57 protein-coding genes and 1 pseudogene (2 of these 58 running past the window's edge) are annotated in these 56,304 nt (G+C 65.6%); 26 read left to right on the forward strand and 32 right to left on the reverse strand.

Going from position 1 to position 56,304, the window contains the following annotated elements; all coding sequences use genetic code 11:
- Positions 1-197: the start of a hypothetical protein gene (locus AC5Y42_RS16695; RefSeq protein WP_499899702.1), read on the reverse strand. The gene continues 253 nt to the left of window position 1, outside the view; the window shows 197 of its 450 coding nt (coding positions 1-197); its start codon is at positions 195-197; its stop codon lies off the left edge, out of view.
- 206 nt (positions 198-403) lie between these two features.
- On the opposite strand from AC5Y42_RS16695, the gene AC5Y42_RS16700 reads away from it, so the two are divergent.
- The 4 genes from AC5Y42_RS16700 to AC5Y42_RS16715 are packed head-to-tail and all read left to right on the forward strand — an operon-like array spanning position 404 to position 4,180.
- Positions 404-1,681 carry a cytochrome P450 gene (locus AC5Y42_RS16700; RefSeq protein WP_499899703.1) on the forward strand — a complete coding sequence of 426 codons (1,278 nt, stop codon included), beginning with the start codon at positions 404-406 and terminating at the stop codon, positions 1,679-1,681.
- An 18-nt stretch (positions 1,682-1,699) separates the two neighbouring features.
- Positions 1,700-2,713, forward strand: a complete 1,014-nt coding sequence (locus tag AC5Y42_RS16705) for an alcohol dehydrogenase catalytic domain-containing protein (RefSeq protein WP_499899704.1) — start codon at positions 1,700-1,702, stop codon at positions 2,711-2,713.
- Between the two features lie 25 nt (positions 2,714-2,738).
- On the forward strand, positions 2,739-3,299 hold the full coding sequence (locus tag AC5Y42_RS16710; protein ID WP_499899705.1) for a YceI family protein: 561 nt from the start codon (positions 2,739-2,741) through the stop codon (positions 3,297-3,299).
- 8 nt (positions 3,300-3,307) lie between these two features.
- Positions 3,308-4,180, forward strand: a complete 873-nt coding sequence (locus tag AC5Y42_RS16715) for an LLM class F420-dependent oxidoreductase (protein WP_499899706.1) — start codon at positions 3,308-3,310, stop codon at positions 4,178-4,180.
- A gap of 4 nt (positions 4,181-4,184) precedes the next feature.
- On the opposite strand, the gene AC5Y42_RS16720 is transcribed toward AC5Y42_RS16715, so the two are convergent.
- Positions 4,185-5,390, reverse strand: coding sequence for a DUF7159 family protein (locus tag AC5Y42_RS16720; RefSeq protein ID WP_499899707.1), 1,206 nt, complete (start codon positions 5,388-5,390; stop codon positions 4,185-4,187).
- Between the two features lie 376 nt (positions 5,391-5,766).
- On the opposite strand from AC5Y42_RS16720, the gene AC5Y42_RS16725 reads away from it, so the two are divergent.
- Positions 5,767-6,753, forward strand: a complete 987-nt coding sequence (locus tag AC5Y42_RS16725; protein WP_499899708.1) for an esterase family protein — start codon at positions 5,767-5,769, stop codon at positions 6,751-6,753.
- A gap of 24 nt (positions 6,754-6,777) precedes the next feature.
- On the opposite strand, the gene AC5Y42_RS16730 is transcribed toward AC5Y42_RS16725, so the two are convergent.
- On the reverse strand, positions 6,778-7,347 hold the full coding sequence (locus tag AC5Y42_RS16730) for a lipoprotein LppJ family protein (protein ID WP_499899709.1): 570 nt from the start codon (positions 7,345-7,347) through the stop codon (positions 6,778-6,780).
- 15 nt (positions 7,348-7,362) lie between these two features.
- The gene (locus AC5Y42_RS16735) at positions 7,363-7,833 is read right to left on the reverse strand and encodes a hypothetical protein (RefSeq protein ID WP_499899710.1); all 471 of its coding nucleotides are present in this window, start codon (positions 7,831-7,833) and stop codon (positions 7,363-7,365) included.
- A 204-nt stretch (positions 7,834-8,037) separates the two neighbouring features.
- On the opposite strand from AC5Y42_RS16735, the gene AC5Y42_RS16740 reads away from it, so the two are divergent.
- From AC5Y42_RS16740 to AC5Y42_RS16755, 4 genes and pseudogenes are all read left to right on the forward strand, one after another.
- Positions 8,038-8,466 (forward strand): DUF6188 family protein, encoded by a 429-nt coding sequence (locus tag AC5Y42_RS16740; protein ID WP_499899711.1) that lies wholly within the window; start codon positions 8,038-8,040, stop codon positions 8,464-8,466.
- A gap of 33 nt (positions 8,467-8,499) precedes the next feature.
- Positions 8,500-9,010, forward strand: a pseudogene (locus AC5Y42_RS16745) (SRPBCC family protein).
- Positions 9,007-9,840: an SDR family oxidoreductase gene (locus AC5Y42_RS16750; RefSeq protein ID WP_499899712.1), complete on the forward strand. Its 834-nt coding sequence runs from the start codon at positions 9,007-9,009 to the stop codon at positions 9,838-9,840. The pseudogene AC5Y42_RS16745 and the gene AC5Y42_RS16750 overlap by 4 nt, the downstream one beginning before the upstream one ends.
- The gene (locus tag AC5Y42_RS16755; protein ID WP_499899713.1) at positions 9,837-11,153 is read left to right on the forward strand and encodes a cytochrome P450; all 1,317 of its coding nucleotides are present in this window, start codon (positions 9,837-9,839) and stop codon (positions 11,151-11,153) included. Before AC5Y42_RS16750 ends, AC5Y42_RS16755 begins: the two co-directional genes overlap by 4 nt.
- 6 nt (positions 11,154-11,159) lie before the next feature.
- On the opposite strand, the gene AC5Y42_RS16760 is transcribed toward AC5Y42_RS16755, so the two are convergent.
- The gene (locus AC5Y42_RS16760; RefSeq protein WP_499899714.1) at positions 11,160-12,032 is read right to left on the reverse strand and encodes an acyl-CoA thioesterase; all 873 of its coding nucleotides are present in this window, start codon (positions 12,030-12,032) and stop codon (positions 11,160-11,162) included.
- A gap of 11 nt (positions 12,033-12,043) precedes the next feature.
- The gene (locus AC5Y42_RS16765) at positions 12,044-13,807 is read right to left on the reverse strand and encodes a CocE/NonD family hydrolase (protein WP_499899782.1); all 1,764 of its coding nucleotides are present in this window, start codon (positions 13,805-13,807) and stop codon (positions 12,044-12,046) included.
- A 303-nt stretch (positions 13,808-14,110) separates the two neighbouring features.
- On the opposite strand from AC5Y42_RS16765, the gene AC5Y42_RS16770 reads away from it, so the two are divergent.
- Together AC5Y42_RS16770 and AC5Y42_RS16775 are read left to right on the forward strand one after the other, a co-directional pair.
- Positions 14,111-15,892: an N-acyl-D-amino-acid deacylase family protein gene (locus AC5Y42_RS16770; RefSeq protein WP_499899715.1), complete on the forward strand. Its 1,782-nt coding sequence runs from the start codon at positions 14,111-14,113 to the stop codon at positions 15,890-15,892.
- Entirely contained in the window at positions 15,882-16,325 is a 444-nt protein-coding gene (locus AC5Y42_RS16775; RefSeq protein ID WP_499899716.1) for a limonene-1,2-epoxide hydrolase family protein, read from the forward strand. Before AC5Y42_RS16770 ends, AC5Y42_RS16775 begins: the two co-directional genes overlap by 11 nt.
- A 51-nt stretch (positions 16,326-16,376) precedes the next feature.
- Here the strand turns inward: AC5Y42_RS16775 and AC5Y42_RS16780 are convergent, their stop codons facing one another.
- The 7 genes from AC5Y42_RS16780 to bfr are packed head-to-tail and all read right to left on the reverse strand — an operon-like array spanning position 16,377 to position 23,255.
- Positions 16,377-16,814 (reverse strand): SRPBCC family protein, encoded by a 438-nt coding sequence (locus AC5Y42_RS16780; RefSeq protein ID WP_499899717.1) that lies wholly within the window; start codon positions 16,812-16,814, stop codon positions 16,377-16,379.
- Entirely contained in the window at positions 16,814-17,647 is an 834-nt protein-coding gene (locus AC5Y42_RS16785; protein ID WP_499899718.1) for a lysophospholipid acyltransferase family protein, read from the reverse strand. The genes AC5Y42_RS16780 and AC5Y42_RS16785 overlap by 1 nt, the downstream gene beginning before the upstream one ends.
- A gap of 29 nt (positions 17,648-17,676) precedes the next feature.
- Positions 17,677-18,813 carry an amidohydrolase family protein gene (locus AC5Y42_RS16790; protein ID WP_499899719.1) on the reverse strand — a complete coding sequence of 379 codons (1,137 nt, stop codon included), beginning with the start codon at positions 18,811-18,813 and terminating at the stop codon, positions 17,677-17,679.
- Between the two features lie 2 nt (positions 18,814-18,815).
- Complete coding sequence (locus tag AC5Y42_RS16795) at positions 18,816-20,168, reverse strand: type I glutamate--ammonia ligase (RefSeq protein ID WP_499899720.1); 1,353 nt, start codon at positions 20,166-20,168, stop codon at positions 18,816-18,818.
- Between the two features lie 10 nt (positions 20,169-20,178).
- Positions 20,179-20,673, reverse strand: a complete 495-nt coding sequence (locus AC5Y42_RS16800; protein ID WP_499899721.1) for a carboxymuconolactone decarboxylase family protein — start codon at positions 20,671-20,673, stop codon at positions 20,179-20,181.
- Complete coding sequence (locus AC5Y42_RS16805) at positions 20,670-22,730, reverse strand: MDR family MFS transporter (protein ID WP_499899722.1); 2,061 nt, start codon at positions 22,728-22,730, stop codon at positions 20,670-20,672. The genes AC5Y42_RS16800 and AC5Y42_RS16805 overlap by 4 nt, the downstream gene beginning before the upstream one ends.
- Before the next feature lie 42 nt (positions 22,731-22,772).
- Entirely contained in the window at positions 22,773-23,255 is a 483-nt protein-coding gene (gene bfr, locus AC5Y42_RS16810) for a bacterioferritin (protein ID WP_499899723.1), read from the reverse strand.
- Between the two features lie 302 nt (positions 23,256-23,557).
- On the opposite strand from bfr, the gene AC5Y42_RS16815 reads away from it, so the two are divergent.
- Positions 23,558-23,743 carry a (2Fe-2S)-binding protein gene (locus tag AC5Y42_RS16815; RefSeq protein ID WP_499899724.1) on the forward strand — a complete coding sequence of 62 codons (186 nt, stop codon included), beginning with the start codon at positions 23,558-23,560 and terminating at the stop codon, positions 23,741-23,743.
- Between the two features lies 1 nt (position 23,744).
- Here AC5Y42_RS16815 and AC5Y42_RS16820 read toward each other — a convergent pair whose 3' ends face one another.
- Genes AC5Y42_RS16820 through AC5Y42_RS16835 form a run of 4 tightly spaced genes read right to left on the reverse strand, consistent with a single transcriptional unit; the run spans position 23,745 to position 26,846 of the window.
- Positions 23,745-24,503 carry an enoyl-CoA hydratase/isomerase family protein gene (locus AC5Y42_RS16820; protein ID WP_499899725.1) on the reverse strand — a complete coding sequence of 253 codons (759 nt, stop codon included), beginning with the start codon at positions 24,501-24,503 and terminating at the stop codon, positions 23,745-23,747.
- Between the two features lie 40 nt (positions 24,504-24,543).
- Positions 24,544-25,239 (reverse strand): EthD domain-containing protein, encoded by a 696-nt coding sequence (locus AC5Y42_RS16825; RefSeq protein WP_499899726.1) that lies wholly within the window; start codon positions 25,237-25,239, stop codon positions 24,544-24,546.
- Between the two features lie 2 nt (positions 25,240-25,241).
- On the reverse strand, positions 25,242-25,868 hold the full coding sequence (locus AC5Y42_RS16830; RefSeq protein WP_499899727.1) for a PaaI family thioesterase: 627 nt from the start codon (positions 25,866-25,868) through the stop codon (positions 25,242-25,244).
- 24 nt (positions 25,869-25,892) lie between these two features.
- On the reverse strand, positions 25,893-26,846 hold the full coding sequence (locus tag AC5Y42_RS16835) for a hydrogen peroxide-inducible genes activator (protein WP_499899728.1): 954 nt from the start codon (positions 26,844-26,846) through the stop codon (positions 25,893-25,895).
- A 112-nt stretch (positions 26,847-26,958) separates the two neighbouring features.
- On the opposite strand from AC5Y42_RS16835, the gene AC5Y42_RS16840 reads away from it, so the two are divergent.
- The 3 genes from AC5Y42_RS16840 to AC5Y42_RS16850 are packed head-to-tail and all read left to right on the forward strand — an operon-like array spanning position 26,959 to position 29,354.
- Positions 26,959-27,546 (forward strand): peroxiredoxin, encoded by a 588-nt coding sequence (locus AC5Y42_RS16840; RefSeq protein WP_499899729.1) that lies wholly within the window; start codon positions 26,959-26,961, stop codon positions 27,544-27,546.
- Between the two features lie 13 nt (positions 27,547-27,559).
- Complete coding sequence (locus tag AC5Y42_RS16845) at positions 27,560-28,096, forward strand: alkyl hydroperoxide reductase (protein ID WP_499899730.1); 537 nt, start codon at positions 27,560-27,562, stop codon at positions 28,094-28,096.
- 10 nt (positions 28,097-28,106) lie between these two features.
- Entirely contained in the window at positions 28,107-29,354 is a 1,248-nt protein-coding gene (locus AC5Y42_RS16850) for an alpha-amylase family glycosyl hydrolase (protein WP_499899731.1), read from the forward strand.
- Here the strand turns inward: AC5Y42_RS16850 and AC5Y42_RS16855 are convergent.
- The gene (locus AC5Y42_RS16855; RefSeq protein ID WP_499899732.1) at positions 29,347-29,778 is read right to left on the reverse strand and encodes a DUF1810 domain-containing protein; all 432 of its coding nucleotides are present in this window, start codon (positions 29,776-29,778) and stop codon (positions 29,347-29,349) included. The genes AC5Y42_RS16850 and AC5Y42_RS16855 overlap by 8 nt on opposite strands.
- On the opposite strand from AC5Y42_RS16855, the gene AC5Y42_RS16860 reads away from it, so the two are divergent.
- Complete coding sequence (locus AC5Y42_RS16860; protein WP_499899733.1) at positions 29,766-31,043, forward strand: alpha-hydroxy acid oxidase; 1,278 nt, start codon at positions 29,766-29,768, stop codon at positions 31,041-31,043. The genes AC5Y42_RS16855 and AC5Y42_RS16860 overlap by 13 nt on opposite strands.
- Before the next feature lie 18 nt (positions 31,044-31,061).
- Complete coding sequence (locus AC5Y42_RS16865; protein WP_499899734.1) at positions 31,062-32,573, forward strand: HNH endonuclease signature motif containing protein; 1,512 nt, start codon at positions 31,062-31,064, stop codon at positions 32,571-32,573.
- 402 nt (positions 32,574-32,975) lie between these two features.
- Here the strand turns inward: AC5Y42_RS16865 and AC5Y42_RS16870 are convergent, their stop codons facing one another.
- From AC5Y42_RS16870 to AC5Y42_RS16895, 6 genes are read right to left on the reverse strand one after another with little or no spacing between them, the layout of a single operon-like run.
- Entirely contained in the window at positions 32,976-33,725 is a 750-nt protein-coding gene (locus AC5Y42_RS16870; RefSeq protein ID WP_499899735.1) for a hypothetical protein, read from the reverse strand.
- Complete coding sequence (locus AC5Y42_RS16875; RefSeq protein WP_499899736.1) at positions 33,725-34,288, reverse strand: hypothetical protein; 564 nt, start codon at positions 34,286-34,288, stop codon at positions 33,725-33,727. Before AC5Y42_RS16875 ends, AC5Y42_RS16870 begins: the two co-directional genes overlap by 1 nt.
- Before the next feature lie 10 nt (positions 34,289-34,298).
- Positions 34,299-34,940 (reverse strand): hypothetical protein, encoded by a 642-nt coding sequence (locus AC5Y42_RS16880; protein ID WP_499899737.1) that lies wholly within the window; start codon positions 34,938-34,940, stop codon positions 34,299-34,301.
- A 39-nt stretch (positions 34,941-34,979) separates the two neighbouring features.
- The gene (locus tag AC5Y42_RS16885) at positions 34,980-35,099 is read right to left on the reverse strand and encodes a putative alpha/beta hydrolase (RefSeq protein ID WP_499899738.1); all 120 of its coding nucleotides are present in this window, start codon (positions 35,097-35,099) and stop codon (positions 34,980-34,982) included.
- Positions 35,047-35,415 carry a putative alpha/beta hydrolase gene (locus tag AC5Y42_RS16890; protein WP_499899739.1) on the reverse strand — a complete coding sequence of 123 codons (369 nt, stop codon included), beginning with the start codon at positions 35,413-35,415 and terminating at the stop codon, positions 35,047-35,049. The genes AC5Y42_RS16885 and AC5Y42_RS16890 overlap by 53 nt, the downstream gene beginning before the upstream one ends.
- Complete coding sequence (locus tag AC5Y42_RS16895; RefSeq protein ID WP_499899740.1) at positions 35,415-35,834, reverse strand: DUF2563 family protein; 420 nt, start codon at positions 35,832-35,834, stop codon at positions 35,415-35,417. The genes AC5Y42_RS16890 and AC5Y42_RS16895 overlap by 1 nt, the downstream gene beginning before the upstream one ends.
- Positions 35,835-35,949: 115 nt before the next feature.
- Here AC5Y42_RS16895 and lon point away from each other — a divergent pair, with 115 nt between their 5' ends.
- Together lon and AC5Y42_RS16905 are read left to right on the forward strand one after the other, a co-directional pair.
- Positions 35,950-38,268, forward strand: a complete 2,319-nt coding sequence (gene lon, locus AC5Y42_RS16900) for an endopeptidase La (protein ID WP_499899741.1) — start codon at positions 35,950-35,952, stop codon at positions 38,266-38,268.
- 11 nt (positions 38,269-38,279) lie between these two features.
- Positions 38,280-38,660 carry a nitroreductase family deazaflavin-dependent oxidoreductase gene (locus AC5Y42_RS16905; RefSeq protein WP_499899742.1) on the forward strand — a complete coding sequence of 127 codons (381 nt, stop codon included), beginning with the start codon at positions 38,280-38,282 and terminating at the stop codon, positions 38,658-38,660.
- Between the two features lie 6 nt (positions 38,661-38,666).
- Here AC5Y42_RS16905 and AC5Y42_RS16910 read toward each other — a convergent pair whose 3' ends face one another.
- Complete coding sequence (locus AC5Y42_RS16910) at positions 38,667-39,539, reverse strand: CHAP domain-containing protein (RefSeq protein WP_499899743.1); 873 nt, start codon at positions 39,537-39,539, stop codon at positions 38,667-38,669.
- 104 nt (positions 39,540-39,643) lie between these two features.
- On the opposite strand from AC5Y42_RS16910, the gene AC5Y42_RS16915 reads away from it, so the two are divergent.
- Genes AC5Y42_RS16915 through AC5Y42_RS16925 form a run of 3 tightly spaced genes read left to right on the forward strand, consistent with a single transcriptional unit; the run spans position 39,644 to position 42,267 of the window.
- The gene (locus tag AC5Y42_RS16915; RefSeq protein WP_499899744.1) at positions 39,644-40,279 is read left to right on the forward strand and encodes an HhH-GDP family DNA glycosylase; all 636 of its coding nucleotides are present in this window, start codon (positions 39,644-39,646) and stop codon (positions 40,277-40,279) included.
- Positions 40,280-40,285: 6 nt separating this feature from the next.
- Positions 40,286-41,011, forward strand: coding sequence for a DUF72 domain-containing protein (locus AC5Y42_RS16920; protein WP_499899745.1), 726 nt, complete (start codon positions 40,286-40,288; stop codon positions 41,009-41,011).
- Between the two features lie 23 nt (positions 41,012-41,034).
- Positions 41,035-42,267, forward strand: coding sequence for an NAD(P)/FAD-dependent oxidoreductase (locus tag AC5Y42_RS16925; protein WP_499899746.1), 1,233 nt, complete (start codon positions 41,035-41,037; stop codon positions 42,265-42,267).
- A 6-nt stretch (positions 42,268-42,273) separates the two neighbouring features.
- On the opposite strand, the gene AC5Y42_RS16930 is transcribed toward AC5Y42_RS16925, so the two are convergent.
- The 3 genes from AC5Y42_RS16930 to AC5Y42_RS16940 all read right to left on the reverse strand — a co-directional run bounded on the left by AC5Y42_RS16930 (position 42,274) and on the right by AC5Y42_RS16940 (position 48,329).
- A complete protein-coding gene (locus AC5Y42_RS16930) occupies positions 42,274-44,364 on the reverse strand; it encodes an NAD-dependent epimerase/dehydratase family protein (RefSeq protein ID WP_499899747.1) in 2,091 nt (696 codons plus the stop codon).
- Between the two features lie 92 nt (positions 44,365-44,456).
- On the reverse strand, positions 44,457-45,932 hold the full coding sequence (locus AC5Y42_RS16935; RefSeq protein ID WP_499899748.1) for an acetyl-CoA acetyltransferase: 1,476 nt from the start codon (positions 45,930-45,932) through the stop codon (positions 44,457-44,459).
- A gap of 30 nt (positions 45,933-45,962) precedes the next feature.
- Complete coding sequence (locus AC5Y42_RS16940; protein ID WP_499899749.1) at positions 45,963-48,329, reverse strand: CaiB/BaiF CoA transferase family protein; 2,367 nt, start codon at positions 48,327-48,329, stop codon at positions 45,963-45,965.
- Positions 48,330-48,419: 90 nt separating this feature from the next.
- Between AC5Y42_RS16940 and AC5Y42_RS16945 the strand changes: the two genes are divergently transcribed.
- From AC5Y42_RS16945 to AC5Y42_RS16960, 4 genes are read left to right on the forward strand one after another with little or no spacing between them, the layout of a single operon-like run.
- Positions 48,420-49,109, forward strand: a complete 690-nt coding sequence (locus AC5Y42_RS16945) for an Abi-alpha family protein (RefSeq protein WP_499899750.1) — start codon at positions 48,420-48,422, stop codon at positions 49,107-49,109.
- Positions 49,106-50,371, forward strand: a complete 1,266-nt coding sequence (locus AC5Y42_RS16950) for a DUF445 domain-containing protein (RefSeq protein WP_499899751.1) — start codon at positions 49,106-49,108, stop codon at positions 50,369-50,371. Before AC5Y42_RS16945 ends, AC5Y42_RS16950 begins: the two co-directional genes overlap by 4 nt.
- A gap of 27 nt (positions 50,372-50,398) precedes the next feature.
- Positions 50,399-52,774: a phosphoketolase family protein gene (locus AC5Y42_RS16955; protein WP_499899752.1), complete on the forward strand. Its 2,376-nt coding sequence runs from the start codon at positions 50,399-50,401 to the stop codon at positions 52,772-52,774.
- A gap of 9 nt (positions 52,775-52,783) precedes the next feature.
- The gene (locus AC5Y42_RS16960; protein WP_499899753.1) at positions 52,784-53,545 is read left to right on the forward strand and encodes a CPBP family intramembrane glutamic endopeptidase; all 762 of its coding nucleotides are present in this window, start codon (positions 52,784-52,786) and stop codon (positions 53,543-53,545) included.
- A 6-nt stretch (positions 53,546-53,551) separates the two neighbouring features.
- Here the strand turns inward: AC5Y42_RS16960 and AC5Y42_RS16965 are convergent, their stop codons facing one another.
- The 4 genes from AC5Y42_RS16965 to AC5Y42_RS16980 all read right to left on the reverse strand — a co-directional run.
- The gene (locus AC5Y42_RS16965; RefSeq protein ID WP_499899783.1) at positions 53,552-54,553 is read right to left on the reverse strand and encodes a zinc-binding alcohol dehydrogenase family protein; all 1,002 of its coding nucleotides are present in this window, start codon (positions 54,551-54,553) and stop codon (positions 53,552-53,554) included.
- 46 nt (positions 54,554-54,599) lie between these two features.
- Positions 54,600-54,878 (reverse strand): GlsB/YeaQ/YmgE family stress response membrane protein, encoded by a 279-nt coding sequence (locus tag AC5Y42_RS16970; protein ID WP_499899754.1) that lies wholly within the window; start codon positions 54,876-54,878, stop codon positions 54,600-54,602.
- Between the two features lie 157 nt (positions 54,879-55,035).
- Positions 55,036-56,103 carry an alanine and proline-rich secreted protein Apa gene (locus tag AC5Y42_RS16975; protein ID WP_499899755.1) on the reverse strand — a complete coding sequence of 356 codons (1,068 nt, stop codon included), beginning with the start codon at positions 56,101-56,103 and terminating at the stop codon, positions 55,036-55,038.
- Positions 56,104-56,175: 72 nt separating this feature from the next.
- Positions 56,176-56,304, reverse strand: partial view of a sulfate/molybdate ABC transporter ATP-binding protein gene (locus AC5Y42_RS16980; protein WP_499899756.1) — the final stretch only. The gene runs 981 nt beyond the window's last position; the window shows 129 of its 1,110 coding nt (coding positions 982-1,110); its start codon lies beyond the right edge, outside the window; the stop codon is at positions 56,176-56,178.

Genomic DNA, 56,304 nt, shown 5'->3' on the forward strand with positions numbered 1-56,304 from the left:
TGGCATGCCTCGACCTGGCCGCCGGAAGTCCGGCCGAAGATGAAGCGCTCGTAGTTGTCGCACGGTGCGCCCATCGACGCGTCGTAGCTCATTCCCGGCACGTCACCGTCGTAGTGCGGCGGGTCGGCAGCGGCGGTCGGAGCCATGCTGATCGCGGTACCACTGATGACAGCAGCGAGGAACAGTTGACGATTCATGATCCACCTCGGGTCCCGGTTTGGTCCAAAGCATAACGACACAACGCCGGGTCACAAGCTCGATTCCCGCCGCCGATAGCGAGAACACGTTGCAATTCGGGACCCGCAATCCGGCGAGAAGACGTTCCATCTCCGCGGTTCCGATGCTTTACTGGGCCAGACGCGCTCGTATCAGGTCGTATCAGGTCGTATTCAAGGGGTGCATGGTGCCTTCTCTTCACACGCACGCTCCGAATCTGCCACCCGGGTTCGATTTCACCGATCCAGACATTTACGCCGAGCGGTTGCCGGTCGATGAGTTGGCCGAAATGCGCCGTGTCGCACCGATTTGGTGGAACGAGCAGCCGCTGGGCAAGGGCGGCTTCGACGACGGTGGCTTCTGGGTGGTCACCAAGCACAAGGATGTCAAAGAGATCTCGCTGCGCAGCGACGTCTTCTCCAGCCTGAAGAAGACCGCGTTGCCGCGGTATAAAGACGGCACGGTCGGTGAGCAGGTCGAACGTGGCAAGTTCGTCCTGCTCAACATGGACGCGCCCCAGCACACCCGGCTGCGAAAGATCATCTCGCGGGCCTTCACGCCCCGCGCCGTGGAACGCCTGCGCGACGACCTCAACGAGCGTGCCCAGCGCATCGTCGAGGCGGCGGCCGCACAGGGTTCCGGCGACTTCGTCGAACAGGTTTCCTGTGAGCTGCCACTGCAGGCCATCGCCGGGCTGATGGGCGTGCCGCAGGAAGACCGCAAAAAGCTGTTCCACTGGTCGAATCAGATGGTGGGCGACCAGGATCCGGAGTTCGCCTCCAACGATGCCATCACCGCGTCGGTGGAGCTGATCATGTACGGCATGCAGATGGCCGCCGAAAAGGCCAAGAACCCCGGGCAGGATCTCGTCACCACGCTGATCCAAGCCGATGTCGACGGCCACAAACTCTCCGAGGACGAGTTCGGGTTTTTCGTCATTCTGCTGGCGGTCGCCGGTAACGAGACCACCAGGAACTCCATCACCCAGGGCATGATGGCCTTTGCTGACCATCCGGATCAGTGGGACCTGTTCAAGCGTGAACGTCCGGCGTCCGCTGCCGACGAGATCGTCCGGTGGGCCACTCCCGTCACGTCGTTCCAGCGCACCGCGCTGGAGGACTACGAACTGTCCGGTGTGCAGATCAAGAAGGATCAGCGGGTGGTGATGTTCTATCGCTCCGCCAACTTCGACGAGGACGTGTTCGACGACCCATTCACCTTCAACATTTTGCGTAATCCCAACCCGCACGTCGGATTCGGTGGCACCGGCGCCCATTACTGCATCGGCGCTAATTTGGCCCGGATGACGATCGACCTGATGTTCAATGCCATCGCCGACCAAATGCCCGATCTGGAATCCGCGGGCATACCCGAGCGGCTGCGGTCGGGTTGGCTCAACGGCATCAAGCACTGGCAAGTCGACTATCACAGCGATGCTGCGGCCAAATGCCCTGTCGCGCATTGACTCTGATATAAACAACGCATGGCGACTCATCGCGCAGTCCATGTGAATACCGTCGGCGGCGCCCTGGAAGTAGTCGACGCCGAGACTATCCCGCCGGGCCGTGACGAGGTACGAATTGCGGTGTCCGCGTGTGGCGTATGCGGCACGGATCGTGCGTTCGTCAATGGCGGCTTTCCGGACATATCGTGGCCGCTGACGCCGGGCCATGAAATAGCCGGAACCATCAGCGAACTCGGTGAGGCAGTCACCGAGTTCGCCGTGGGTGATCGCGTCGCAGTCGGCTGGTTCGGCGGAAACTGCAACCACTGCATCCCATGCCGGCAAGGCATCTTCATCCATTGCGAGAACATCAAAGTGCCCAGCTGGCAGTACCCCGGTGGCTATGCGGAGATGGTGACGGTACCCGCCAACGCGCTGGCCCGAATACCGGCCGAGCTTTCCTTCGCCGAAGCCGCCCCGATGGGATGTGCCGGCGTCACCACCTACAACGCGCTTCGGCACACAAAAGCACGTCCCGGCGACCGGGTCGCCGTTCTCGGTGTCGGCGGCCTCGGACATCTGGGAGTTCAGTTCTGTCAAGCGATGGGCTTCGAGACCATCGCGATCGCCCGTGGCACCGACAAGGCAGAAGATGCTCGCCAACTGGGTGCCCACCACTACATCGATTCCACCAGTAACGACGTCAGCGATGCGCTGCAGGAGCTGGGCGGGGTATCGGTAGTCCTTGCCACAGCAGGGAACTCAAAGGCCATGGCCGACACAGTGGGCGGGCTGCTCCCCCGCGGCGAGCTGATCACCATCGGCGTCACCGCCGATCCATTGCCGATCAGTCCGGCCCAGCTGATCCTCCCGGGCGTCAGCATCACCGGGCACCCCTCCGGCACCGCGCGTGACGTGGAGGAAACCATGGCTTTTGCGGTGCTGTCCGGCGTGCGGGCATGGATCGAGGAACGCCCCCTTGCCGAGGCCGCTGACGCTTACGCCGCCATGGAGCAGGGCCGGCCGCGTTACCGCATGGTGCTCACCACCTGAGCGCACCCGGCCGATACGGTGAGGTGTGACCGCCGAAACCTGGACCCTGACCGCCGCCGACGGCGAACTGCTGGTCCACACCGGGGTCACCGGCCGGGCTGCGAAAATGGGTCACCGTCTCACCATCGCGATGCGGCACTGGCAGGCCGCCGTGAGGTGGACCGACGGCGAACCCACGGCGGCGGAAATCGTGGTCGACGTGCAGTCACTCGAGGTGTTGCGAGGCGAAGGAGGCGTCACACCGCTGTCCGCGCCGGAGAAGACGCTGGTGCGGTCGAATGCCTTGAAGTCATTGCACGCCCAGCGATTTGCCGACATCGGCTTCACCGCCGACGCAATCGAGAAGAGCGACGCCGGCTACCGATTGCGCGGAAGGCTGCAAATCCACGGAAAGACGCGCGAGCAGGTAATCGACCTTTGCACAGCGGATCTCGGCGAGTCATGGCGAATGTCGAGTGATACCACGGTTCGACAATCCGAATTCGGCGTCAAGCCGTACTCACTGCTGCTGGGTTCGATGAAAGTCGCCGACGAGGTGACCGTGTCGTTTACCGCGCAGCGCGCCAAGAAAAAGCTCGAGGAATAGGAGCCGCCATGCGGATTGGAGTGGTATTCCCCCAGACCGAGATCGGTGCCGACGCCGGTGCGGTGCGGGCCTACGCCGAGCATGTCGAAGGGCTCGGATTTGCCCATCTGCTCGCCTACGACCACGTGGTGGGCGCCGACCCGCAGATCCATCAGGGTTGGAACGGGCCGTATGACCTCCACAGCACCTTCCACGAGCCGTTGGTGACCTTCGGCTACCTCGCGGCGGTCACCACCTCGCTCGAGCTGGTGACCGGCATCGTGATCTTGCCTCAGCGGCAGACCGTCCTGGTGGCCAAACAGGCCGCGGAGGTCGACCTACTCAGCGGTGGCCGGTTGCGGCTCGGCGTCGGCCTGGGTTGGAACGCAGTGGAATACGAGGCGCTCGGCCAAGACTTCTCCAACCGCGGCAAGCGGTCCGAGGAGCAAGTGCAGTTGATGCGCAGACTTTGGACCGAGGAGACCGTTACCTATCGCGGCACCTTTCACCGGGTCACCGGAGCCGGGTTGGCCCCGCTGCCGATACAACGGCCGATCCCCGTGTGGTTCGGCGCATCCTCGCAGCGCGCCTGCCGGCGTGCCGGACGCATCGCCGACGGTTGGTTTCCGATGGTCGGGCCCGGACCGAAACTTGACCGGGCTTTGCAGGCGGTACAAGAAGCGGCGGTCGGGGCCGGCCGCGATCCCGCCCAGATCGCTATGGAGGGCCGGGTCTCCTGGCAGGGCAACCCCGACGAGTTCGTTGCCGCACTGCGCAGTTGGGTCGAGGCCGGCGCCTCACATGTGTCCATCAATACGATGGGCGCCGGGTTGGCATCGGTCGACGACCACCTGACCGCGTTGACCGCTGCCGCTCAAGCCGCCAAAGCAGTCGCCCCCTAGACCCTTACGGAGACGGGATCGGTGCCGGTGCAGGCTCTTCCGGCGGAGCGTCGTCCTGGTGGCCGTGTAGGCGCTCGAGCACCCTGGTCAGAAGCGGATGCGGATTCGGTTCCGGAGGCGGCGGAGGCGGCAGCGGTTCCGGTGGCGGCGCCGGAGCTGGAGCAGCGACGGGCACGTCGTTTGACGGCTCTGCGGTGAATGCGCTCTGCGGCTCGACGGGCGCCGCGATGACGGCCGGTTCTTCTGGCGGCGCCGGCTCGGGTACTGCCTGCGGCGGCGGCGCCTCGACCCTGGCCGGCGGTGAAGCCGGTGCTTGTGCGACAGGCGCCGGCGCCGACTTGTGCACTACTTGCCGGACCGGTTCGGTTGGCCTGTCCGGAAGCAGGCGCGGGCCCACCGCCAGCGACACCGACGCCACGAACGTCGCCGCGCCGGCGACCAGCATCGTCAACGCCCCGGCGTAGGCCGGCGGCCGTGACCGCACCGGCCGCCGGGTGGGCGTGCCGATCGGCTCCAGATTCGAAGAGTCGGCGAATTTCGTGCTGTCAGCTGCTGCCAGCGCGGCACCCCGGGCCAGGGCCGGCGCCACTCCGCTTTGGGTGAACACCGGCACCGGCAGCGCCTTCTCGAGCTGCCAGGACAGTGCATCGACGACGTGATCGGCGCCGACGACGATCACGCCGTCCGGCTGCCAGGTGCTCCGCTCGAACATCGTGGCCAGCCACCGGGCCAGCCGGTCCGCACCGCCGTCGAGGTGTTTGACGGCGGTCTGTGCCCGGCCGTCGCCGGCATCGACCATCACCACGGTGGTCGACTCGCCTTCCACCATGCACACTGCGGCCTTTTGATAGCCGACGACGGGCGCGATGCCCTGCGCCAACGTCTCGGCAGCCTGCAGCGACCGGATCGGTACCACGTTGTCGAAACCGGCATCGGTCAGCGACTCCAGCAGCACAGCGGCCTCGGCGGACGCGTCGTCGCTCCATGTCACGCCGAGCACGTGCAGGCGGTGATCCCGTTGTGTTGCTGCCGACACGGCATCCAACACCGCGGCAGTCACTCGCTCGGAGATGTTGGCCGCCCGCGTCCCGCCGCCGGTATGCACCTCGAAATCGTCATGGTCCAGGATGGTGCCCTCAGCGTCCCGACCGTCGACAAGTACCCAGCCGACGGCGGTCGACGTCAGCGACAGCCCTAGTACCGTATCCAAAATTCGCACCTCAATCATGCCGCTCAGTCGTGGCCCCGACCTGCGATGACGCCGCCGCGCGCACCCAAAAGTCGCCATGCTGTGGTGCGGTGGTTCGCGGCGCCGAACGGACCCGGGGGCAGTGTCTCTTCGTCGGCGTACCCCGGCAGAGCCTACGCGGCCGACAGTCCGGCCGCCGGTCGGGTATCGACAGCCGTGTGTGGTTCGGGGCAGATTTGGGTAGCCACGGGTGTCGATACGGTCGCGATCACCGGCGCCGAGCAGGTGGTAGCGGCCGATATAAATGTGAGACACGTTTGCGCTCTCATCGACATATGGACTACCAGCAGGTAAGTTCTGCCACGAGCGCACGACGGCATACGACAAGGGGCCAGGTATGACAGACGTGAGCAAACGGATGCGCGGCTGGGTGCGGCGATTGACGGTCGCCGCCATTGGAGCCGCCGCACTGCCAGGGCTGGTCGGCCTTGCCGGTGGCGCCGCGACGGCGGGAGCGTTCTCCCGGCCCGGTCTGCCGGTCGAGTACCTGCAGGTGCCGTCCGCGGCGATGGGCCGGGACATCAAGGTCCAGTTCCAGAGCGGCGGAGCCAACTCCCCGGCGGTCTATTTGCTTGACGGCCTGCGTGCCCAAGACGATTTCAACGGCTGGGACATCAATACCCCCGCCTTTGAGTGGTACTACCAGTCCGGCCTGTCGATCGTGATGCCCGTCGGTGGGCAGTCCAGCTTCTACACCGATTGGTACAACCCGGCGTGCGGCAAGGCCGGCTGCCAGACCTACAAGTGGGAAACCTTCTTGACCAGCGAGCTGCCCGGCTACCTGGCCTCCAACCAGTCGGTCAAGTCGACCGGCAGCGCTGCGGTCGGGATCTCCATGGCGGGTGCATCGGCGATGAACCTGGCGATCTACCACCCTGGTCAGTTCATCTATGCCGGTTCACTGTCCGGCTACCTCAGCCCGTCCACCGGGCAAGGCGCGATAGGCCTGGCCATGGGTGATGCCGGTGGCTACAAAAAGGAAGACATGTGGGGGCCGGACAACGACCCGGCGTGGCAGCGCAATGACCCCACGGTCAATGTCGGCCAACTCGTCGCCAACAACACCCGGCTCTGGGTGTACTGCGGCAACGGGACGCCAAACGAACTGGGCGGTGCGAACTTGCCGGCCACGTTCCTCGAGAGCAATTTCATGATCGGCGGCAACAAGAAGTTCGAAGAGGCGTACAACGCCGCGGGCGGCCACAACGCCGTGTTCAACTTCCCGGCCTACGGCACTCACAGCTGGGAGTACTGGGGTGCTCAGCTGCAGGCCATGAAGCCCGATCTGCAGAGCAGCCTGGGCGCCGGCGGCGGGGGCGGCTAGAACCGCAGCAACCGGCAGCCGGCCTTACTGGATCTGGTCGGTGACGTCGACCCACGCCGTCGTGTCGGTGCGGTGGTCGGTCATGTTCCGGCATTGACCATAGAGCCGCGCGATTCCGAGGTTCGGGTCGTCGTCGTCTCGATACAGGATCGCGGTGACGCCGTCTTGGTGCAGCGTCTTGCCGAACAGGTAGCGGTTCGACGCCAGACCTTCCTGCCAACCGCGAGCCACCATCGCCGCCACGATCGTGTCGAAGTAGGTGTCGGGTCGAGCATCGCCGGGCACAGTGAAGTTCAGGTAGACCGCGCCTTGATACGGCGGGCTTTCGCGGTCCTTGCAGGACATCAAAAGGTAGCCCGCCGTCGCCTGCTGTAGCCGGGCAATCGCGACGAGATGTTTTGCCTGCTGCACAACTTCGGCTTTGGATTGATCGTCGGTGCTGGGATGAGCGGGATGGTCAAGGATGTCGGCTGTGGACGAATGCAGTGTGTCGATCGCCAGAAAAGAGCCGCCCAGCACCAGCGAGATTGACAAAGTGGCCCCAAGCAGCACCCGAACAGCCGGCGAGCGAAGCCCGTTGCCGCCACCGGACACGTCGATGCCCCCTCGTTAACCGCCGAGTGCGGCGATGAGCTCCTTGATCCGGGCGGCCTCGTCGTCGGTCGGGGTCTCGTCGGCCTCGATGGCGTCGAGAAGGTCTGCCCGCAGGCCCGCGCCATTGGCGGTTTCCTGCGCGGAGAGTTTGGCACGTCGCCGCGTGACGTACAGCTGCTGGCCCAATGTCGCGCCGGGCGATTCGGCGGTCATTTCCATCAGGTCGTCGTATTGGGTCCGCACCCCACTGAGCGCCACGATGACCGACGGTGTCGCTCGGCCACGCGATGCCGCTTCGGTCAGCGCCGTTTGCAATTTGCGCAAGCCGGCGAGTATCACCGTGGCGCGTCCGGAGAACTCCGGATCGCTGGAATCCGGCAGGGCGTCAATCGATGCGGTGAACATCTGCATTGCCGCTTCGACCAGGCTGACAATGACAGGTGCCTCACCATCATCCGGCGCGGCGTCAGACTTAAACCGATTCATGTTGTGCGGGGCCTCACTGATCTCGTGGCGGAGGACGTCGAAACGCTAGCGCGTCTGCTGCGGCGATACAAGGGTCGCGGCGCAGGTGCTGCTGTCGTCGGATAGCCAACGGCGGCACAACAATCCATTTCGCGCGATTCCTTCATCGCCGTTTCCCGATTTTCGGCTCTTGTGCACATGACTTATAGCGGCCACAGTAAATACATGACCGAACAGAAATTGATCGAGCACTGGATCCAGGGCTGTGCGGTACAGCGAATCACGTTCCGTGACGGCCTCGTGTTGAACTTCGACGACGACAACGAACTCGTCATCTCGGCACCGATCCGCCTGACCCTGCCGGCCACGGCCAGCGCACCCGCCGAGGTGGTTTCCATCGATCCGAACGATCCGGCGGTGCAGGAGCGACCGTTGTTTGATTTCTCCGGGGCGACGTGCACCGAGGTGGCTTGGGACGACAGCGGAGATTTGCACCTGGAGTTTTCCGACGGGCATCAGATTGACGTATCGCCCGACGAGAAAGCAACGGCATGGGAGTTGTACGGCAAATACCACGGATATGCCGCATGCCTGGCACACGGCAAAGTACGAGTGGTACGCCACGACATGCCGGAAAGCGGCGACGAAACCTAGGGTCGCCCAATAGCACTGTGGCCTGCCCCGCCGATGAATGTCCCTCTTCCGCTCACCGGCCACGCGCGGACATGCTTGGATCAGCGACATGCAAGGGTCGGCAACAGTACATATGGCAGCACCCGCGGAGAAGATCTGGGATCTGATCGCGGATATCTGCAATACCGGGAGGTTCTCCCCGGAGACATTTGAAGCGGAGTGGCTTGACGGTGCCACCGGGCCCGCGCTGGGCGCGCGGTTCCGCGGTCACGTCAAGCGAAACGAAATCGGCCCGGTTTACTGGACCACGTGTCAGGTCACCGCTTGTGAGCCCGGCCGGGAATTCGGCTTCGACGTGCTCATCGGGGATAGAGCGGTGAACAATTGGCACTATCGGTTGGCCCCCGCCGCCGACGGCACCGACGTGACGGAGTCGTTTCGGCTCGCCTCGTCGCCGCTGACCAGCGTGTACTACTGGGTGTTCGGCGGATTCCTGCGGCAACGCCGCAACATTCGCGATATGACGAAGACGCTGCACCGCATCAAAGAGGTAGCCGAGGCATGAAATCGATCTTCATCACCGGGGCCGGTAGCGGAATGGGCCGCGAGGGCGCAAAGCTTTTCCACGCCAACGGCTGGCGGGTCGCCGCGGTCGACCGCGACGGCGACGGCCTTTCCGCACTGGCCGAAGAACTCGCCAGCCAGCGGTTGTGGACACGGACGGTCGACGTGACCGACAAGCCTGCTCTGGACGCCGCCCTCGCCGACTTCTGCGGGGACCGCGACGGGCTGGACATGATGTGGAACAACGCCGGGATCGGCGAGTCGGGCTGGTTCGAGGACGTCCCCTACGAGGCCGCGATGCGCGTGGTGGATGTCAACTTCAAGGCGGTGCTCACCGGCGCATACGGCGCACTGCCCTACCTCAAGAAGGCATCGGGCAGCCTGATGTTCTCCACATCGTCATCGGCGGGCACCTATGGAATGCCCCGCCTGGCGGTTTATTCGGCCACCAAGCACGCCATCAAAGGGCTGACGGAAGCGTTGAGTGTGGAATGGCGGCGCCATGGCGTGCGGGTTGCCGACGTGCTGCCGGGTATGATCGACACCGCAATCCTCACCAACACACCCGAGCACTCGGAGAGCGGCATTTCGACCCGCACGGCCGAAGAGATCAGGGCGGCTGCGCCGAAGCGGGGCATGATGCGGTTGATGCCGGCCAGCAGCGTGGCCGAGGCGGCCTGGCAGGCGTATCATCACCCGTCCCGAATGCACTGGTATGTGCCCAAGGGCATTCGGATGATCGACCGGCTCAAAGGGATCAGTCCAGAGTGGGTGCGCGACCGCCTCGTCAAGTCGCTGCCGCGGCTGCTGCCCGACCAGGAACTCGGTTGAAGCAACGATTGCACTGGTTTGCGCTGCACGGGTATGTCCGTGGCATCGCATCACTCGGCGCTCGGCGCGGTGATCCGCAGGGCCGGTTGGTTGCCGATCCCGCCGTCAAGACCGACCCAGTGCCCTTCTACGACGAACTGCGGCCGCAGGGACCGCTGGTGCGCTGCCGCCTCGGTTATCTCGCCGTCGGCCATGCGGTTGCCCATGAGCTGCTGCGGTCGGACGACTTTCGCGTGGTTTCCCTCGGTGGGAACCTGCCGGCGCCGGTGCGGTGGCTGGAGAGTCGCGTCCGCGACGACCTCCTCCATCCGCTGCGACCGCCCTCGTTGCTGGCGGTCGAACCGCCGCAGCACACCCGCTACCGCAAGACGGTGTCATCGGTGTTCACGCCCAAAGCGGTAGCGGCGTTGCGGGACCGGGTCGAGCAGACGGCGACGACATTGTTGGACCGACTTGCCGACCAGCCGGGTGTCGTCGACATCGTCGACAAGTACTGCGCGCAGCTTCCAGTCGCCATCATCAGTGACATCCTGGGCGTACCTGACCGGGATCGCGGTCATGTCCTGGAGTTCGGCGAGCTGGCCGCACCCAGTTTGGACGTCGGGGTGTCGTGGCGGCAGTACCGGCGCGTGCAGCACGGGATCGCGGGATTCAACCTCTGGCTCGGTGAGCATCTGCGCCAGTTGCGACGCGCGCCCGGTGAGGACTTGCTCAGCCAGTTGATCGTGGCATCCGAAAACGGTTCGTCCGACGAGCGTTTGGATGAGACAGAGCTGCAAGCCCTTGCCGGGCTGGTGTTGGCGGCCGGCTTCGAAACCACAGTGAACCTGTTGGGCAACGGGATCCGCATGTTGCTGGACACACCCGAGCATCTGCACACGCTCCGCGCGCAACCGCAATTATGGCCCAACGCCGTCGAGGAGATCTTGCGGCTGGATTCGCCGGTTCAGCTCACCGTACGGGTAGCGCTGCACGACACCGAAGTAGCGGGCACGCCCGTCAAGCGCGACGACATGGTGGTGATTTATTTGGGCGCTGCCAACCGCGACCCCGAGGTGTTCGCCGACCCGAACCGCTTCGACATCCAACGCGGCAACGCCGGCCGGCATTTGGCGTTCTCCGGAGGCCGGCACTTTTGTCTGGGCGCGGCGTTGGCCCGTGCTGAAGGGGAGGTGGGGCTGCGGGCCTTCTTCGACCGCTTCCCCGAGGTGCGGTCGGCGGGTGCGGGCAGCCGCCGTGACACCCGGGTGCTGCGCGGATGGGCACAGCTGCCGGTGGCGCTGGGGCCGTCGCGGTCGATGGCCGCCCGCTGATCCCTGCTATCGTTCGGCGGCGCCGGGCGCCCGGCGGCCGAAGTACCCTTCCAGGGTCGTGGTGCAGACCAGGTGTCCGCCGCGGTTGAACATGGCCCCGCTGGCCAGCGCCCGGCCGCCGATACCGTTGGGTGATTGCTGGTCGTAAAGCAGCCAATCCGACAGGTCCGGGGGCTGGTGAAACCACACTGCGTGATCGATCAGCGCCGAGATTCCGGGTCCCAGCGGGGTTGTGCGCCGGGCGATCATTGCCGGTTCGAGTAGCGTCCGGCCTGAGACATAGACCACCAGGCAGGTTGCGAGCAGTGGATCTGTGGGCGGAATCCCGTTGGGACGCCACCAGATTCGCGTCCTCGTCGACGGCGTATCGGTGAGGTCGCGTGCGAGCCTGGCCGGGGCGTCCACGTAGCGCAGCTCGACCGGCTGCGGCCGGACCCACCAGCCGTCGAACTCGTCGGCGTAAGCGCTGAGCTGAACTTCCAGCGGCGCAAGTGATTCGGGGCCGGGAACATCCGGGTGCTGCTGTTGGTATACCTCGTTGTCGACGGGAACGCTGAACGACGCGGTGCCCTCCAGCAGTACTGCGCCGAATTGCCGCGCAGTGACCCGGCGGGCGGAGAACGTGCCGCCGTCGTGTAGTGCGGTCACCTCGAAATCCACCGGGTGCCTGGCGTCGCCGCGTCGCAGGAAATACACGTGCATGCTGTGCGGGGCGCGGCCGAAAACGGTTCGGCTTGCCGCCATCAACGCCTGCGCGGCAATGTGGCCGCCGACGATGTGATCGCCGATTTCTTCGAGCTGGGTGCCGACGAAGGAGCGGTCGCTGACCTGCTCGAGGTCGAGCGTGTCGAGCACCTGGGTCAGTGTCAGGGTCGACATCGGCGGCATGGTCACGTCAGCGTGTCTGGATCGGCCAGCGGGATCAGGATATGCGACGGGGTGGGGCCGCCCTGGTGCACCTGGTAGCTGCCGCCGGCCAACGCTTTTCGCGCCGGCTTGGTGGGCACCAGGTTCGGGAAGTCATAGGTGGTCAGGGTGAGACGCAATTGATGGTCCGGGGCGATCAGCGCGGCGGTGGGAAAGATCTCGATGTCATAGCGGGTCACTTCGCCCGGGACGACGGGCCGGCTGGCCGAGCGGGTGCTGAAGTGGTGGGGTCGCAGCACCGTGCCGTCGGGCAGATACCACGTGCGATCCGGATCGAGCGCGCGATGCGAGCCGAGCAACGCACCCTGCGAGAGTGGCCGGCTGGCGCCGTCAGGTGCGACGTCGTCGAGGTGGGCAACCCACACCGTCTCGGTGGTGCTGGCCGTCGCGTGCAGGGTAAGGGTGATCGGCCCGACGACCAGCGCGGCCGACGTGAACGGATCGGTGGTGTAGGTCAGTGCGCCGCGTTGTAGCCGCCGGTTATCCAGGTCGTAGCGGATCCGCGCGCCCCGCTGGGTGGCCATGAAGCTGTTCATGCCCAGGCTCCACTGCTCCATGCTCCGGCCGGCCATCGGCCCCCGTGGCTTGTACTTGAGGGTGACCGCGCATTCATCCTGGCCGGCGTCGTGGGTCAGGTGCCCCTCCGGCGACAGGTAGAAGAGGGTGGGTTCCGCCTCGGCAACGGGATAGTCGCGGGCGTGGAACCACTGCGAGCTTCCGACGGCCTGGAAGGTGAACGGCGATCCGGAAACCGCGGCGGTGTGGTCGTCTTTGAGCCAGTGGTCGAACCAGCGCAACTGCAGGGCACCCAGATGCAGTCCGCCGAAGTTCGACACGTGATACCAGGGACCCATCATCAGTTGGAACCGGTCCGACACCGGTTGGTCCGGTTCCATCGGCGCGCCGTTGGGTCGCCCGGCGAAGGCGTTCTGCAGCCCGGCGTAGTTGAGCGGCTCCCCCCGCTGGAACGCATCGTGCCAACCGCCCACCAGGAAGACCGCCACACCGTTGGCGGCGATGTCCGCAAGGACATCGGCCGGGCGCAGCGTGTCCCAGAATGGTTCGTCGTAGGCCACGTCACCGCCGCTCATCGCATCGGCGACGAGCGGCCCGAAATAGCGTCGCTGGTCACGCCCACGCTGTCGTACGGTGGTCAGCCCTCCCGCGCGCGGCCGCGGATGCCCGCCGCGAGCGAGCAGCTCCAGCGTCGGATTGACGACGTTGAGCAGCGAGTAGATCGCCCCGTACGCCCGGATGGTCCGCAGGTGCGGCACCCCGCCCATCGCCGCTGCGTCGCGATAGAAGTCGTGGGCCGCCATCACCGGAAAGATCGCCTTCAGCGGCGAATCCGGCCCGACGGCGGCGGCGGCGAAGAGCTGGTTGATCGCCAGGTAGGAGATACCGAACATCCCAACGCGGCCGTTCGCGTTCGGCAGCGTCGCCGCCCAGTTGACCAGATCCACCCCGTCCTGCGTCTGTTCGGCACCGAGCATCTCGAAGGAACCACCCGAAGCACCGGTTCCGCGAACATCGACCATCACCTCGATGTAGCCGCGCTTGATCAGGTAGGGCGTTGCGCCGCCGCCGATCTGGGCGGCCGGCGGCGGTGCCTTCTTGCCGTACGGCGTCACCGACACCAGCACGGGGAATGGCCCGGCCGCGGGTTGTCCGGTCTCCGGTTCGACGGGGTAATGAATGTCGGCGCGCAGCACGACGCCGTCGCTCATCGGAACCTCGACGTTGTGGCGCACCCCGACCTTGTAGACGGCGGGCCTCGGTTCCCAGGTCGAGTACGGCGACGGGCTGATGTCGCGGGCACGTGCCGCCACCGCCCGGCCCGCCGCCGCTGTCACCCCGACGGCCGCCAGCGCCAACCCGGCGCGGCGCGCCACCCGCAGTCCCGCCCTTCTGGCCATCACTTCCCTCCCGCATCGTCGACTGCTCAGACTCTAGGCAATGGGTTTGCGGCGCCGTTGCTGGGCGTCCACCGTGCTGGACACTTGTCCAACAACGCCGTTATATTCACCGCTGTGGCATATGACGCAATCATCCGGAATGGTCGCTGGTTCGACGGCACCGGCGGTCCGTCGGCGATCAGGAACATCGGTATCCGCGACGGGCGCGTCAGCGCTGTCACCGCAGCAGACCTCGATTCCACGGGTTGTCCGCAGGTGGTCGACGCGACCGGTAAATGGGTGCTGCCGGGTCTGCTCGACATTCACACCCATTACGACGTGGAGGTGCTCGACGGACCTTCCCTGGCCGAATCGCTTCGTCACGGCGTCACGACGGTGTTCGTCGGCTCCTGCTCGCTGTCGACCATCCACGTCGACGGGGTGAATGCCGGCGACCTGTTCGGCCGCGTGGAGGCCATTCCGCGTGAGCATGTCATCGCAGCTGTCGACAAGCACAAGACGTGGCGCAGTTGCGAAGAGTATGTGTCCGCACTGGAGGCGCGGCCGCTGGGGCCCAATGTGGCCGCGTTCATCGGCCACTCCGATATGCGCGCCGCCACAATGGGTCTCGACAGCGCTACCCGTAAATCCGTGCGGCCCACCAAGGCCCAGCTGGCCCGCATGGAACAGATGCTGACGGAGGCGTTGGCGGCCGGTTTCGTCGGGATGTCGTCACAGCAGTTGCTTTTCGACAAACTGGACGGCGATGCGTGCCGCTCCCGGACCCTGCCGTCGACCTACGCCAAGCCGCGGGAACTGCGCCGGCTGAAGTCGTTGCTGCGCCGCAGCGGCCGAGTCTTTCAGTCCGGGCCCGATATCACCAACCCGCTCAATCTCGGCTCACAGGTGGCTCAGTCGTTGGGCTTGTTCCGCAAGCCGCTCAAGACCAGTCTGCTCTCTGCTGCCGACGTCAAAGCCAACCCGTTCGCGATCCATGCGCTGGGTCCGCTGGCCCGGCTGGTGAACCGGTTCGGGGCCGCTTTCCGCTGGCAACATCTGCCGGTCCCGTTCGAGGTGTACGCAGACGGTATCGACCTGGTGGTCTTCGAGGAATTCGGCGCCGGCGCAGCGGCTTTGCATCTTCGCGACGAGCTGGAGCGCAACGCGTTGATGCGCGACGAAAGCTACCGCCGCCGGTTCCGCAAGGACTACGAGAGCAAGTTCGCCATGCGGGTATGGCAGCGCGACCTCTTCGACGCCGAGATCGTCGGGTGCCCGGATGCCTCGGTGGTCGGCAAGTCGTTCGGGCAAGTCGGTCTCGAGCGCGGCGGGCTGCATCCCGTCGACGCATTCCTGGATCTGGTGCTCGAACACGGCACCGCGCTGCGCTGGCGAACCACGATTTCCAACCATCGGCCCGAGGTGCTGAAAAAGCTGGCCGCCGAACCCGGTGTGCAGATGGGCTTTTCCGATGCCGGTGCGCACCTGCGCAATATGGCCTTCTACAACTCCGGGCTTCGCCTGTTGCGCCATGTCCACGACGCGGAGAAGGCCGGCCGGCCGTTCACCACGATCGAGCATGCCGTGCACCGGCTCACCGGGGAACTCGCCGACTGGTTCCAACTCGATGCCGGTCACCTTCGCGAGGGTGACCGTGCCGATCTGGTTGTGGTGGATCCCGAGCACCTCGACGCGTCGCTCGACGAGTACGCCGAGGCCGACGTCGACCAGTTCGGCCAGATGTCGCGGATGGTCAACCGCAACGACGACACGGTGAACGCCGTCTTCGTCGGCGGGCGTGCGGTATTCCTCGACGGGGCGCCGACCGAGGTGCTCGGCGTGCAGCGCACCGGGCGTTTCCTGCGCGCGAAGACCGCTGCGTCGACCGTGAAAGGTGAACTGGCCCATGTCGGTTGACGAGGCAGTACTGAAGCTGTGGCGGGCGCTGTCGCAGCGGGATTGGGATTGCATCAAGACGTTTCTGTCGGCGGACTGCATCTATGTCGACATGCCGGTGGGGCCGACGGCGGCCGCACGCGGTCCCGACGACATCGTCAAACGTCTCAAGGTCGGCTTGGAGTCGCTGGCGCACTACGAAAATCACGACGGTGTGCTGGTGTCCAACGGCGCCGACGTGATGTATGAACACTCCGAGACGTGGCGCTGGCACACCGGCGAGACGGCCCTGCTCAAGTTCGTCAGCGTGCATCAGGTGCACGAAGGCAAAGTGACGCTGTGGAAGGACTATTGGGACATGGGCTCGATGGTCAGCCAAGCGCCCGCCACCTGGATGGAGGACCTGGCCGGGACCGACACGTCATGGATCTTCGACGCGACGGGGCTGATCTAGCGGCGATCGCAAGCGCGGCGGAACCGGGCGCAGCGGGTCGCCGCCATTGATCTAGGACTCGACGAGTCTCTTAAGCCGTTTCAAAGTTGCGGCCAGGGTGCGACCCACCTGGCGTACGGCGACGCGATCGGCGATGTAGCCCAGGATCCCACCGGGTACTTGGTATGACAGCCGGAACGTCGCCTTCGTTCGGCCCTCCCCCGCGTCGCGCAGCCGGATGCGGCCACGCTGGTTGACGCCGCCGGTGATGCTGACCCAGGCCAAGTCGCGGGCCTCGTCGAACTCCACCACCTCGATCAGCCCACCGACGGGCACCGAGCCGATCTTCCAGTGCACGGTATAGCGGGCCCCGATACCCGCGGGCCGCTCGTTCGCATTTTCCCAGCGTTCCAGGCTGGTCATGAACGAGGGGTAGCAGTCCGGATCGCTGACGAACTTCCACACCTCGCCGCGGTCGGCGTCGATCACGCACCGGCGTTCGACGCGCATCAGCCGATCACCGGGAATCGACGCTCGGCGGCCAGTCGGTCCACGCCGCCCTGCAAACTGGCCATCACCTTGTCGTGCACCGCCTGATCATCGCCGTCGACGTCGATGGGCTCCTGCACCTCGATCGTGATCTTGGCCGGCAGCGGAAGGTGTCCGGCGAGATCGCTGATATTCAGCCCCCACGGCAGTGCGAGTGATATCGGAACGCTCTTGAGCCGCAGCAACTTATCCGCCATCAGCAGCTTGGCCAGCCACTGGCCGCGGTTGAGGAACAGCGCGGTCTCCTGCCCGCCGACACTGGAGACGGGCACGATCGGCACCCCGGCCTCGCGGGCCAGCCGCACATAGCCCATGCGGCCACCGAAGTCGACGCTGTGCCGTTCCCACGACGGCCGGAAAACTTCATAGTCGCCGCCGGGATACACCAGCAGCGCCGCGCCGGTTTCCAAGGCCAGCCGCGCGTTTTCGTGATTGGCGGCGACGGTGCCGAACTTGCGCAGCCAGCCCAACGGGGGCGCGGAAACGACCAGGTTGTGCGCCAGCTGGTAAAACGGCCGCTCGACGCCGAAGTAGGAGCAGAACGCAAGGGTGAACACGAACGTGTCGGGTGGTACGTTGCCGCCGCTGTGGTTGCCGACCAGCAGCACCGGTCCCTCGGCGGGGATTCGATCCAGGCCCCGCACGTCGGCGCGGAAGTACAGCGACGCCAGCAGCCACGTCCCGGGCAGTTGGTCGCGGATGTAATCCGGATCGCGCTGGTCAAGGTCGGCCTTGGGTACCCGCGACGCTACTTGCGTGCGGGCCCACTGAAGCGCATCACCTAGGCCGGCCACGTCGGGTTTATACCCCGGGTGGGCGATTCTTATACCCGCTCGGCAGCATCAAGTCGGTAGATGCGGGCGGCGTTGGCGTGTGCCATCATCTCGACCACCCGGATGGCGTCGGACTCGCTCCAGTCGCCGTCGGCCACAAACCGGCTGAGTACTCGGTGAATCCCGTTGCGCCACAGCATCGCGCCGAGAAAATGCAGCTCTGCCGGCCCGACGGCATCCGAGGAATAGACGATCTTACGGAATGGCGCCAACTCCAGCAGTCGGGCGATGAACGCCGGGCCCCGGGCACCCAGATGATTGATGCTCAGCCCGCCGTCGAGGTACACGTTGTTGAAGGCCTGTGCCAGATAGCCCGCTTCTCGCTCGTAGGGGTAGCAGTGCAGCAGCACGACCGGTGTGTCACCGGACTGACGCAGGAAGTCGAGCAGATACAGCGGATTGGCTTTGTGCAGATCACAGTCGCGGTCGCCGAGGCCGACATGGAACTGCAACGGCTTACCCAGCCGTAGCGCCTGGTGCAGCCCGAAGCGCAGCAGCACCCGGTCCGATAGCCGAACACCACCGCTGTCTCGCCACCGGGCGGCTGCGTCGGCGACCTGTGCCGCGGTCGGCTCCGTCAGGTCCCCGTCGAATCCGTCCCGGTAGGCCAGCACGGACTTGGTGCCGACCGCGTTCGCTGCGCGTCGGAGCAGAATCTCCTCGAATGCCGTCGCATAGTCACCCGGCGCCTGCGCTGCCTGCTCGGCTACCTGCTCGAGGCGAACCACCTCACGTGCGTGACCCGCGGACAGCTCGGCGAGTTGCTCGACCCCGGCTACTCCCCGATTCAGCCCGGTGTCCACCAGCCAATGGGTCACCCCGGCGGCGGGCAGGAAAAGCTTGGCCAGGTCACGTTCGCCTAATCGGCTACGATGCTGCCAATAGTCGTCTGCCTCAGCATGTTTGGCCAAGCCAAGAAGCGGTGCGCAGTGGGTGCGGACAGCAAATCCGAGTTGCGAGTCGAATCCCGAATCGAACTCGGCCAGCGGTTCAGTGTTGGCCTCGTTAAGGCCGTTCTCAAACCGCTGCCGGTCCCCTGCCGCCAGCCAGCAGCCATGGACATGCTGATCGATCAACGGCACCTCGGCGATACGACAGGCCAGCGCAGAGTTGCCGGCAGCAGGCATCGTCAGACGCTCCAGGCCATGCGGAACTTCGCCGTCAGCTCTTCGGGATCCAAACCCGCGTAGCGCTGGTCCTCCAATCGGCGCACCGCGACAATCAGGTCCACGGCAAGATCGCCGAGTATTTTCCGTAAGCGAGATGAACCATCAAGTGCTGCAATCGCTTCCGCTTGCAATTCGGGCAACCGCACGATACCCGCATGGTCGCGGTACGCGTCGGACAGCGTCGCGGGGTCCACGGTCGTTTCCGGCGGCAGCGCAGCCTTTCTCCTGATTCCGTTCAGCGCCAAGCCGAGGATCGCTGCCGAGGCAAAGTACGGATTGGCCGACGGGTCGACGATCTTCACCTCCACGTTGCCGCCGGACGGGTTGGCCGGGCCGCCGCTGATGAAACGAACGGCCGCTTCCCGGTTCTCGGCGCCCCAGCAGGCGTACGCGCCGGCCCAGTTCCCGGGCCGCATCCGTAGCCCGGACACGATCGAACCGCAGAGAATGGCCTGGGCACCCGGCAGTCCACCAAGCAGGCCCGCCAGCGCGCTTTCCCCCTTGGGCGTCATGCCGTGGGCGGCAGAGCCGTCGGAGAACAGTGGCCCGTCGGAATCGGTCAACGAGAAATGTTGGTGGGCACCAGATCCCACGCTGTCGGCGAACGGTGCCGGCGACAGGCTGACCCGAAGGCCGTGTCGGCGCGCCACCCGGCCGACGATGATGCGACACAGCGCCAGTTGGTCGGCCGCTTCTACCGGCGATTGCGGAGCCAGCGAGATCTCGAACTGGTTGACCCCGTACTCCGGGTGAAATTGCTCGATTCCGACACCGGCCGCCGTCGCCGTCGCAATGACGTCGTGAACGAACGCCTCGAACTCGAGTACACCGGCAAGCCCGTACTGTGCCCACAGCGTCGACGGCAGCCGGTTTCCTTCGGGCGTGACCAGAACGAATTCGATTTCATGGCCCACCATCGCTTCGATCCCGGCCTCGGCAAGCGCGGCCACGACACGGCCCAGCGTGCCGCGGCTGCACCCGGGAAACGGTGTCCCGTCCTGCTCGAAAAACCCCGCGGGTGCCCACGCCAACCCGTCGCCGATGACGCGTAAGGCGGACAGGTCGATTCTGACGCGGTGATCACCGACCACCCCGATATTTTCGCTGAATGCGATGCCGCTGTGGTCGATAGCGAATGCATGCCAAACCAGGCTGGCGCCCAAGCCAGGGTCGGCGAAGGCGTTGGACCGCCGTATCGGCACGGCCTTGGCCTGCATCAGCCCGGCCGGGTTGACCGCAGTGCCGATCACGACGTCCACCCCCTTGGCCTCCAACTGGGCGATCGCCGCTGCGGCAAGCGGGGTGGTGGTCACGCGTCTTGCGTCAAACCCGACTGGGCAAGGTGAACTTGCAGGTCTGGCCGATGTCCAACGTGCGTAGCACCCGCCCCATGCCGATCCACAGCGCGCACGACAGCGCCAGGTCGGCCAACAGCTCCTCGGAGAAGTGCTCGGAGGCGCGGGCCCAGAAGTCCTCGTCGTCGCGCAGCACGGCGTGCTCGGTGGCGAATCGGTGCGCGAATTCGGCGGCCAGTCGCTCCTGTTCGCTGTAGCCCGGCCAGGTGCGCCATTCCAACGCGTGGTCGTAGAGTTCTTCGTCCACACCGGCGGCCGGCCCGTCGCCGTCGCGGGTGTTGAGGCACACCGCGCATTCGTTGTCATAGGCGATTACGACGCGCGCGAGCTCACGGGTGCGCATGGGCAGGCGATTGCGGTTGTAGACAGCGTCGCTGAACGCGCCGATGGCGCCGCCGAGTTCGGGGGACTTCACGAACCAGCCGGCCAGGTCGTCGTCAGCGAATTCTCCGATTCGGCTCATGACGAGATCCTAGCGCCAATAGCCAGCTGTCCCCGACCTTCGTGCCAATCACGTTGAGCGACAACCCGGTGGGCGATCCGGTCGAGGGCGGCCTCGACCTGGGCTCGGTCCGGTCGGCCCTGGAATCCCGGAGCCCGGGTTAATTTGTCGACAATCCAGTCGCGAATCAGATTGGACACGAAGTCGACCTGCCGGACACCAGATGCGGTCAGCCACAAGCGGTCGATGTTGCGTGCTGCGTAACCGGCGCGGACCACACCGTCGAAGACGGGTTCGAGGACTTCGTATGGCACCCCCACGTCGTCGCCGATATCGGTTAACCGTGCCGACCCGAACAGTCGCGTGTAGCGGTGGATTCGCAACACGGCCCACAGCCCGGCCGCATCCAGCGGGCAATCGGGACGCATCGCGATGCTGCGCAGTCGCATACCGGGAGCGCCCTGCAGCATGCGTCCGATGGTTGCCTCCAGCAGCTCGTCGGGTGACTGCGCGGTGGGCATCGCAAATCCGTCGCCGAGGTCGGCGGCATTATTTCCGATGTCCCGCAACGGAATCTCACGCAGGAAAAGCGCCAACACAAACCCCACCACTGCCGCCGGCGCTGCCCACAAAAAGACCATGGACAGCGAATCGGAATAGGCCGCCACGATCGGCGCAGCGACCTCCGGCGGCAGACGATGCAACACCTCCGGCGAACTCGCCGCCGCGGCGGGCGCTCGACTTGCCTGCAAGGCCGGTCCCAGCCTGTCCTGCAGGAAATTCATGAACAGCGAGCCGAAAATGGCGGCGCCGAACGAACTGCCGATCGTGCGGAAGAATGTCACGCCCGAGGTGGCGACGCCGAGGTCGTCGAAACTCGAGGTGTTTTGCACGATGAGCGTCAGCACCTGCATACACAATCCGATACCGGCCCCCAGGATGACCAGGTAAAGCGACTGCAGCAGAGTCGATGTCGACGGGCCCATCCGGGACAGCAACACGAATGCCACCGCCATCACCGCCGTCCCGGCGATCGGAAAGACCTTGTACCGCCCGGTTCGGCCGACCAGGATGCCGCTCGTCATCGACGTGGTCAACATGCCAACCACCATCGGCAGCGTGCGAAGCCCCGATTCCGTCGCCGAGACGCCGTTCACGAATTGCATATAAGTAGGAAGGAAGGTCAGCGCGCCCAGCATCGCGAACCCGACGACGAAAGAAAGGATGCAGCACACCGTGAAAACCGGACTGGCGAAGAGCCGGGGCGGCAGGATCGGCGCGGCGGTCCGGCTTTCCACCCACACGAAAACGGCCAGCGCGACAGCGGAGCCAACGAACAGGCCGATGATCGTCGCGGATCCCCACGGGTACGTGGTGCCGCCCCAACTGGTGGCCAACGTCAAACCCGCGGCGCCGAGACCGACGAAAACGATGCCGACGTAGTCGATAACGGGTTTGGCGCGTTCGACCAGCGTGGGGATGGTTGCGGCTGCCACGAAGAACACCACCACCGATACCGGCACGTTGATCCAAAACGCCCATCGCCAGGTCAGGTGGTCGGTGAAATAGCCGCCCAGCAACGGCCCGACGACCGTGGTGACTCCGAATACCGCCCCCAGCGCGCCTTGATAGCGGCCGCGTTCGCGCAGCGGGATGACTTCACCGATGAGCGCGGTGGCGGTGACGGTCAGACCGCCGCCACCGATGCCCTGCAGCGCCCGGGATCCCACCAGCATGACCATCGTGTGCGACAGGCCGCACAGTACCGAGCCGACCACGAAAAACACCACGGCGGCTTGGAACACCGCTTTGCGGCCGAAAAGGTCGCCCAGTTTGCCCGCCAGGGCGGTGACGATGGTGGAGGCCAGCAGATAGCTGGTGACCACCCACGACTGGTGACCGGCTCCGCCGAGATCGGCGACGATCGTCGGCAGCGCGGTCGCCACGATGGTCTGGTCAAGCGCAGCCAGCAGCATCCCGAGCACGATCGCCAAAAAGATCAGATTGCGTCGTTGCGGGCTGACCAGAGTGCTGTCCTGCGCCGCGTCCGCGGCTGGCGTCGCCGTCGGTGCGGTCATACCGGCCTTTCCATCGGCGCCCGCGGCCGCTGGGACGGTTTGTCAGGTGGTGGGCGGGCGGGCGACGCACTGCGCGGCGTAGAGCGCCTCGCCGAGCTTATCCATCAACTCCAGCTGCGTTTGCAGGTAGTCGATGTGGTCTTCTTCGTCGGCGACGATCTTCTCCAGAATTTGCGCGCTGGTGCTGTCTTGACGCTCGCGGCACATGATGATGCCCGGCTTGAGACGGTTGAGCACATCGAATTCGATTGCCAAGTCACTCTCGAATTGCTCGCGCAGCGTCTGGCCGACCCGCAGCGACCCGATGCGCTGGTAGTTCGGTAAACCGTCGAGCAGCAGAATGCGATCCGTCACCATTTCTGCGTGCCGCATTTCGTCGAACGACTCTGCGCGGGTGTGGGCCGCCAGCTCGGTAAAGCCCCAGTTTTCCTGCATCTTCGAGTGCAGAAAGTATTGGTTTATCGCGGTGAGTTCACTGGTCAATTGTTCGTTGAGTAGGCGCAAAACATCGGGATCACCTTGCATGATCGCTCCTTATTTCAAGCTGTCAGGTGTCGGACTGCGTGAGGCTGTCGGGGGTTGGGCTGTAACCCGCGACGTGTCATGCCGGATTCAATCTAGTCCAGCGCAGAGCCGCCGGTGCGATGATTCGTCCGGCGTCGGCGCGTCGCGGTGGGCCGCTGGCTGCGACGCCGTTTCCAGGTGCAAAAGCGCAGTTCAACACGCCTGCAGGTTAGGTTAGACTCCACTAACCAAGTTAGGTTAGACTTCACTAACATGAGGCCTGTTCAGTCCGGTCCTTCCGCCGGTTCGGCGGGGGTGGGTTGATGTACGTGTGCCTGTGCGTCGGGGCCACCAGTCAAACCGTGGCCGACGCCGTCGCGTGCGGCGCGTCGACCTCCAAAGAAGTTGCCGCAGCCTGCGGGGCCGGCGCGGACTGCGGGCGTTGCCGGCACAGCTTACGGGCGATCATTGAGGCCGCCGCGCAGTTCGAAACCAGCGCCGCGCGGTAACTCAGCCGCTTCGGCGACCGGTGAAATCCGCCAGCGCCGCGGCGTTGGCCTGGGTACCCATCAGCTCGGCGAAGTGAGCGTTCTCCCGGGCGCTTGCCGCTGCGATCTCCGGGCGGGTCGGTTCGACGATGGTGTGTTTGACCGCCATCAGACTCGAAATCGGCCGCGACGCAAGGATTTCCGCGTGCCGACGCGCATCAACGAGCAGATCTGACGGCTCGCACACCTTCCAGACCAGACCCATCCGCAGCGCCTCCTGGGCGTCCACCCATTCCGAGGACATCAGCAACCAGGCCGCGTTCTGCCGGCCGACCAACTGGGGCAGCAGATACGACGAGGCGGCCTCTGGTGCCACGCCGAGGCTGGTGAACGGGCATTTCAGTCGCGCAGTTGAGGACATGAACGCCAGGTCGGCGTAGCCCAGGATGGTGGCGCCGATACCGACCCCGACGCCGTTCACCGCGCAGATCAGTGGTTTGGGGAACGCGCTCAGCGCGTCTATCAGCCCGGTGAAGCCGTGCTTTCCCGGCACGAAGCCCGGGTCGGTGACCCGTGCCTGCATCTCCCCGAGATCAGTCCCGGCGCTGAAGGCGCGCCCCGCCCCGGTCAGCAGAACCACCGCGACCTCCGGGTCGTCGGCGGCGGCCAACAGCGCCTCGGCCGTGGCGTCGTAGAGCGCCTCGTTGAAGGCGTTGAGCGCCTCAGGCCGGTTCAAGGTCAGCGTGCGGACCTTGTTCTCGTCGTCGATCTGCAATGTCACGGCTGCCTCCCAAGCATCATGAGTGTGGTGGTTGCCAGACTCATAAAAACGGTGTTCGAAGCACATACCGACTCGTCGGCACGGTGTCGATGTTTTCGTTGGCCCCGAACGCCGATGTACTGGCGATCATCCGGCTCAACCGGTCCTGCAAATCGCTGTCATCGGCGGCGCCGAAGAAGGCCGTCAGGTCGGTGACCGCCTCGATCGGGAACAACTCCTCGACGACGCCCGAGATGGGCGGCGCGTCTGGGGTCAGGGCGCGCACCACCGCGTTCTGGGTATAGCCGAAGGTGGCCTGTGTCTCGATTGCGACCGGTGTGTGGTCGCGCTGCCAGCGAGCCAGCCAGCTGTCCTGGTCCAGCCCGGCCGGGCGCCGCAATAGCGCAACGTTGGCCAAACCCGTTGTGCGGCAGCCGAGCTCCAGTGGGGCCGGCAGCGGGACCGACTCGGTGACCAGATACCCGGCGAGCTCCTCGCATTCGGCCTCCAGCGTGGCCAGCGCGGCGGTGATCTGGTCGCCATAGCACTGCTGAGCCCAGATGCTCACTACTGCGGCCGCCGGCGGGTCGAACGTCGTGAGCGTCATCAGCGAGCCACGCACCACGCTGTCCCGCACATTGACGGCCAGACCGGCAACACCAAGGCCCAGGATCGCATCAGCAACCGGCCCCCGCTGGCGGGCGCACCAGTCGTCGTCGCGGTCGGCGGCCCGGAGCACCGCCACTACCTTTTCCATCGCTACAACTCCCGCGCCCACCGCGGCTGGATGAACACGCCCTCGGCTTCCACGGTGACACCCTCGTCGTCGGCGAGGAAGCCCGCCGCGAAAGTCTTCACACCCTCCACGCGAGTGGCGGTCGCCTCGGCGTGCAAGCGGCCAAGCCGGGTGGCCCGCACATAGCGCAGGGTGATGGTCCCGGTCAGCCGCGGGTTGGTGCCGTCGCTGGCTGCTTCGCCCAAGAGGTGATCGAGAACCAGGGCCGCGACGCCGCCGTGTACATGACCGGGCGGCCCCTCATAGGCGGCACCGAGATCGAATTCGCACCACGCCCTGCCCGACGGGTCATGCTGGATCTCCAGTGGCGGGGCGATCGGGTTGCGCGCTCCGATAACGACGTTTCCCCACGCCATCTGCTCGCCGCTGGACAGGTAGCGCACACCGAAGGTGCCATCCACCTGCTTGCTGCGTAAACGTGCGGTGGCCGAATCGATTTCATTCTTCGCCGCGGCGACGGTTTCGGCGTCGACTTCGGTACGGATGGTGGCGTCGATCAACTCCCGTACCGACTGGGTCAGCGGCTCATAGACTGCCCGCAGCCGTTCGAGGTCCTCGACGCTGATGTTCTCCAAGGTGAAGTCCAGCATGACTGCAACTAGAACATGTTCCTGCTACGTCGTGGCGGCGGGGTGGCGAACCAGGCGCACGGGGCTGTCGGCGCTGACCAACTCCCCGATGACCTGAGCCAGCTGCCGGTAGGGCGCTTCGCGACCGCTGGATGAGCGGAACACCAGGCCGATCCGCCGCCCCGGGCGGGGATTTGCGAACTGTGCCAGCCCGAGCTGGCTGCGGCTGGCCTCGACCGATACCGCGCTCTGCGGGATCAGGGTCACGCCCAATCCACCGGTTACGCACTGCACTGCCGTGGCCAGCGATGCGGCGCGGGTGTTGGCCAACTCAGCGCGCACTCCGGCCTTGCGGCAGAGGTCGAGGGTCTGGTCACGCAGGCAGTGGCCCTCGTCGAGAAGCAGCAGCGGCAATTGCGCCAGCGCCGTCGGCGGCACCCGCCGTTTGCCCGCCAACGGGTGACTCGGCGGCAGCGCGAGCACGAAGTCTTCGTCGTAGATCGGGATTTCGGTGACACCGCTGGCCTCGGCAGGCAACGCGATCAGCGCTGCATCCAAAGCACCCTCGCGCAGTGACATCAGCAATCGCTCGGTTTGGTCCTCGATCACTCGCAGGGTCAGCGCGGGCAATCGCTCGGTCAATCCGGCCAGCACCGTCGGCAGCACGTACGGCGCCACCGTGGGGATCAGGCCCAGGCGCATGGTGCCCTGCAGCGGATCCACGGTGCCAGCGACCGCTGCGGTGAACGCGGTCACCGCTTCGATCGCGCTTTGCGCCTGCGGCAGCAGGTGCCGACCCTCCGTCGTCAAGAAGACACGCCGCGTTGATCGCTCGACGAGCTGGACGCCGAGGCCGGCTTCCAGCGCCGACAGGGACTGTGACAGCGTCGACTGACTGACACCGAGAATGCTTGCAGCAGTGCCGAAGTGTTGCTTTTCCGCCACCGCGACGAAGGCCCGTAGGCCGGCGACGGTGGGTTGATAACTCTTATCGGTCATGCCTATCAGTGTAGTGGGAAATATCACCTTTACTTTAAGGTTAGATTAGGCCAAAATTGGATCGAGTCCAAAAAGTTGGAGAGTAAAACCGATCTTGATCAAAGGAGTGATCATGGCACTGCTGACAATCGGCGATCAGTTTCCCGCCTACGAGCTCACCGCGCTGATCGGTGGTGATCTGTCGAAGGTCAACGCCAAGCAGCCGGAAGACTATTTCACCACGATCACCAACGAAGACAACCCCGGCAAGTGGCGAGTGATCTTCTTCTGGCCGAAGGACTTCACCTTCGTGTGCCCGACCGAGATCGCTGCGTTCGGCAAGTTGAACGACGAGTTCGAAGACCGCGACACCCAGGTTCTGGGTGTGTCGGTGGACAGCGAGTTCGTCCACTTCCAGTGGCGCGCCCAGCACGAAGATCTCAAGAAGCTGCCGTTCCCGATGCTGTCCGACATCAAGCGTGAACTTGTCGAGGCCACCGGGGCGCTCAACGACGAGGGTGTCGCCGACCGGGTGACGTTCATCGTCGACCCCAACAACGAGATCCAGTTCGTCTCAGTGACCGCCGGCTCGGTGGGGCGCAACGTCGACGAGGTGCTGCGGGTGCTCGATGCCCTGCAGTCCGACGAGCTGTGCGCCTGCAACTGGCGCAAGGGTGACCCCACCATCGACGCCGGCGAAGAGCTGAAGAAGTCCGCCTAAAGGAGTGGCGCAGATGAGCATCGAGAACCTCAAAACCGCACTGCCCGAGTACGCCAAAGACCTCAAACTCAACTTGGGGTCGATCGCCCGCACCACCGCTCTCAATGAGGAACAGCTGTGGGGCACGCTGTTGGCCAGCGCTGCGGCGACGCGAAATGCTGAGGTGCTGACCCAAGTCGGCGCGGAAGCCGCGGATTATCTGTCGGCCGAGGCGTACCAGGCGGCGTTGGGCGCCGCGTCGATCATGGGCATGAACAACGTGTTCTATCGTGGCCGCGGCTTCCTCGATGGCGCCTACGACGACCTGCGCCCAGGATTGCGGATGAACATCATCGGCAACCCGGGTGTGGACAAAGCCAGCTTCGAATTGTGGTGCTTTGCGGTGTCGTCGATCAACGGGTGCTCGGACTGCCTAGCTTCCCACGAGCACTCGCTGCGGGAGGCCGGCGTCGAGCGAGAGGCGATATTCGAGGCGTTGAAGGCGGCGTCCATTGTCGCGGGCGTGGCCCAGGCGATCACCGCCGCCCAGACGCTTGCCGCGGCCGGGTAACTTTAACGACGTGGCCGACTGGGTCGAGCATGTGATCTGGTGGCAGCTCTACCCGCTGGGCTTCGTCGGCGCATTCCCGGGTGAGCAGCCGCCAGCGCCGGACGAGCACCGCCTACGTCGGGTTACCGAGTGGTTCGACCACGGCATCGAGTTGGGCGCGTCCGGGATTGCCCTGGGTCCGATTTTCGCCTCCCGGACCCACGGCTACGACACGACCGATCATTACCGCATCGATCCGCGCCTCGGCGACGACGACGATTACGACTTCCTTGTCGCCGAGGCGCATCGGCGTGGATTGCGGATCGTGCTCGACGGGGTGTTCAACCACGTCGGGCCGGACTTCTCGCGCGATCACCAGGATTGGTTTCGTGACTACAGCTTCGAGGGCCACGGCGATCTCACCACGCTGAACCACGACAACCCCGAAGTCGCCGACTACGTCGTCGATGTCATGTCGCACTGGCTGGAGCGTGGCGCCGACGGCTGGCGGCTGGATGCGGCTTATGCTGTGCCGTCTAGCTTTTGGGCTGCTGTGCTCCCGCGAGTTCGCCGGCAGCATCCGGAGGCGTGGTTCGTCGGAGAGCTCATTCACGGCGACTATGCCGCGGTGGTCACCGAGGCCGGTTTCGACTCGGCCACCCAATACGAGCTGTGGAAAGCGATCTGGAGCAGCCTCAACGACGGCAACTTCTACGAATTGGACTGGGCGCTACAGCGGCACAACGAGTTCCTGGACAGTTTCGCGCCGCTGACCTTCATTGGCAACCACGACGTCACTCGGGTTGCCAGTCAACTCGAGCATTCTGCTCACGTCGCCCACGCGCTGGTGCTGCTGTTGACCGTCGGCGGCATTCCCAGCGTGTACGCCGGTGACGAACTCGGCTACCTCGGGGTCAAAGAGGATCGGTTCGGCGGCGACGACGCGGTGCGGCCCGAATTCGGTTCTCCCCCGGTACCTCTGGATGATGACGGCGCAAAGTTGTGGGCGCTGCACCAATACCTGATCGGGCTGCGGCGCCGCCATGCGTGGCTGCACGCCGCAACCACGACCGCGTTGCTGCTGGACAACCGGCACTACGTCTATCGGACCCACCACGATGACGACGCCCTGATCGTCGTGCTCAACATCGATGACGCGCCGCTGGAGGCGAGGGTGCCGCGCGCACAGGTGGTCGCCGGATCCGGAGCTCCGCCGGAAGAGATCGTCGACGTCGTCGTGGTCGAACCACAGGGCTGGCGCATCCTGCAGCCTATGTGAGCCGCTTCAGCGTCAGCGGATCTTGCTCCCCGCGGTAGTACTTATCCAGCAGCGCGACGAAATCCCGGTTGTCGTCGGTGGCGCGGGCGAACAGCGTCATCGACGAGCGGACCTTCAGATCGTCGGGTGATCCGAAAATCTCGGCGATCGAACGGCCGTCGATGCCGTTGACCAGCTGTGTGCACTCGTACAGCCGCGGGCCGAGCACCTCGTGGTGAAGGTAGGCCTGTGCTTCGTCCAGCGAAGAGATCGCATACCTTGCGGCCATCGGACTGCTGCCGAGTCCGGCCAGCTGCGGAAAGATGAACCAGATCCAGTGACTGCGTTTGCGGCCGGCACGCAACTCCTCGACGACGGTGTGATAGACCCGAGCTTGCGCGTCGACGAAGCGCTGGAGATCGAAGGGATCATTTGCGGACGTCATCTAACCACCGTCGCACAGTCAAACGACGGGTGCCGAAGATCGGTGACCTCGCGCCGCTGATCCGGTTTCGCAAGCCCCGGCTCGACCGCGTGCAACGCCGACTCGACGCGGCGCTGACCATCCACGATCTACGGCGTATCGCCCAGCGGCGTACCCCCAGGGCCGCATTCGACTACACCGACGGGGCTGCCGAAGACGAGTTGTCGATCGAGCGGGCGCGGCAAGCCTTCCGCGACATCGAATTTCACCCGGCGATCCTGCGCGACGTCAGCAGTGTGCGCACCGGCTGGCCGGTGCTCGGTGCGCCGGTGGCGCTGCCGTTCGGCGTCGCGCCGACGGGGTTCACCCGGTTGATGCATACCGCGGGCGAGATCGCCGGTGCTCGCGCTGCGGCGCGCGCTGGTGTTCCGTTCTCACTGTCCACCCTGGGCACCGCCGCGATCGAAGATATAGCCGCAGCCATTCCGCAGGGCCGCAAATGGTTTCAGCTCTACATGTGGCGGGATCGGGACCGGTCGATGGCGTTGGTGGACCGGGCAGCTCAGGCGGGTTTCGACACGCTACTGGTCACCGTCGACGTTCCGGTTGCCGGTGCGCGATTGCGCGACACCCGCAACGGAATGACGATCCCGCCGACCTTGACCCTGCGGACCGTGCTCGATGCACTGCCGCGCCCGCACTGGTGGTTCGATCTGCTGACGACCGAGCCGCTGGCGTTCGCATCGCTGGATCGATGGTCGGGCACCGTCGGCGAATACCTGGATACCATGTTCGACCCCAGCGTCACCTTCGCTGATCTGGCATGGATCAAGACCCAGTGGCCGGGCAAGCTCGTCGTGAAAGGTATTCAAACTCTGGCAGACGCCCGCGCCGTCGTCGACGCCGGCGCCGACGGCATCGTGTTGTCCAATCACGGTGGCCGCCAACTTGATCGAGCGCCGGTGCCGTTTCATCTGTTGCCGTTGGTCGCGCGAGAGCTTGGCGGCTCCACGGAAATCTTGCTGGATACCGGGATCATGTCCGGCGCGGACATCGTGGCCGCGGTGGCGTTGGGTGCGCGGTGCACGCTGATTGGGCGGGCTTATTTGTATGGGCTGATGGCGGGTGGTGAAGCCGGTGTCGAGCGTGCCATCGAAATCCTGTCCGGCCAGCTGACCCGGACCATGCGACTCCTCGGCGTCACGTGCTTGGAGGAGTTGTCACCGTCGCACGTCACGCAATTGCGGCGGCTGGTGCCGGTTCGGCCGCCGGAGGTGTCGGAATAATCTGCTATACTCGAACGTATGTTCGATGGGGCGGCGCGGGTGGCGGTGAGCGCTCGGTTTGATGAGCTGTTCGAGCGGCGCCATCCCTCGACCACGCCGGAGTCGAGTGCGCTGGTGGAGCGGATCTGTGCGTCCTCGCGGGCGGAGAACCAGGCAGCGGCCGCGCAGCTGACCGCGATTGGTGAATTGTTCGGTTACCGGTTGTCGCGGTGCTCGAACACCGAAGAATGGGCCATTGATACTGAAGAGGCGGTGACGGCTGAGGTGGCCGCGGCGCTGCGGATCAGTCAGGGGCTGGCGGGAAGTCGGTTGCGGTATGCCCGGGCGATGCGCGAGCGGCTGCCGATGCTGGCAGCGGTCTTCCAAGCTGGTGATATCGATTATCGGGTGTTTCAGACGATTGTGTTTCGCACTGATTTGATCACCGATCGCGACGTGTTGGCGACGGTGGATGCGCAGTTGGCCGTGAATGTGCCGCGTTGGCCGTCGATGACGCAGGGTCGGCTTGCTGGTCAGGTCGACAAGATTGTGGGCAGGGCTGATGCCGATGCTGTGCGGCGGCGCAATAAGCGCCAGGGTGGTCGTGAGATTTGGATCGGCGATGCCGACTCGGGTATCTCGGAGATCCATGGGAGCCTGCTGACTGCCGATGCGCATGCTCTCGACCAGCAATTGGATGCGTTGGCTGCCACGGTGTGTGAGTACGATCCGCGTACTCGCGATCAGCGTCGTGCTGATGCGTTGGGTGCCCTTGCGGCACGGGCTGATCGACTGGGCTGTCGTTGTGGGCGAGGCGATTGTGCCGCTGGAAAGCAGCCTGCTGCATCGCCTGTGGTGATCCATGTGGTCGCCGAGCAGGCCGCGATCTCGGGCAGCGGCTCGGCAATGGCTTCCGAGGTCGGGGCCGATGGGCTGATCCCGGCTGAACTGGTGGCGGAGCTGGCTAAAACGGCCAAGCTGGTGGCGTTGGTTCACCCGGGCGATGCGCCACCCGAGCTGGGGTATGTGCCGTCCAAGGCGTTGGCGGATTTTGTGCGGTGCCGGGATTTGACGTGTCGCTGGCCGGGCTGTGACCGGCCGGCTGCCGAGTGCGATCTCGACCATACGATCCCGTATGCCGTTGGCGGGCCGACGCATGCGTCGAATCTCAAATGTTATTGCCGCACTCATCATTTGGTGAAGACGTTTTGGGGTTGGCGTGATCAGCAGTTGCCTGACGGCACGGTGATTTTGACGTCCCCTTCGGGGCGGACGTATGTCAGCACTCCGGGTAGCGCGCTGCTGTTTCCCAGCTTGTGCCACTCCACCGGCGGCATCTCGGCGATTGAAGCCGATCTCCCGGATGACTACTGCGGCGAGCGCACCGCGATGATGCCCAAACGCCGCCGCACCCGCGCCCAAAACCGCGCCCACCGCATCGCCGCCGAACGCCGAGCCAACCACAATGCACGCACAACACGGCGAGACGAGCGTATGAGCTACTTCGACCTGGCGCCGCGCGACGGCGACGACGAGCCGCCACCGTTCTGATTGCAGTTCACGGAAACTGGGTTAATGCAGGGTCAGTCAGGAACGCGGGTTGTACCACCTCTGGCGACGAGCAAGGCTGAACGTACTCAACCATCGACCTGGACGGCCGGGCCCTAGTATCGGCGCGGTGGAGAGCGCCTTCGCGGAGCTTGGGCGGGCTATGGTGAGTTTAGGGTCGGCCGGACGGTGCCGGTAAGCGCGGGACGGGATTCGGGCACCATGACGAGCAGTGTCCGTCCCGCTGCCGCACCCCGCTACTCCGAGCCAACAATCGGCGCATCAGAGCCAAGTGTGCAACTCGATGTCGACGGAAAGCTCGGCTAACGGAGAGTCAGCCAGGGAAGGCCGGGTTTCGCTGCGACTACTGGGGCGAGCGCACTAGACGCGAACCATTAGAGACGGTCACACGCCAGCCGTTTCGCGGCCTCGAAGAATCAGTTCGATCCGATCTAATAACTCGTTCGGGTCGTCGTGGGCGCCATCTTTCCAAGCCACGAAGGCATTGAGAAGATTGACGGGCTGCACGCTCACCTGTACGGCTCCTGGCCCCGGCGGCGGCCCAAGCAGGATCGTCTTAGTCGAGCCTGTGCCCGAATCCGCGGAGCGATAGGTGACGGCGACTTGTAGCGACTGGAACGCCCCAATCGGAGCGGTCTTGGGCGCGATCGAATCAACACACTCACGCCGGATTTCGGTCATATCGGACCCCCGTCCGTCCAGCTGCATAGCCAATGCCGACGACGTGATACGGAGAAGGCATCGGCGCCGCATGCGCATGACGAAGAACACACACAGTGGCGTTATGCCCAAGGGAAGAATGCCGACGAACCGAAGCCACACAGGATTGCCGGGAGCGTATCCCGCCGCCAAAAATCCAACTCCCAGCAGCGGGAACAGCAGACTTGTAGAGTATGCGTTTCCCTCGTACCAGGGAACGTAGCGGCACACTACCTCATCAGCCGTCCGGGTGACCCCGGCCCGAAAAATCCGGCCATGCCCGAGGATGATTATGCCGGCGACCGCAGCAATGGCCAGGCATAGGTACCACGGCGACCCGATCAGCAAGTTAATGCCCGCGAGCAGGCACAGGGCACCGCCGAAGGTATAGCGCACTATCCGGCCGCGACGGCTTTTCGTCCCGTTACCTGCCATCAGCGGCCGTCTCTCATTTCGGTTACCGGGCCAGCACGACCATCACCGATGGGGGCAGCACCTTTACCCGCACCCGTCTGGACGGACAACCAGACATGTTCCCGGTTCGCGGGGGAATCGTGCAGTGCGGTCACCGTCAATTGCGCGATTAGCGTCTCCTCTTCAGTAGAAATGATCCGGGACCTTGACACACTGTCGACGATGCCGAGTTCATGACTGATCTGCATGGCGAGCGCTCCCACAACGCCAGCACCCTCTGTCGCTGCCGCAAGTTCGCGGTGCAGTTCATGACACCGGGGAACCGACTCCAACTGCTGCTCGGCCAGCATCGCGAACACCTTATGAGAATCGAGGGGTGCCTCGATGCGATGCATGGTCAACACCGCGTTTGCGCAAAACTCCGTGATGCGGGGATCGGTGCGACAGGCCCACACCCGAAGGCCGGGAGCGGAATCAAAAGGTTCCCACCCTGGCGGTACCCCCACCTCCACGACAAATCCGGAAAATATATCGACGAGGAGCACAGTGATGCCATGCTCTTTCACGAACTCATCGAATCGCATGGTGCACGTCCTACCCACCGAACCCGAATACCTTTGCCACGCCATGCACCGCGCTGCCCACCGCGTTGCTAACCGGTTTCCACGCGACTTCCACGCCCTTCGACGCCACAAAGCTTGCGCCGGCCCCGATAACGGCGCCTGCCACCAGGCCAACCGCAGTCCCCGCGCCTGGAACGACCGAACCGACCAGTGCACCAGCCTCCGCGCCCGCCCAGAGTCCGGCTGCCACTCCTGCACCCTCGCGGGTAATAGCCTCGGCAACCGAGTTTCCGTCATGGATGTCGGACATGACGGCAGGTACCGCGCTGGCTGCAGCAACCACCCCACCCATGCGGGATAACCCCTTCAGCTCGAAGCCCCCAATCTTGGGATCCTCCAGCCACCTCAACAAACCGGGGTCAACCTTTCCGGGCCCAGTGCCACGGGACTCCGCGATCAACTTGAGCGCCGCTGAACGCACGCCGTCTGCGGTACCACCTGACACCCCGCCCGCTGCCGCGATCAGCACGTCACCCTTCGTCGGGGTTAGCCCGGGTGTCTCGCCGGCTTCATCCTCATAGGCCTTCACGATCGCCATCGTCGGCTGGGCCGACTTCATGGTGGCCACATAGCCATTACAAACATCCTGGATCTCACCGAGAGTGGTCCGCACCGCCTCGACCGCCGCGTTGTGAAGAGCTTGACTGTCTTATTAGGCGGCTTTGGCGGCGGTTATCGCATCGTCGATTTCGTGCAATTTGGCGTCCAGAGCGGCGATGTCAGCGTCGCTGGTGCGTTGGGCCGTGGCCAGTCCTGCAGCGACTGTCTCCAAATCCAGTGCGATCTTGGCGAGTTTGGGGTTTCTGCAGTTGCAATGCCGTGGTGGCGCGGGTGACTTCGGCCGACTCGTTGATCGGATGCTCAGTCCCGTTGTGCTTCCAGCCCTTCTCGAAACGCTGCTTGGCCGACTGGAGGTCGCCTTCGACCTCGGTGGCAGAACCCGCCGCAGCGTGGAACGCGTCCGCATGGTCATTGATCGCGCCAGGGTCGCCCGCCTGCAGTTCGTCGTTCATCTTCCACGGGTCACCGCCAGCCCCAGCGATCAAATCACCGATCGATAGGTTGACCAGACCCGAGGTTGGAGGCATCAGAGCGTGTCGAAACCGGCTTCGGCGGCTCGGAAGGTGTCGGCGGTCGAAGTATCCCGCGCGGTGAATTCATGTGCCGCGGAATGACTTTCGCCGCTAATTTCGATCAGCGCGCGGTGATGGCCGTGCAACTGCTCGATGTGGCCCTGGTGTGCCGTCGAGACCGCCTCATGAAATTCGTGGGCTTCGGCGAAATCGCCGAACATCCCCGCAGCCGGTTCCTTCCCGGCAAGCTTGCCCGCCGCAGCCAATGCTGTCTGGGCTGCATCGTTACACCGGTCCGCACCGGCATGTAGATGCGCCGTATCGACTTCCATACTCCGCTCGGCCACGGCCCCGTTCCTTTTCGCTGCAAACCTGGATAAAAAGCTTATCGGCTTCAGGTCTGTGAACTGCCAGGGAAATGGCAGCGTGCCCAACGGCTCGAGGGATGCACACACGTCCGACGACGACGAACCGCCACCGTTCTAAGCGTCGGGGAACAAACCCCGGACCACCGAGGTTGAGCGCATCAGGCTTAACTTTGGAGGATTGATGGCTGAAGCCAAAACAGTGCCGGTCTTATTCGTCAGTGATCCGATCGTGCTGCCCGGGATGGTGGTGCCCGTCGCGCTCGACGAGGCCGCCCGGACGGCCGTCGACGCGGCCCGGGCCAGCGAATCGGGCAAGCTGCTGATCGCGCCGCGGCTCGACGACCGCTACCCCTCCTACGGGGTGTTGGCGTCGATCCTGCAGGTCGGGCGCATCGCCGGCGGTGGCACCGCCGCTGTGGTGCGCGGCGAGCAACGGGCCCACATCGGTGCCGGAGCCAACGGACCGGGTGCGGCGCTGTGGGTCGAGGTGACCGAGGTCGCCGAGCCCGAACCCGATGACGAGACGCGCGCCCTGGCCGCCGACTACAAAAAGCTGCTGCTGGGGATGCTGCAGCGCCGCGAGGCGTGGGAAATCGTGGACATGGTCAACCGGTTGACCGACGCGTCGGCGCTGGCGGACATGGCTGGTTATGCGTCGTATCTGACCGACGTGCAGAAGCGTCAGCTGCTGGAGACCGAAGATGTCGCCGAGCGGCTGCGAGTGCTGATCGATTGGACCGGCGATCACCTCGCGGAGGTCGAGGTCAACGACAAGATCGCCGAGGATGTGCGTTCCGGCATGGAAAAGCAGCAGAAGGAATTTTTGCTGCGCCAGCAGTTGGCCGCGATCCGCAAGGAGCTCGGCGAAGGCGAACCTGAGGGTTCCGATGACTATCGGGCTCGCGTCGAGGCCGCCGAGCTGCCCGACAAGGTGCGCGAAGCCGCGCTGCGTGAGGTCGGCAAGCTGGAACGCGCCAGCGAGCAAAGCCCCGAGGGCGGCTGGATCCGCACCTGGCTGGACACCGTGCTCGAGCTGCCGTGGAAAACCACGACCGAAGATTCCACCGACCTGAAGGCCGCCCGCCAGATCCTGGACGACGACCACCACGGCCTGGACGACGTCAAGGACCGCATCGTCGAATATCTGGCGGTGCGGGCCCGTCGCGCCCAACGTGGGCTGCACGTTGTCGGCGGTCGCGGCTCCGGTGCGGTGATGGTGCTGGCCGGCCCGCCCGGCGTCGGCAAAACCTCGCTGGGCGAGAGCGTCGCCCGCGCCCTGGGCCGCAAGTTCGTTCGGGTCGCGCTGGGTGGGGTGCGCGACGAGGCTGAGATCCGCGGCCACCGGCGTACCTATGTCGGCGCGCTGCCCGGCCGCATCGTGCGCGCCATCGGCGAGGCCGGCTCGATGAACCCCGTCGTGCTGCTCGACGAGATCGACAAGGTCGGCTCTGACTACCGGGGCGACCCGTCGGCGGCATTGCTGGAGGTGCTTGACCCCGCGCAGAACCACACCTTCCGCGACCACTACCTGGATTTGGACCTGGACCTGTCCGACGTGGTGTTCCTGGCGACGGCCAACGTCATCGAGAACATCCCGTCGGCGCTGCTGGACCGCATGGAATTGGTGCAGATCGACGGCTATACCGAGGACGACAAGGTGGCCATCGCCCGCGACTTCCTGCTGCCCCGCCAGCGTGACCGCGCCGGGCTGACCACCGACGAGGTCAACGTGACCGAGGCCGCGCTGCGCAAGATCGCCGCCGACTACACCCGGGAGCCCGGTGTGCGGCAATTCGAACGGCTGCTGGCCAAGGCGTTGCGCAAGGTCACCACCAAGCTCAGCGACGAAACGGAGCCGATGATCATCGACGAGCCGGATCTGGTTGGCTACCTGGGCCGACCGCGGTTCACCCCGGAGTCGGCCGAACGCACCGCGGTGCCGGGCGTGGCAACCGGATTGGCGGTCACCGGGCTGGGCGGTGATGTGCTCTACATCGAGGCCGGCGCCAACGAGGGTGAGCCGGGCTTACAGCTGACTGGTCAGCTCGGTGACGTGATGAAGGAGTCGGCGCAGATCGCGCTGTCCTATGTGCGCTCGCACGCCACGCAGTTGGACGTCGACCCTGCGGCATTGGACCGGCGCATCCACGTGCACGTGCCCGCCGGGGCGGTGCCCAAGGACGGTCCGTCGGCCGGCGTGACGATGGTGACCGCGCTGGTCTCGATGGCCACCGGGCGGCAGGTGCGCGCCGACGTCGGGATGACCGGCGAGGTGACGCTGAACGGCCGGGTGCTGCCGATCGGCGGCGTCAAGCAGAAGCTGCTCGCCGCCCAGCGCGCGGGTCTGTCGACGGTGTTCATCCCGCAGCGCAACGAGCCGGATCTCGACGATGTGCCCGCCGAGGTGCTCGACGCCCTGGATGTCAGGCCGATGACCGATGTCGCCGAGATCGTCGCGCTGGCGTTGGAACCCGCCGACAGGGTGACCGTCGCGGCGTAACGTTCGCGAGCGTGAGCAACCTCAAGCGGCGCATCGTCCACACTGCCCAGCGCTTGCTGGTCAACCCAGTTGGCCGACAACTGCCGGTGACGATGCTGGAAACCATCGGCCGAAAGTCCGGTCAGCCACGCCGCACCGCGGTTGGTGGCCGGGTGATCGACAACCAGTTCTGGATGGTCTCCGAACACGGCGACCATTCCCACTACGTGCACAACATCAAGGCCAATCCCGCGGTGCGGGTGCGCGTTCACGGCCGCTGGCGCAGCGGCACCGCCCACCTGCTGCCCGACGACGACGCAAAAGAGCGCCTGCGCAGCCTGCCCGGGCTCAACAGCGCCGTGGTCCGGCTGATGGGGAGCGACCTGCTGACCATCCGGGTGGACCTGGACTGACGTCGCCTACGGCGCGAGGATGTACGACATCCCGGGCACGTGCTTGGCATCACGGGTCCACCAGTGGAATAGACCGCCGTGTTGCGCATTGTTCATCTCGGTGAGGTTGATGTAGAGGCCGTCGGGCCGTCGCGAAGTCGAATTGACCCAGGCCACGTGGCCAGTTACGGGATCGGCACCTTCCACGCCCGGCTGAAACACCACGATCGACCGCGGCTGAGGATCATCGACGACTGTCCACCCTGCGGCACTCGCAGAGTTCGCCCAGTCTTTGGCGTCGCCATGGACGTCGGGATATTCGCCAGTGGCCTCGTGCCATTTCTGCATTGCCCCGTCGGTGCATTGACCCGGCGCAGCGGTGTTGGAAGCCTGCGTTTTGCCCATCGCGCGGCCATCAGTCGATGAAACCTGAGCAGGTGGCGGGGGCTGATCGCTGCATGCTCCGGTGACCGTGTTCTGGGCGCCCGTCTGGATATCGACATCGGCGACGAAATGATTGTCGGATACCCGGTACCAAAGATTGTCCCAGCCGCCATTTGGGATGTTGGAACTGAAGTACCCTTTCACGGCCTCCCCGCGCTGAAAGCACTCGAGTGTCAACGTGTCGTGCTTGTGGTACCAACCATCCTGTTGCGAATTGCGGCTTGGCTCAGACATGCGCTGGGTTTTTGCCATGACAACGGCGGTCGGATCCGCGTGCGCGGGCGCTGCGAACACCAGCGGCTGCAGCGCACTGCCGCTCAGCAGCGCCGCGATCGCCAATCTGGTCAAGCGGCTGCGATGGGTAATCATCCCCGGTCCCCCATTACCCGCGGTCATGCTGAAGAACTGATGGCGCAAATTAGCACAATTGGCGGACATTGGTGGGAGTAATTGCACAATGGCAGTTCAGGCCGGTCCAAATGCCGGCCGAATTCGCGCCTGTCGGCGCCCAAGAAATGAACGACGGTTGCCGACCAAGAGGCGCGGGTAATCGGTGCGCTATGGACGAGTCCAAGGAACGGGTGAAGCGACTGCTGAAGGTTGCCGGCACCACGTACGCCGCCGAGGCGGGAGTTCGCATCAGCGACAAGCCCATGCCGCTGTTTCAACTACTGGTGCTGTGCATGCTGGCCAGCAAGCCGATCGACGCGTCGATCGCCATGCAGGCCGGGCGCGAACTTTTCAGAGCGGGCTTGCGCACCCCTAAAGCCGTGCTCGGCTCCGATCGCCGGACCATGATCGAGGCATTCGGTCGCGCCCACTACGTGCGCTATGACGAAAGCTCGGCCACTCGGCTCACCGACATGGCGCGGCGGGCGAACGACGACTACTCGGGCGATCTGCGCGGAATCGCTTCGCGAAGCGGACACGATGTCGGCGTGGCCGCACGAATGCTCAGGCAGTTCAAGGGTATCGGCGACACCGGAGCCGACATCTTCTTGCGGGAGGTGCAAGACGTGTGGACGTGGGTGCGGCCCTATTTCGACAAACGGGTCACTGCTGAAGCAAAACGGTTAGGACTGCCCACCGACCCGAAGAAACTCGGTTCCCTGGCGCCGCGCACCAACGCGCGCCTGGCCGCCGCGCTCATGCGCTCATCGCTGGACCGCGACGTGCATGCGCAGGCGGCTGGTTGAGCCGGCGTGACCGCGCGAATCGGCACGTCCGGATGGTCCTACGATCACTGGACCGACGTGCTGTACCGGCCCGGCCTGCCGCCCGCACGTCGGTTGGCCCGCTACATCGAGGAATTCGACACCGTCGAACTCAACGCCAGCTTCTATCGGTGGCCCAAGGATTCAACGTTCGAGGGGTGGCGCGCGCAGTTGCCGGACGGCTTCACGATGTCGGTGAAGGCGCATCGCGGCTTGACGCACTACCGCAGACTGGGCACGCCGCAGCCCTGGATTGAGCGCTTCGAACAGTGCTGGCACACGCTGGGCGACCGCCACGGCGTGCTGCTGGTTCAACTGCATCCCGAACAGCGCCGCGACGACGACCGGTTGGACAGTTTCCTCGCCGCCATGCCGGATTGGCTACGGGTGGCCGTCGAATTGCGGCATCCGTCCTGGAACGATCCGGTGGTGTATGCGCTGCTGGAACGCCGCCACGCCGCCTACGTGGTGATGAGCGGGGCCGGCCTGCCGTGTATCCTCCGCGCCACCACGGATTTGGTGTACATCCGGATGCACGGCCCGGATCCGGAGGCGATGTACGCCGGCTCCTACCCGCCCGACGAACTGGAGCAGTGGGCGGAGCGGATCGCCGAATGGGACGGCGAAGGCCGCGACGTCTGGATGTACTTCAACAACGACCCACACGGCCACGCGGTACGCAATGCGCGTTTCCTGAAGGGACTTTTGAGCTGAACCCAGCACAGTAGGCTGGACTTATGGGCAGCTCAAATACATTTGTCATCGTCGGCGGTGGACTCGCCGGCGCCAAAGCGGCAGAAGCATTGCGCGACAAGAACTTCGATGGGCACATCGTGCTCGTCGCCGAGGAGGAGCACCTCCCCTACGAGCGTCCGCCGCTGTCCAAGGAGTTTTTGGCCGGCAAGAAGACGCTGACCGATTTCACTGTGCACGACTCGGCCTGGTACAGCGACCACGACGTCGACCTGCGACTGGGAGTCCGAGCCGCCGCGGTGGACCCGGCCGGTCATCTTGTCGCTCTGCCCGACGGCACCACCGTCGACTACGACAAGCTACTGCTGGCCACCGGATCCCGGTCCCGGCATCTGCCGATACCGGGATCCGATGCCGCCGGCGTTCATTATCTGCGGACCTTTGAGGACGCGTCGGCGCTCAATTCGGTGCTTTCTGAAGGCTCCTCGCTGGCAGTAGTGGGCGCCGGGTGGATCGGCCTGGAAGTGGCGGCCAGCGCCCGTCAGCGCGGGGCCGACGTCACCGTCGTCGAGACCGCCAAACTGCCGCTGATGGCCGCGCTGGGCGAAGAGGTCGGCACGGTGTTCGCCAACCTGCACCGCGAGCATGGTGTCGACCTGCGCCTGCAGTCCCAGGTCCAAGAGATCACCACCGAAGGCGGGAAGGCCACCGGCCTCAAGCTGCAGGACGGGTCCACGGTCACCGCGGACGCAGTGCTGGTGGCAGTCGGTGCCCAACCCAATATCGAACTCGCCGAGCAAGCCGGACTGTCGATGGGCGACGGCGGGGTGCTGGTCGACGCGTCCCTGCGCAGCAGCGATGCCGACATCTACGCCGTCGGCGATATCGCCGCCGCTGACCATCCGCTCTACAGCACCCGCATCCGCACCGAACACTGGGCCAATGCGCTCAAGCAGCCCGCAGTGGCGGCGGCCGGCATGCTCGGCGAACCCACGCAGTACGCGGAGTTGCCGTATTTCTTCACCGACCAGTACGACCTGGGCATGGAGTACGCCGGTCACGCCCCCAGATACGACCGCGTGGTGTTCCGCGGCGACGTCGACGGCCGCGAGTTCGTCGCGTTCTGGCTCGATGCCGAAAAACGCGTACTGGCCGGAATGAACGTCAACATCTGGGATGTGCTCGACGACGTCAAGGAACTGATCCGGTCCCAAAGCCCGGTGGATCCCGAGCGGCTGGCCGACCCGCAGGTGTCGTTGGGCGAACTGCTGACCTGACCCGCGTTATCCGCCAACCGACTTGAGCGGGTGCCAACTGTGGTCGATGACGTCCGGCATACACACACCCTGCAACCGTTCTCGTTCGGCGCGGCGACGTTTGATCCGCAGCCCGGCGTCGCTGGGCCAGCTCAGCAGTTCCTCGCAGGTCAGGTAATACACGTCGTCGACGACGTCGACGAGCTCCGCGGCAACGCGCCGAGCGCCGAACTCGCGCAAGGCCATTCGCAATTCATGGGTGAACCGCATGGTGGTGTCGTGTGCCAGTTCGCGAGACATCCGGGCGTTGGCCGCGACCCGCTCGAAAACGGTCTCCGGTGGCGATGCGGGGGCGGTCGACGTCGCCGACGCGGCGGCCACCAGCAACGCTGCCGGATCGTCGCCGAACACGCAGTGGGCCAGTTCGGCCTCACCGACGCCGCGGTGGCCGATCCGGGCCACCGTCGCGTCGAGTTCCGCGGCGACATCCGGGCACACGGCGCGGATGCCACACAGATCACCGTCGGCGGCTAGCGCACCGGCCCGCGGATCACGCCGCAGCAAGCCCGCCAGCGCAGTGATCTCAGCCGCGACGTGGCCACTGTCCAGCAGCGTGCCGATGCCCGAGATCGGCGCACATGCGCCGGTGCGCTCCAGTGTTGCTGCGGTGACCCCGGTGTCGATCACCCAGAGCGCGGTCAGGCACCACCCCTGGTGCACCCGGTCGCGTAACAGCCGTATCCGCACCTGCAGACCGGCCTCCGACAGCGAGCCCAACTGCGGCGCGTCAAGGTGCTCAGCTGTCGCGGCAGCGCGGTAAGACTGCGTGTCGGTTTTCAGATGGCGCAGCATAGCCAGTGCCCGCGTCACCACAACAGCTTTTGCCGCCTTGGCGCCCAGCGGCGGACGGCCCAGCGGCAGCAGCTCGCCGACCGGCGAGTTGCCCACTGCGTGCTCGACGACGGCTTGCTCGTCCCAGCCGGGCAGCCGGCTGGCGGCGATCACGCCGGCCGACACCCCGATATAGGGACGATGGCCGAACACCGCGACGGCCCGCGTTTCCCATTCGTCGGCCGCCGCGCCCCCCAACGCCATCGCTTGGCTCATCATTCGGCTGGCGCCACGTAAGGCACCCAGCTGAACGTCGAGGGTCATCGGAGTCAACGGGCCTGGCAGCGCCGCGGCAAAGGTACCCGTGCCGAAGACCGGGAATCGCGGATCGATCCGGTCGTCGAACTCGCCCTCCAATCCGTCCGGGGCCGCACATCGCAGCCCCGGACCCCCCAGCGGTCCAAAGCGCGGCATGGTCTCCCGCGGCAACGGCAGACGCCCCGGCAGGTCGATCGCGCCACCGGTGCCGAGCTTGCGACCGGCGACCCCACGCGCGGTGTCGGCCACCGCGCCCGTCACGGACCAACCGAACTCGAAGTGCCAATCCTCTTGCAGCGCAGAGGTGTCCATCGACGGCGTCAGCTCTGCCCACGTGGCGAGTCGGTAAGGTCGCGACCGCTGGCCCGCGGAGCGCAGCAGCTGCCGCGCGGTGGCCGCATCGGTGGTGTCCGGCGTCGCCAGATCCACCGCACCGGTGGTGTCGGTTGCGACGGCAAGGTTCAGGAAGCGGACCAAATCCTCGAGATGCACCAGGCGCACCGACGGCTGTGTCGACGTGGCGTGCAGCAGGGTGGCCACCGTGCGGCATACCGCCCAGTCGAGCTGACGGCCCACCGGCGGTGCGGTCCGGATGATCAGGCTGGGCGCCCACCCGGTGGCGACCAGCGCCTCGGCTTGCCCATACAACCCGGGCGCTCCGGCCGCCTGAGACACGAAAACCAGCCGTGCGCCGGCGCATGCCGCAGCGTGGGCGACGTGCACCACCCCGTTGATGCCGGCGTTGCCGGGAGCCGGCTCGATAGGCGCCAGATGTACCACCACGTGCGATTCGTCGGCCAGTTGCTGTAGAACCTGCCCGCCGAGCGGCCCGCAAACGAAGTCGACCTCGGGATCCAGACAGGCATGCGGATACCGGGCGATGCCGCTGACCGTGTGACCGGCGGCCACCAGTTGGCGGGCCAGCGCACGTCCCACGACTCCGGTAACGCCGGTTACCAGGATCCGCATGCGGTGCTCACCTCCCCCGGTGCCTTCCCCGACAATAGGCGCGCCGAGGCAGTCCTCAAGAGGCTTTTGACCCGAACGTAAGAATTGGGCCGTCAGTGCAGGGTCGCGGTACCGTCCGGGCGGATCGCGACCTTGGCCCCGGCGATGTCCTCTCGTGCGGTGATCGCAGCCGACGGGGCATCGGGGATTATGGCCAAGGTGCGCGACTCGTCAGGTGTCCGCACGGCCAGGAACGCCTTCTCGGGCTCGCCGTCCCGGTTGAACGGCGTTGTCCAGGACTCGACGGTGCCGACGCCCTCCCATTCGACCACCGCCGGCCGGGTCGGCTCCCGGTCGACGGCCGATTGCACGTCCTCCCAACGGAATTGCGATGTCGGTGGCTCGGTGCCGTACACACCGAAACTGTGTTTGGTCAGGTACCCGCCGTTGGCGCTGATCAGCCCACACCGACCCGGATGGGCGGTCAGCAGTTCGGCCATTGTCGCGATCGAGTGGGTCACGTAGTTGCTCCACGGTCCGCCCGCGAAGGTCAGCCCGCCGGTGACGGTGAGCGGTCGACCGGGGTCGTCGACCGGCAACCCCAGTTCGGTGGCGGCGATCTGAACCGCCGACGGAAAGCACGAGTACAGGTCGACATGGTCGACATCATCGATACCCAGGCCGGCCAGCTCCAGCACGCGCGCACCGGCGATGCGGATGGCCGGTGAGCGATGCAGTTCGGCACGCTCGCTGATCGCATAGGTGTCGTGTGCGTCGGTGCCGGCATACGGGTAAACCCAGCGCTCAACCGGGACCTGCAGACGCGTCGCGGTCTGTACCGATGTCAGCACCAGTGCGGCGCCCTGGTCGACCATGTTGTTGGAGTTCATCAACTTGGTGTAGGGCCAGCTGACCATCCGGTTAGTCGGTCCAGAACGCCAGATCTCTTCCGCTTCAATAGGTTTGCGAATCCACGCGTGCGGGTTGTTCACCGCGACGGCGTTGAACCGCGCCCACAGTTCGCCGAGGCGCTTGCGGTGGTCGTCGATCGACTCGCCGGTGCTGATTCGCAGCGCCTGCTCGAACATCGGATAGACATGGGCCGGCCTTGCGAGCTCGATGCGTTCCTCGGCCGGCCCGGCCATCGGGACGTTGTCGTCGCCGCCCGGCGCTATCGGAACCGATTCGTCCTGTTCGGTCCAGGTGAGCTTGTTGCCGTGCTTCTTTAACTGCATGCGGGTCCGCCAGGTTTCCGCGCCGGCCACCAGTACCACGTCCGCGCGGCCGCGCTGGATGTCCAGACACGCCTGGTTCACCAGCGTCTGCGGCACGTTGCCGCCCACACCGCTGTACCGGGTGGCCGAATTGTCGATACCCAACCGCTGGCCGAGCAGCAGGCCGGGGTCGCGGTAACGCGCCGAGAGCAGGTTCACCACCCGGATGGAGTCGACCGCCGCGAGCACCTGCGGGTCGGCGGCCTCGCGGGCGGCCGCCGTCATCAGGTCGACCGGCTCGATGCCGGGCGTGTCTTCGCGGTGGTTGACCTGGCCGTAGCCGATCAGCACCGGTGTCCGTGGGTCGACGGGCATGCAGGGAAACCTTTCGCGATCGACGGTGGTTTAGACGTTGTCAGTGAACAGCACGCCGTCGCTGATCAGTTGCTCGACTTCCTCACTGCCCATTCCGAGGATCTTGCGGCAGATCTCGCGGGTGTGCTGGCCAGGCAGCGGCGCGGGTCGCTGCGGCGCCGGCGGGATATGGCGAAACGGCGCCGGGCCGGTTTCGGCCGGCAGCGGGTGGTCGAACAGCGGATGGTTCATGTCGCTGAACAACTTTCGGTGCACCAGTTGCGGGTCTTCGAGGATGTCGGGCGGGCGGTTCATCTGGCCGGCGGGGACTCCGGCCGATTGCAGCGCCTCGGCGACCTGCACCGGTGAGCGGGTGCACGTCCACGCCGATACTATTCCCGCCAACTCGTCGGCAAGGGGCATTTCCGCTTCGGTGTACCCGAAAACTGTTGTGGCAGAGCGCCAATCCTCATCGTCGCGGATCGAGATCGCGCACCATTCGTCGTCGCCGGCGCATGGGTAGACGCCGTGCACGCTGGCGTCGTCGCGCAACTCTGCGCGCCCCGCATCCCGTGCGGCCTCGGCCACGTAGAGGGTGTCGAGTTGGTTGACGACGGCCTCGGCCTGGGAGACGTGGACTCGGACGCCGGCGGAGGTCCGGGCACGGTGGATCAGTGCGGCCAGCGCCCCGATGGCGGTGATCCGCCCGACCACATGGTCGGGGAAGACTGTCGTCGCGTCGTAAAACGGGTGCCGCGAGCTGTCGGCGGCGGCCTCCTCGGAGGTCCACAGTTTGGTGACCCCGGTGGTGGCGCGGACCAGCGGGCCATACCCCATCCGGGCGCTCCAGGGACCGGTGTCGCCGAATGCGCTGCTCTCGGCGAGCACCATCCGCGGGTTGAGGGCATGCAAGGCCTCGTATGGAAAGCCCAGCGCGGCAAGCGTTCCCGGTTTGAAGTTGGCGAGAACCGCGTCGGCGTCGGCGACCAGGCGGCTGAAGATGAGTTTGCCTTCCGCGTTGCGCAGATCGACGCCGAACGCGAGATTGTTGCGATGCGTCCAGGCGAATGACTCGCTCATCGCGTCGCCGGCGCGGGCTTGCCGCAATCCGTCGGGATAGGCGGCACTTTCGACCTTGATGACCTCGGCGCCCAGGTCGGCGAACAGCCGGCTGCATTCGCCACCGGCGACGATGATGCCCAGGTCGACGATCCGCAGCCCGTCGAACGGGCGTTGCCAGACGCCATTAGCGGCCGGCGCCCTCGCTGGATCGGCAAGCCAGGAAGCCTGGTGGTGTCCCGCGGCCGGCGCCGGTGTGCGAAACCCGGTGTGCTGCCCGTCGATGGAGAAATAGCCGACCGGGATAGTGGCATGCACACCGGCTGTTAACTCGGCGTCGGCAACGGCGCCCGCTGCCGCGAAATGTCCCGAGGCCAGGATCTGCGACGGGGACAGCACCGCGGCGATCGGCACCCCGTTGGCTTGTCCGGCCGACACCAGCTCGGTCATGGTCTGCCCGGCAAACAAGTCTTCGATCAGGACGCTGATCTGCGGCCAGGCTGCGAATCGCGCGGCGATCACATCGTAGCGCGGATCCTGGAATTGCTCGGGCTCGCCCAACCAGCGGCGCAGGCCGCGCCACTGCCGGGGCGACATCACGCAGATCCGGACATGACCGTCGCGGCAGCGGTAGATCGGGTAGGCGTCCTGGTTCTTCGGACGCCCGCGCCACCGGTTGGGCTTGCGGACGCCGGCGGCGGCCTGCCCGTGTGCGCCGAAAGCGGGATCCAGTGCCATGACCACAGCATCGAACCGGGAGAAGTCAATGTAATCGCCAGTGCCACAACGTAACCGATGGTAGTAGGCGACAAGCGCTGACCAGGCGGCTTGGACTGCGGCGGTGGCCGAGGCAATGCCGTCCGGTGGCAACACCGGCGTTCCGGTGGTGGGGCCGGAGCGCGCCAGCGAACCGGACAACGCGTACAGCACCGGATCGGTGGCGCGCCAGGACGACCGCGGTCCCGTCGTTCCGAAATCGGTGATCGACACTGCGACCAGGTGCGGATACCGATCGGCGAGCTCGGCGCACGACGTTCCGTATGCGGCGGCGCGCCCCGGTACCCCGCTGTCCACGACGATGTCAGCGCTGCCGGCGAGCTCGGCGAACCGAACCCGATCCTGCTCGTCGGCCGGGTCGAGCACCGTGCTGCGCTTATTGGCGTTGTGCAGCGCAAACTGCAGGCTGGCCCCGCCCAGCGCGGGCAACCGGCGCCGCGCGGGGCTGCCACCGGGCGGTTCCACCTTGAGCACGTCGGCGCCAAGATCGGCGAACAGCCGGCCGACCGCGTCGCCGTCATCGGCGGACAGGTCAAGCACCCGCACCGACGCCAGCAACTCACCGCCGTCGACACCGACCATGGCGTTGAGCGTAGTTGGCGGGGGCGCGGCGGTCGGATACCCAGATCAAATCGGCAATAACGACGGCAGCGGTTAATTACGGTTTAGCGCATGTCTTCCCTTTTCGGCCCTGCCGGGTTAGTGGACTTGGCAGAGCAGACGGTGCGCACGTCCATCAAGGTCGCAAGCTGGGGCGAAAGGCGCCTCTTCGGGCTCATTCGGTCGGGGATGCGCGCGCCGGCTGCGGCCCCAACGGCACCGCCCCTCTCCAACGGCGAGATCGAGAAGCGTTCCGATGCCGACTCCGAAACTCTCGACGTCAAGATGCACGGCCTGCTCGACCGCGCAATCGAGCAGAACACGGCGTCGAGCCGCCACGAGCTGTTCCACAAGATCCTCGACCAGATCGTGCCGGACGAGGCACGCATTATCAGCGCACTCTCCGACGGCTCCACGTCCCCGTTGCTCAACGTCCACGCCCGCACCCGTGCCGGACTGGCGAGTGACGTGGTGCTGGAAAACATGTCGCTGATCGGCAAGAGCGCTAACCTCGCACTGCCGCAGTTGACCCCGATGTACGTCAGTCACCTTCTGTCGCTCGGGCTCGTCGAGTCCGGTCCCGAGGACTCCGCTTTGAAAGACGAGTACGAGATCCTCGCCGCCGACACCGCCGTGCTCGAAGCCGTCAAGCGCGCGACCCGCGGACCGATCCCGGCGCGCGTCGAAAAGTACATCCTGCGATTGTCGGGGCTCGGGCTGGAACTCTGGGCTGCGGCGAGCATGCCGCAGGAGCGGGAGTGACGACGTCGGCCATAGCCTCGATTCAATCCTGGGGCGAGATCACCGCCGACATCAAGCTGAACTGGTTCATTTACCTGTCGATGCCACTGGTCGCGGCCTTCGTCGGCTACACCACAAAGCTTGTCGCGCTGCAGATGCTCTACCGCCCAATCGAATTCGTGGGCATCGGGCCGATCGGATGGCAGGGCGTAGTTCCGCGCCGCGCAGGCAAAACGGCGGCGCTGACCATCCAGATGCTCACTGACAAACTGCTACGACCGGAGGAGATCCTCGACAAGATCGACGCCAGGCAAGCCGTGGACGATCTCCGCGAGCCGCTTACTCGGACCATCGACGCGATGGCTCGCGAACTCGCCGAGCAGGTGCGCCCCGGCCTGTGGGACTCGATCCCGGCCGCCGGCCGCAAGGCCGTGCTGTCGCGGATGCAGGCCGCCGCCCCGGAAGTTGTCGACAACCTGCTTACGGAAATGAAGACCGACTTGCCGCGGTTCGTCGATCTGCAATACCTTGCCGTCACCATCCTGGTGAAAAACAAGACCCAGCTCAACGAGCTGATGCAGGGCATGGGTGGGGCGGCAATGAAGTTCATCCGCCGCAGCGGCATCTACTTCGGCTTTGCGATCGGGCTCGTGCAGATGGTCGCCTGGGGTCTGCTCCACAATCCCTGGATCATGCCCGGGTTCGGATTCGTGACCGGGTTCGCCAGCGACTGGCTGGCTCTGAACCTCATCTTCATACCCCGCGAGCCGAAGAAGCTGCTCGGTTTCATCCCGGCGCACGGCGTGCTGCACGCGGAACGGGACAACGTGACCCGCGACTACGCCCGCATTTTGGCGAACGACCTGTTCTCCCCCGATGTGCTCCTCGAAGCGATCCTGCACGGACCCACTGCCGAACGGCTGTTCGCGGCCATCGAAAAAGAAGTCTCGGCAGCAGTCGACGCCCAGGTCGGGATGGCACAACCACTCATCACGCTTGCGATCGGGACCCAGCGGTATCGCCAGGCCAAAGACGCCGTCATCCAGATGCTCCTCGAGCGCCTACCGGAGACGATGCAGGAGGCCAAGGACTACACCGCCAAGACGCTCGACATCGAGAATCTCATCGTCGACAAGATGAACAAGCTGTCGCCCGATCAGTACGAAGCCATCCTCCGCCCCGTCTTCAAAGACGACGAGATGCTCATGGTGATGGTCGGCGCCGTACTCGGCTTCCTGGTAGGCGAGCTGCAAGTGGTCCTCGTCGAGCAGTTCGCCCGCTAGCCGCTCGGGCAGGGAACAATCGGAGTGATGAGCTTGCAAACCGCAACCCCAGCAGCCTTATCCGACGACGAACGTGACCGCATCCACGCCTACTGGCGCGCCGCCAACTATTTATCGGTCGGCCAGATCTATCTGCTGGACAACCCGCTGCTGCGCGAGCCGCTGACACCCGAGCACGTCAAGCCGCGGCTGCTGGGGCACTGGGGCACCACCCCGGGACTCAACCTCGTCTATGCACACCTGAACCGGATCATCCGCAACCGCGACGCCAACGTCATCTTCGTTACCGGGCCAGGCCACGGCGGTCCCGGACTGGTCGCCAACGCGTATCTGGAAGGTACGTACAGCGAGGTGTACACCGGGATCGAAGAAGACACCGAGGGGCTGCGAAAACTGTTCCGCCAGTTCTCGTTTCCCGGCGGTATCCCCAGCCATGTCGCCGCGCAGACTCCGGGCTCCATCCACGAGGGCGGCGAGTTGGGCTACGCCCTGGTACACGCCTACGGTGCGGCGTTCGACAACCCCGACCTGGTGGTGGCCTGTGTGATCGGCGACGGCGAAGCCGAAACTGGGCCGCTGGCCGCCAGTTGGCACTCGAACAAGTTCCTCAACCCTGCCAGCGACGGCGCGGTGCTGCCGATCCTGCACCTCAACGGCTACAAGATCGCCAATCCGACTGTGCTGGCCCGTATTCCGCACACCGAACTTGAGTCGCTACTGCGCGGCTACGGGTATCGGCCGATCACCGTGGCCGGCGACGACCCGGCCAATGTGCACCAGCAGCTGGCCGCCGCGCTCGACGACGCATTCGATGACATTGCTGCCATTCAGCGCGCCGCCCGCAGCAGCGAGACGGTCGAACGGCCGGTGTGGCCGATGATCGTGCTACGCACCCCGAAGGGCTGGACCGGACCCAAGACGGTGGAAGGCAAACGCGTGGAGGGCACCTGGCGCTCGCACCAGGTTCCGCTGGCCGAGACCCACGACAACCCTTCGCACCGCACCCAATTGGAGGAGTGGCTGCGCAGCTACCGGCCCGAGGAACTGTTCGACGACGACGGCAGGTTGCGGCCCGAGCTGCGGGCGGAGGCGCCCGACGGTGACCGTCGGATGAGCGCCAACCCGCACGCCAACGGCGGCCTGCTGCTGCACGACTTGGACGTGCCGGACTTCCGCGACTATGCCGTGGAGGTCACACAGCCCGGCGCCGTCCTCCATGAGGCCACGCGAGTGCTGGGCACCTTCCTGCGTGACGTGATCGCCCGCAACGCCGACCGGTTCCGGTTGATGGGTCCCGACGAGACCGCCTCCAACCGGTTGTCTGCGGTCTACGAATCCACCGACAAGGTGTGGCTGTCGGAAACCACGCCCGACGACGAGAACCTGGCACCCGACGGCCGGGTGATGGAAGTGCTCTCCGAGCACCTGTGCCAGGGCTGGCTGGAGGGCTACCTGCTGACCGGCCGGCACGGGCTGTTCAACTGCTACGAGGCGTTCGTGCACATCGTCGACTCGATGTTCAACCAGCACGCCAAGTGGCTGGCCACCAGCCGTGAGCTGCCGTGGCGGCGGCCGATCGCGTCGCTGAACTACCTGCTGACCTCGCATGTGTGGCGCCAGGACCACAACGGCGCGTCGCACCAGGACCCAGGATTCATCGACCTGGTGGCGAACAAGCGCGCCGAAATCGTGCGGGTCTACCTGCCCCCGGACGGCAATACGCTGCTGTCGGTGGCCGATCACTGCCTGCGCAGCCGCGACTACGTCAACGTGATCGTCGCCGGCAAGCAACCGGCGCTGGCCTACCTCGACATGGAGCAGGCGATCTCGCACTGCACCCGCGGCCTGGGCATCTGGCAATGGGCGAGCACCGCCACGGCCGATCCCGATGTGATGCTGGCCTGCGCCGGCGACATCCCGACGCTGGAGACGCTGGCCGCCGCCGACATCTTGCGCCGAGAGCTGCCCGACCTGCAGGTGCGGGTGATCAACGTCGTCGACATCATGCGGCTGCAGCCCGAATCCGAGCATCCGCATGGCATGCACGACCGCGAGTTCGACGCGTTGTTCGGCACCGACACCCCGGTGATCTTCGCCTACCACGGTTATCCCTGGCTGATTCACCGGCTGACGTACCGGCGCGCCAACCACGACCACATGCACGTGCGCGGCTACAACGAGCGCGGCACCACCACGACGCCGTTCGACATGGTGATGCTCAACGACCTCGACCGCTTCCATCTGGTGATGGATGTCATCGACCGGGTCGACGGGCTGGGCAGCCGCGCCGCCGAACTGCGCCAACGGATGGCCGACGCCCGGCTGGCCGCCCGCCGCTATACGCGCGAGCACGGGGAGGATGACCCGCAGATCTCTGACTGGACCTGGGAGCCGAGTGGGTAACCTAGGGAAATGGCCGGTCAAGAGGCGGTGATTCAACCGCACCCGTTGGCGTCGCAGCTCTCGGCGCTGAACCGGTTCCGGGTCTACGTCGACGTCGCCGTCGTCGTCGTGGTGTTGGCGCTGACCAACCTGATCGCGCATTTCACCACTACGTGGGCGGGCATTGCCACCGTTCCCGCGGCCGCTGTCGGCCTGCTGATCCTGCTGCGCTGCAACGGCCTTGGTTGGGCCGAACTCGGCCTCGGCCGCGAGCACTGGAAATCCGGCATCGGGTATGCGCTGGCTGCGGTGCTGCTGGTGGTGTCGGTGGTTGCGGTCGGAGCGCTGCTGCCGGTGACTCGGCCGATGTTTTTGAACAACCACTACGCGACCATCTCGGGTGCGCTGGTGGCGTCGATGATCATCATTCCGCTGCAAACCGTCATCCCCGAGGAACTGGCGTTTCGCGGCGTGCTGCACGGCGCGCTGAACCGGGCCTGGGGCTTCCGCGGTGTCGCGGTGGCGGGCTCGCTGCTGTTCGGCCTCTGGCACATCGCGACATCGTTAGGTCTGACCAGCAGCAATGTCGGCTTCACCCGGTTGTTCGGCGGTGGCGTGGTCGGCATGCTGGCCGGTGTCACCCTGGCCGTGTTCGCCACCGGGATGGCCGGGTTCGTGTTCAGCTGGCTGCGGCGGCGCAGCGGCAGCCTGATCGCCCCTATCGCCTTGCACTGGTCGCTGAACGGGTTGGGGGCGCTGGCCGCCGCGTTGGTGTGGCAGCTGTCCACCTGAGGGCGATCACACCAGCAGCACGGCGGCGCCGGCGATGCGGCCCTCGGCGAGGTCAGTGAGGGCCCGATCGGCTTGCGCCAGGGGGTATTCAGGGGTCGTCACCTGAATGGGGTGCTGCCCGGCGAAGTCGAGGAAGGCTCGCGCGTCGGCGCGGGTGTTCGACGTCACCGACCGGATCTGACGTTCCTGGAACAGGTGCCGCTGGTAGTTCAGGCTGGGGATATCGCTCAGATGGATGCCGGCGATCGCCAGCGTGCCGCCACGATCCAGCGCTTCCAGCGCCGGCGGCACCAGCTCGCCGACCGGGGCGAACAGAATCGCGGCGTCCAACGGCACCGGCGGCGGTTCGGCGGCGCCTTGGGCTGAGGCGGCGCCGAGATCGAGGGCCAGTTTTCGGGCGCGTTCCCCGCGGGTCATCACGTGCAGCTCGGCCCCTTGCGCCAGTGCGACCTGGGCGGTGATGTGGGCGCTGCCGCCGAAGCCGTAGAGCCCCAGTCGGCCCCCGGGCGGCAGCTCGGCGCGCAGCAGGGAGCGGTAGCCGATGATGCCGGCACACAACAATGGAGCCAGTTCGCTGTCCCGGTAACCGCTTGGCAGGTGATGCGCGAACGCGGCAGGAACCGTTGCGAATTCCGCGTAGCCGCCGTCGGCATCCCAACCGGTGTAGCGCGACTGCGGGCACAGGTTCTCATCGCCGCGGCGACAGTACTGACACACACCGCAGGTGTGCCGCAGCCACGCGATCCCGACTCGGTCGCCGACGGCGAACTCGTTGCCGGCATCGGGGCCGACTTCGACGACTTCGCCCACCACTTCATGCCCCGGCGTCACCCGCTCGCGGTGCACGGGCAGTTCGCCCTCAGCGACATGCAGATCGGTGCGGCACACCCCGCATGCCTGCACCGCGACCAGCAGCTCGGACCGGCCTGGACGCGGTACCGCGCCGGTAACCCGTTCCAGCGGACCGGTGTTCATCGGGCCGGGTCGGCGCACCCGCCACGCGATCATCGTGGTCTCAGCGCGCGGGTTCCCCACGGCTGCAAGGGGTTAGCGGTTAGGTCCTCGAGGTCCGTGCTGCGATGAACTTGTAGATCAGCAGCAGGATTATCGCGCCGATCAGACCACCTAAGAACGAATGCTTGATCGGAGGATGGATATCGAACGTGTGAGGTTCGAAGACCATGCTGCCCAGAGTGCCGCCAACGTAACTTCCGGCGATACCGAGCAGTGCCGTCAGAATCCAGCCCATGGGCTGCTTGCCGGGCACAATGAGTCGTGCAATCGCGCCGACGATAAGACCGAGGATGATCAACCAGATGATGTGCAAGACCACGATCAGCTCCTTCTTGCGGCGACGAATGCGACAAGGACCCGCCGGACCAATCATGAACGATTAGCGATCGCTACACATATACCCGGTCAGCGTAACGATTTGGACGCCCTAACGGACACGGTCGTTTAACTCAGGAAACGAGCTGGTGAACTGCCGCTCAGGTCGAGACCGTGCCCCCCGCCGACGCGGCGGTGACGGGACCCGGTCCTGCGGCGGGCGCAGGAGCCGGTTGCGCCGGAGCAGGCGCAGGCGCTCCCGGAGCCGGTGCTGGCGCTCCCGGAGCCGGTGCTGGTGCTCCTGGTGCCGGTGCTGGTGCCGGTGCTCCTGGAGCGGGCGCGGGCGCCGGGGCGCCGGGGGCGGGCGCTGGAGCCGGAGCCGCCGGAGGTGCCCCCAGCGGACGGATCGATTCGGCCAGGATCTTCGCCGCGTTCTGGTCCACCGGGTTGTTGGCGGTCCCCAGCCACACCACAAACCACCGCTGGGCCTGGGTGCCCTGCGTTGCGTTCGGAGGCGCACCGACCACGCCGGTCCAGATCTGGCCGTTGGGCTTGGCGGCGTCGCTGAACTTGACCTCGTAGTAGGACGCGCTGCCGGCCACACCGTTGGCGTTCAGTGGGGTGCTTGCCTGATTGATCCGGGTGCCGGGATATGGCATGAAGAACTCGCCCATATCGGATGCCAGGCGTGTCGCGGCCTTGGTGTTGTCGGCTTCCGAACTGGCATAGAGCTTTTGGTCCAACCGGCCGAGAACGATGCGGGTGTCATTGGCCACTGCCGGCGGTTGGTCGGGCGCGGGTGGCGGAGCGGTCTCCTTACTGAGCAGCACCGACCCATAGTCGAGGTGGGTGGCGTCCGACTCCACCCAGCCGGCCGGAATGACGTAGCTGAATCCGCCGGGCGGATTGTCAATCCGCCCGGGCTGGGGCGCGTTCGGGTCGGCCACCGGCGGCGGCGCGTTCGGATCGGTTCCGGGCGGCGCCGCTACCGGATCGGCGGCCGGCGGCGCGGCGTTGGGACCGGCCGGGCCCGGTGCCGCATCCGCCGGCGGGTTGGCCCCGGCCGGTGGCGGCGCCGGCTGTCCGGGTCCCGGTGGTACCACTGGATCGGCGCTTGCTGTGATCGTCGGCAACGCGAGGGTAACGGCGCTGGCACCGGTCACCGCGGCGATCGCCAGCTTTGCCCAGAACCCCCTAGGCCGAGTCGGAGTTGAATCCACCTGCCTCATGGCGACGAACCTACCGTGTTACAGCCGTGACGCAAGTGTGGATTGCTGACATTGTGATTTGTTTGCCAGCCGTTATGAAGGCAGTCGGTTATGCGGGGCGGTGTACAGCGCCAATTCCTGGGCCTTGACGGTGAACCACACGCGCTGCCCGGGCGTCAATCGAAGCTCGGCGGCAGCGTCGACCGTGATGTCGGCGGCCAA

The organism is Mycobacterium sp. NGS48 (genome assembly GCF_059812585.1).

Coding starts and splice junctions, on each gene's coding strand:
- AC5Y42_RS16705 (WP_499899704.1), top strand. CDS start 1,700: ATGGCGACTCATCGCGCAGTCCATGTGAATACCGTCGGCGGCGCCCTG.
- AC5Y42_RS16715 (WP_499899706.1), top strand. CDS start 3,308: ATGCGGATTGGAGTGGTATTCCCCCAGACCGAGATCGGTGCCGACGCC.
- AC5Y42_RS16725 (WP_499899708.1), top strand. CDS start 5,767: ATGACAGACGTGAGCAAACGGATGCGCGGCTGGGTGCGGCGATTGACG.
- AC5Y42_RS16735 (WP_499899710.1), bottom strand. CDS start 7,833: ATGAATCGGTTTAAGTCTGACGCCGCGCCGGATGATGGTGAGGCACCT.
- AC5Y42_RS16740 (WP_499899711.1), top strand. CDS start 8,038: ATGACCGAACAGAAATTGATCGAGCACTGGATCCAGGGCTGTGCGGTA.
- AC5Y42_RS16750 (WP_499899712.1), top strand. CDS start 9,007: ATGAAATCGATCTTCATCACCGGGGCCGGTAGCGGAATGGGCCGCGAG.
- AC5Y42_RS16760 (WP_499899714.1), bottom strand. CDS start 12,032: ATGTCGACCCTGACACTGACCCAGGTGCTCGACACGCTCGACCTCGAG.
- AC5Y42_RS16765 (WP_499899782.1), bottom strand. CDS start 13,807: ATGAGCGACGGCGTCGTGCTGCGCGCCGACATTCATTACCCCGTCGAA.
- AC5Y42_RS16775 (WP_499899716.1), top strand. CDS start 15,882: ATGTCGGTTGACGAGGCAGTACTGAAGCTGTGGCGGGCGCTGTCGCAG.
- AC5Y42_RS16780 (WP_499899717.1), bottom strand. CDS start 16,814: ATGCGCGTCGAACGCCGGTGCGTGATCGACGCCGACCGCGGCGAGGTG.
- AC5Y42_RS16790 (WP_499899719.1), bottom strand. CDS start 18,813: ATGCCTGCTGCCGGCAACTCTGCGCTGGCCTGTCGTATCGCCGAGGTG.
- AC5Y42_RS16800 (WP_499899721.1), bottom strand. CDS start 20,673: ATGAGCCGAATCGGAGAATTCGCTGACGACGACCTGGCCGGCTGGTTC.
- AC5Y42_RS16805 (WP_499899722.1), bottom strand. CDS start 22,730: ATGACCGCACCGACGGCGACGCCAGCCGCGGACGCGGCGCAGGACAGC.
- bfr (WP_499899723.1), bottom strand. CDS start 23,255: ATGCAAGGTGATCCCGATGTTTTGCGCCTACTCAACGAACAATTGACC.
- AC5Y42_RS16815 (WP_499899724.1), top strand. CDS start 23,558: ATGTACGTGTGCCTGTGCGTCGGGGCCACCAGTCAAACCGTGGCCGAC.
- AC5Y42_RS16825 (WP_499899726.1), bottom strand. CDS start 25,239: ATGGAAAAGGTAGTGGCGGTGCTCCGGGCCGCCGACCGCGACGACGAC.
- AC5Y42_RS16830 (WP_499899727.1), bottom strand. CDS start 25,868: ATGCTGGACTTCACCTTGGAGAACATCAGCGTCGAGGACCTCGAACGG.
- AC5Y42_RS16835 (WP_499899728.1), bottom strand. CDS start 26,846: ATGACCGATAAGAGTTATCAACCCACCGTCGCCGGCCTACGGGCCTTC.
- AC5Y42_RS16840 (WP_499899729.1), top strand. CDS start 26,959: ATGGCACTGCTGACAATCGGCGATCAGTTTCCCGCCTACGAGCTCACC.
- AC5Y42_RS16845 (WP_499899730.1), top strand. CDS start 27,560: ATGAGCATCGAGAACCTCAAAACCGCACTGCCCGAGTACGCCAAAGAC.
- AC5Y42_RS16855 (WP_499899732.1), bottom strand. CDS start 29,778: ATGACGTCCGCAAATGATCCCTTCGATCTCCAGCGCTTCGTCGACGCG.
- AC5Y42_RS16865 (WP_499899734.1), top strand. CDS start 31,062: ATGTTCGATGGGGCGGCGCGGGTGGCGGTGAGCGCTCGGTTTGATGAG.
- AC5Y42_RS16870 (WP_499899735.1), bottom strand. CDS start 33,725: ATGGCAGGTAACGGGACGAAAAGCCGTCGCGGCCGGATAGTGCGCTAT.
- AC5Y42_RS16875 (WP_499899736.1), bottom strand. CDS start 34,288: ATGCGATTCGATGAGTTCGTGAAAGAGCATGGCATCACTGTGCTCCTC.
- AC5Y42_RS16890 (WP_499899739.1), bottom strand. CDS start 35,415: ATGCCTCCAACCTCGGGTCTGGTCAACCTATCGATCGGTGATTTGATC.
- lon (WP_499899741.1), top strand. CDS start 35,950: ATGGCTGAAGCCAAAACAGTGCCGGTCTTATTCGTCAGTGATCCGATC.
- AC5Y42_RS16915 (WP_499899744.1), top strand. CDS start 39,644: ATGGACGAGTCCAAGGAACGGGTGAAGCGACTGCTGAAGGTTGCCGGC.
- AC5Y42_RS16925 (WP_499899746.1), top strand. CDS start 41,035: ATGGGCAGCTCAAATACATTTGTCATCGTCGGCGGTGGACTCGCCGGC.
- AC5Y42_RS16930 (WP_499899747.1), bottom strand. CDS start 44,364: ATGCGGATCCTGGTAACCGGCGTTACCGGAGTCGTGGGACGTGCGCTG.
- AC5Y42_RS16935 (WP_499899748.1), bottom strand. CDS start 45,932: ATGCCCGTCGACCCACGGACACCGGTGCTGATCGGCTACGGCCAGGTC.
- AC5Y42_RS16940 (WP_499899749.1), bottom strand. CDS start 48,329: ATGGTCGGTGTCGACGGCGGTGAGTTGCTGGCGTCGGTGCGGGTGCTT.
- AC5Y42_RS16945 (WP_499899750.1), top strand. CDS start 48,420: ATGTCTTCCCTTTTCGGCCCTGCCGGGTTAGTGGACTTGGCAGAGCAG.
- AC5Y42_RS16955 (WP_499899752.1), top strand. CDS start 50,399: ATGAGCTTGCAAACCGCAACCCCAGCAGCCTTATCCGACGACGAACGT.
- AC5Y42_RS16960 (WP_499899753.1), top strand. CDS start 52,784: ATGGCCGGTCAAGAGGCGGTGATTCAACCGCACCCGTTGGCGTCGCAG.
- AC5Y42_RS16965 (WP_499899783.1), bottom strand. CDS start 54,553: ATGATCGCGTGGCGGGTGCGCCGACCCGGCCCGATGAACACCGGTCCG.
- AC5Y42_RS16975 (WP_499899755.1), bottom strand. CDS start 56,103: ATGAGGCAGGTGGATTCAACTCCGACTCGGCCTAGGGGGTTCTGGGCA.